Raw genomic sequence first — 57,671 nt, 5'->3', positions numbered from 1 at the left:
CATAGTGGTTGGTTCAACCCAACTATTAACCTTGAAAATGTCGATCCTGCTTGTGGTGACTTGGATTATATTGTTGGTTCAGGTCGAAATTTGGATATTGAATATATGCAAACCAATAATTTTGCTTTTGGCGGTATCAACACTTCAATTATTATTAAACGTATTTAGTTTTTTCTAAAAATAACAACTGTATAACTTAATTACAGTTGTTATTTTCTAGGGGAAGTAATTAATACTCCGTTTCAAGCGAATAAAAAGGGCATTACAGGCCATTTCCTTGCCTGAAAAACAATCTTTCAACGCTTTTTACCACATTTTTTGAGATTTTCTCAGAAAGTTTTTGTCTACGTTGATAACTGACAGAAATAATCTTATGCGAATCTAAATGAGATAAAATAAAATCATCACTGGTACTGATTTCATCCACCAAGCCTTTATCTTTCGCTTGTGTTGCAAACCAGTGTTCACCCGTTGCCACTTGATCGATATCGATATTGGGACGATACTCTTTAACAAAATCTTTAAATAACAGATGAGTTTCTTCAAGTTCTTGTTTGAATTTTTGGCGACCTTCATCAGTGTTTTCACCAAACATAGTTAACGTCCGTTTATACTCCCCTGCTGTTTGTAACTCAATATCCACATCATGCTTTTTAAGTAAGCGATTAAAGTTAGGAATCTGAGCAACCACGCCAATCGAACCAACGATAGCAAAAGGTGCTGCAACAATTTTATTAGCGGTACATGCCATCATATATCCACCACTCGCGGCCACTTTATCAACGACAGCAGTAAAAGGAATATTACGAGTTCTGAAACGTAATAACTGTGACGCAGCTAATCCATAACCATGTACAACACCACCAGGACTTTCAAGTTTAATCACAACTTCATCTTCAGGTTTAATAATCGCTAATACCGCCGTAATTTCTTGACGTAATTCTTCAACTTCGTGCGCATCCATACTACCATTAAAAGATAACACAAATAGTTTGGGTTTGGTCTTTTCGTCCGTTTGGTTAATGGTCTGTGAATCAGGCGAATCTTCGGAGATCCCTGCTTTAGGCTGTTCGCCCGCTTTTTCCTGTTTCTTTTTTTGCTTAGCGGCTAATTTTGCCTGTTTCTTCTCAAGCTTTTTCTGTTTTTTGAGATCTTTCATAAACTGCTTAGCTTCGAGCTCGTCCATGCTCGACATTAACATTTCATCTTTAACTTGTTCATACTCTTGACTGACATCTTTTACCGATAAGCGACCAGCAATCGTTGCCGATTTGCGACGCTGACTTAATATGAAGATCAGCACGGCTAAAATTGCAACAACAACAGTAGCTGTTTCAGCTAAGAAAAGAGAATATACTGAAAACCAATTCATTTAATAATTATCCTTTGATTGAATATTTTATTTATTATAACAATATAATTGAGGATTGTGCCGAAAATCAACAAAGATAAAAATTGTCGCTTTATTCGGCAATTCAAATTATTTATACTGTTAGCCCAATTTATTGTTATATGAGAACGAATATGTCTTTACGCCCAATTACCGAAATTGCCAATCACTGTAATATACCTGAAGAATTTATCCTTCCTTATGGTAAACATGTAGCCAAGATCGATTTATCCATTATCAAAGAAAATCAAAACAAAACAACAGGCAAATTGGTACTTGTTACTGCTATTACGCCAACTCCCCTTGGAGAAGGTAAAACGGTCAATACCATTGGGCTAAGTGAAGGATTGAATTACTTAGGCAAAAAAGCGATTGCTTGCATTCGTCAACCCAGTCTTGGACCGGTATTTGGCGTAAAAGGTGGCGCAGCCGGTGGTGGGCAAGCCGAAGTATTACCGATGGAGACATTAAATTTACATTTAACGGGTGATATCCATGCGATAACAGCAGCGCATGATTTAGCATCGGCAGCATTAGATTCACGACTTTATCACGAAGATCGTCTTGGTGATGAATTCACAAACGAAACGGGATTACCTCGTTTAAATATTGATATTCATCGCATTGTTTGGAAACGCGTCATTGATCATAACGATCGAGCATTACGTAAAATCACTGTTGGCGTCGGTGGTGGTGTAAATGGCGTTGAACGACAAGATGGATTCGAAATTACCGCTGCTTCGGAGCTTATGGCAATTTTAGCTTTAGCTTCGGATTTACAAGATATGCGTGAACGCATTGGACGTATTATTTTAGCTTATAATACTAATGGTGAACCAATAACGGCTGAACAACTTGAAGTTGCAGGTGCAATGACAGTCCTACTTAAAAATGCCATTAACCCAAATCTGATGCAAACTGTCGAAAATACACCGGTTTTAATTCATGCCGGCCCTTTTGCCAATATTGCGCATGGTAACTCTTCTGTTATTGCGGATCGCATTGCATTAAAACTTGCTGACTATGTGGTGACTGAAGCAGGATTTGGATCGGATATGGGGATGGAAAAATTCTTCAATATCAAATATCGCCAAGCAGGAATCAAAGCTGATTGTGTTGTATTGGTAGCAACTGTACGAAGTTTAAAATCTAACAGTGGTAAATATAACATTAAGCCGGGTCAACCCATTCCAAAAGAGATATCGGAATCTAATGTTGAATTACTTGAAATTGGCGCAGCTAACTTGGCATGGCATATTAATAATGCCAAAAATTATGGTTTACAAGTCATTGTAGCTATAAATCGCTTTCCACATGATAGCGAAGAAGAACTTGCTTTCTTACAAAAATACGCGGTTGAACATGGCGCATTGGCGTGTGAAATTAGTGAAGTCTTTACACAAGGTGGTAAAGGTGCTGAAAAACTGGCTGAGCATGTTATCAAAGCTTGCGCTATGCCGAGTAAAATTCAATTGCCCTACCCAGATAACATGCCATTGATTGATAAGATTCAAACTATGGTAAAAAAATATGGTGCTAACAAAGCAAATTTATCAGCTAAAGCATTGGAAAACATTAAAGAGATCGAAGCATTGAAACTGGATCATCTGCCACTTTGTATTGCTAAAACACCTATGTCAATTAGTGCTGATGCCAACTTAAAAAATGTCCCGACTAACTTTGATGTCGATATCAGTCATTTAGCCATATCCGCTGGTGCTGGTTTTATTCGAGTTTATGCAGGAAACGTCATGACCATGCCAGGACTTGGTACCAATCCAGCATATAGGCAAATTGATATTGACAAAGATGGTAATATTATAGGTTTAAGCTAATGCAAGAAGTGATTATGCAAACCAAACAACAATATAAAGCATTTATAGATGAACAAAACTGTATTGGCTGTGGCAAATGTATTCGCGTTTGTCCAACCGATGCAATTGTTGGCAGTAAACAAGTTTTACATACCATTTTGCCACAATTATGTACCGCATGTAGTAATTGTATTAATACCTGCCCAACGGACTGTATTACTTTAAGCACATTAGGCGTGAGACTAAGTGACGCAGAAGAGTTACAGTTAACGCAGAAAAAGCAGCAACGGCTCAATCACAATCAGTTAGTTCCACCGACAATATTATTTCCTCGCACTGTGCCAGCAAGTAATACTCAAAATGTAGTAAACCAAACCGATCGAAAACAGTCGATTGCTGACGCGATTGCCAGAGTAAAAGCCAAAAAAAACCTCGCTAAGTAGCGAGGTTTTTATTTAAGACTCAATGCCAACCAATTATTCATTCGGTTAACATCAAACATGTATTAGTCTTTATTGCCACTTCTGAATGCTCGTTTACGATCATTTTCAGTTAAATGACGTTTACGAATACGAATCGATAATGGTGTAACTTCGACTAATTCATCATCATCAATAAACTCTAATGCTTGTTCTAATGACATCTTAACAGGTGGTGAAAGCGTTGTCGCTTCATCAGTACCTGACGCACGCATATTGGTTAATTTTTTACCTGTTAAACAGTTAACCGTTAAATCATTTGATCGAGTATGAATACCAATAATTTGACCTTCATAAACTTCAGCACCATGACCTAAGAATAATTTACCACGATCTTGCAAACTATAAAGCGCATACGCTAATGCTTTACCCGTACCGTTCGAAATCATTACCCCGTTATTACGTTGTCCAATTTCACCCGGACGCACATCATCATAATGACTGAATGTAGAATAAAGTAAACCAGTACCCGAGGTCATTGTCATAAATTCAGTTCTAAAACCGATAAGACCACGGCTTGGAATCACATAATCTAAACGTACACGTCCTTTGCCATCAGGTAACATATTAGTTAAATCACCTTTACGTAAACCAAGTGCTTCCATCACTGAACCTTGATGCTGCTCTTCAATATCAAGCGTCACTTGTTCAAATGGTTCTTGTTTTTTACCGTCAATGTCACGATAAATAACTTTCGGGCGTGATACCCCTAATTCATAACCTTCACGACGCATATTTTCGATTAATACTGATAAATGCAATTCACCTCGACCAGATACTCTAAATGCATCCGGATCTGGCGTTTCTTCTACACGAAGCGCAACATTATGCACGAGTTCTTTTCTTAAACGTTCCAAAATTTGACGTGAAGTGACATATTTACCTTCTTTACCGGCAAAAGGTGAACTGTTGACATTAAAGAACATCGTTACAGTTGGTTCATCAACACTTAAAGCAGGTAAAGCTTCAACACAACTATTATCACAAATCGTATCAGAAATACCTAACTCACCTAATCCGGTTAAAGCAATAATATCACCAGCTTCAGCAACTTCTGCTTCATAACGTTGCAAGCCTAAATGACCTAAAACTTGCCCTACTTTACCCGTTCGTTTATTCCCTTCACTATCAATAATAGTGACTTGTTGATTTGGTTTTACACGACCTCGTTTAATGCGACCAATGCCTATAACGCCAACATAATTATTATAATCAAGTTGTGAAATTTGCATTTGGAATGGGCCGTCTAAATCAACTTTCGGTGGCTCAACATATTTTACAATCGCTTCGAATAATGGCGTCATATCTTCAGCCATATTTTCATGGTCAAGCCCTGCGATTCCCATTAAAGCTGAAGCATAAACAATCGGAAAATCTAATTGTTCATCAGTCGCACCTAAATTGACAAACAAGTCAAACACTTGATCGACAACCCAATCAGGACGCGCACCCGGACGGTCAACTTTATTAATAACAACGATTGGTTTTAAACCATGAGCAAACGCTTTTTGTGTCACAAAACGTGTTTGTGGCATTGGGCCGTCCATTGCATCAACCAGCAATAGCACAGAATCCACCATAGACATAACACGTTCAACTTCACCACCAAAATCAGCATGTCCTGGGGTGTCAACAATATTTATACGGTAACCATTCCAGTCAATCGCTGTGTTTTTAGCTAAAATGGTAATACCACGCTCTTTTTCAAGCGCATTTGAATCCATTATTCGCTCGTTATCGTCACCACGCAAATTATCAAGCGTACCTGACTGTTTCAACAATTTATCAACCAAAGTTGTTTTACCATGGTCAACGTGAGCAATAATGGCTATGTTTCTTAAATTTTCAATCACAATTAAAATCCCAATTAGGAGACAGATTCTTTAGGCGCAATATTGTACACCTTTTTGATCCAAATGTTGATCTATATCATAAAGTTTCTTTAAAAGAGTGCAATAAATTGATAACCATTTAGAATTTTTAAATTATATTACAAAAAATTAGATTATTAACACACTTCGGCATAAAACTGATCAGCAAACTCTTCTACTTTTGACCAATCTGTATATTCAATCATGGGTTTACTTACATCGGTATCACCTTTTCCAAGCCACATAATAAAACGGATCATATTACGGTCAAACCAATTATATTGTGGATAATAAAGTGCCCCAGCAAAGACAGCTTTGATGGTCGGTTTCCATAATATTTTAGCTAAAAACTTTCTGGTATATAAATTGGTTTCAGGGGTATTTTTATTAGGCTTTCTTGCCACCATATTCACCCCAAAAAATCCAGACTTTATTTGATTTAATTGCTGATAATGAGCATCAATAAATTTTTTCATTATTTTACTGTAAAAACCATAACGAATTGAACTTCCAAGTAGCACAGCTTGATAGGGTGTTAAATCGATTTTGGTATCCGGTAATAACTCAATCACGTCACAATCACACTTGTGACCCAAACGATTTTTTATTCGCTCCATGATTTTGAGTGTTTGTTTTTCGTGCGTAGTATAAAGTAACAAGACTTTAATAGCAGTGGTCATAACATTGCCTCTTTATTTTAAATATCGACTAATTATCAATATTACTTTTTTTATGATAAAAATTAACAAATTCGGGATGATTTCATGCAAAACTTTGATTATAGTATTAAGCTAATTTAACCAGACCGGAACTGAATATGACGATTTCACCTCCAAAACTGAGTGCAATTATTTTGGCGGCAGGAAAAGGCACACGGATGTATTCCAACCTTCCTAAAGTTTTACACAAAATCGGCGATAAACCGATGTTACAACATGTTATTGATACTGTTCAACAACTTAATCCCCATCATATCAATATTATCTACGGACATGGCAAAGATCAGCTTGAAAAGGCACTGGAAAATCAATCTGTAAATCTTGTTTTTCAAGCTGAGCAACTTGGAACAGGACACGCAGTCCAGCAAGCCATACCTTATATTCAAGATGAAGAAGATATTTTGATTTTATATGGTGATACGCCACTTATATCGGTTCAAACATTGCAAACTTTAATTAACAATAAACCCAAACAAGGTATTGCACTGTTAACCGTTAAACTGGATGATCCAACTGGTTATGGACGTATTGAGCGTAGAAATGGCAAAGTGACCGCCATTGTTGAACAAAAAGATGCCACGCCAGAACAGCAAAAAATTAATGAAATTAATACGGGCATTATGATCGTAACAGGAAAACTATTGAAAAACTGGTTATCTCGTTTAACCAATCATAATGCACAAAAAGAGTACTATCTCACAGATATTATCAATTTTGCTTATCAAGATGGATATGACATTATTACTGCTCACCCTATTGAACAATTTGAAGTTGAGGGAGTTAATAATCGTCTACAATTGGCCACGCTAGAGCGCCACTATCAACAGCAACAAGCAAAATGCTTACTTAACGCAGGCGTGACTCTACTTGATCCCGAGCGATTTGACTTACGAGGCACTCTTTCACATGGTATGGATGTCACCATTGATTGTAACGTCATTATCAAGGGTAATGTCAAATTAGGGAATAACGTCTTTATCGGTGCTGGATGTATCTTAAAAGACTGCATCATTGGCGATAATAGTGAAATTAGTCCTTATAGCATAATTGAAGATTCAATCATTGCTGAACAATGTACGATAGGGCCTTTTGCTCGATTACGTCCAGGCTCAAAACTCGATGAAAAGGCACATGTCGGCAACTTTGTTGAACTTAAAAAAGCCCATTTAGGCAAAGCCAGTAAAGCGGGTCATTTAAGTTACCTTGGAGATAGTGAAATAGGGAGTAACGTTAATATCGGTGCAGGCACTATCACTTGTAATTATGATGGTGCAAACAAATTTGAAACCATTATTGAAGACGATGTCTTTGTTGGCTCTGATACACAGTTAATTGCCCCTGTGAAAATTGGGAAAGGCGCAACCATTGCAGCAGGAACAACGGTTACTAGCAACGTGGGGGACAATGAACTTGTGGTAAGTCGTGTTAAACAAAGGCAAATTAGTGGCTGGAAGCGACCTACAAAATCAAAATAGCGAGGAGTAAACTGTGTGTGGAATTGTCGGTGCCATTGCTAACCGTGATGTAGCAGAAATTCTGTTAGAAGGCTTAAAACGATTAGAGTATCGGGGTTATGATTCGGCTGGTCTTGCCATTATATCGCCTCAAGGTGAATTACAAAGAGTAAGGCGAGTTGGAAAAGTCAATAAACTGAAAGAAGCACTTGATAGCAAACCATTAAAAGGCTCGATAGGCATTGCGCATACACGTTGGGCTACACATGGTGAACCGACAGAACTCAATGCGCATCCCCATATTTCCGATTATATTGCCGTTGTTCATAATGGTATTATTGAAAACTATGAACCACTCCGTGAAAAGTTGATTGCTAAAGGCTATCAATTTCGCTCAGAAACAGATACGGAAGTTATTTCCCACTTAGTTCACGATATTATTTCAACTGATAATTGTTCATTAATTAATGCGGTAAAAAAAGCCATACCTTTACTACGAGGAGCTTATGGTACCGTAATTATGGACATACGAAATCCTGACCAACTTGTGGCGGCTCGTTCCGGTAGCCCGTTAGTAATTGGTTGTGGTATCGCCGAGCATTTTATTGCCTCAGATCAACTTGCTTTATTACCCGTGACCAATCAGTTTATCTATTTAGAAGAAGGTGATATTGCACTGATTACACACAAAACCGTTTCTATATTTGATAAAAATAACAATCAAGTTAAGCGCCCATTTGTCACATCTGATGTTAAATATGATGCAGGAAGTAAAACAGGCTATAACCATTACATGCAAAAAGAGATATACGAACAACCTAATGCAATTAAAAATACATTGGAAGGTCGTATACAGCATGGCAAAGTCAATTTATCCGAATTAGGCGAACAATCTAACACGATACTTAAGCAAGTTGAGCATATCCAAATTGTTGCTTGCGGTACCGCGTATAATGCTGGTATGGTTGCTCGCTATTGGTTTGAAGCATTAGCAGGGATTCCTTGTGATGTTGAAATAGCCTCAGAATTTCGCTATCGTAAACCTGCTAAGCGTAAAAATAGTTTATTTATTTCACTATCTCAATCGGGTGAAACCGCTGATACACTTGCCGCATTAAGGTTAGCAAAAGAAAATCACTATTTAAGCACCTTAGCCATATGTAATGTCGCTGCTTCAACGTTAGTACGTGAAGCCGAACTGGTATTATTAACCAAAGCAGGGGTTGAAATTGGTGTAGCTTCAACGAAAGCATTTACCACTCAATTGACTGTATTACTACTACTTGTTGCAAAATTAGGTCGATTAAATCAGATGGCTCAAAGTACGGAACAAGCAATTGTCCATGCTCTTCAAACCTTGCCCAATCGTATTGAACAAGTACTCATTGCGGAACCGAAAATCAAAAAACTGGCCGAACAATTTGTTAATAAACATCATGCGCTCTTTTTAGGGCGTGGCGAGCAATACCCGATTGCCATGGAAGCATCATTAAAATTAAAAGAGATCTCTTATATCCATGCAGAAGCTTATGCAGCAGGTGAATTAAAACATGGGCCTTTAGCCCTTATTGATGCCGATATGCCCGTCATTGTGATGGCTCCCACAAACGACATGCTAGAAAAGTTAAAATCAAATATTGAAGAAGTTCGGGCTCGGGGCGGTCAACTTTATGTTTTTGCCGAACAAGATGCAGGATTTATAAGCGATGATACAATGCATATCCTTAACCTGCCTTATATTGAAGAGTTAACGGCACCTATCTACTACACGGTACCAACCCAATTGCTTGCTTACCATGTAGCTTTAATCAAAGGCACAGACGTTGATCAACCTCGTAATTTGGCAAAATCGGTGACTGTTGAATAGCTTTTTAAATATATTATCTAACAGTCTTAAATTCCAAATTGACCTATCAGACAAGCCTCTTTTTTTAACGAGTTTAAATAACCCAATATTATCCTTAGACTGATTGGATTAAGTAAAAATTGATTAATTCAAATAATTATTCCCACGATTGAAAATTAAATTTTTACCTATAATTAACGAATAATTTAAATTTTCGTTGACTTTAAAAATTTAATAACTTAGCATTTATTTTACTTTGTTAACATTTTATTTACGCATTAATTATAAGAAGCTGTTATTCATATAAAAAAAATGCTATACACCCCTAAACTCAATGGGTCTCAAATAAATGACCTTACCGAAAAATGAGATAAATTTAGTTAACGGTAGTCGTCGAGGAGTCATTAAAGATGGTTATCAAATTTCAAGGGGAAAAAGGTATAGATAAGTGGCATTATGATATTAGTATCTGCACGTCATGGTAAATTCTAACTGAGTTTCACTAATATTTATGCAGTAATATAAACTTTTACTGCATAATTTTTTGTCATACAAATTATAGAACAGTTAAAATGAAAAAAATATTATTAAGTGTAGTTTTTTTTGCAATAATTCCATTTTTATCACAATCCCAAGAATTAGAATGGTTCTTAGATGAAGATGAGCAAGGTCTACTATTTATAGCATTAAAAATTAATGATCTTGATGAAGAACTTGTATGTATACTAGATACAGGAACTACAGAGGTCTTAAATTTACCAATAGATACTATTAATAAAATAGAAGATAAAGTTGAAAAAGATGATAAACGAAAGCGTACTGATATACTAGGCAACTTCCAATATTCTCGTCAATTTATGTTACGAAACGTTAAAATTAATAATTTATTTTATGAAAAATTAGAAATTGAAGAGTATAAACCTTGGGGAGCTATTTTAGATATAAATACTGGAGAGAAAAAAGCAAAAAAAGAGCAAAATTTTGATTATCAACATGTTGCAGTAGCTGGTTTAGGCTTTTTTGTAAATAAAGTCGTTACTTTTGATATCATAAGTAACAAACTCATTTTATCTGATAATTTTACAAAACAAATTGAAAACGATTGGTTAGAAATACCTTTCACTAAAGGTTCAAAAGGACATTTAATATTAAATGCTAATGATGATGTCAAAAGTTATGCATTAATATTCGATACTGGTGCAGGAAAAAATATAATTAGTTCTAAAAAACTTTCTAATAACAAAGAATTAATAAAATTAAAGGAGTTTCCTTTTTATATTACGGAACTATCTTTTGTCGATATTCCTAATTTCAAAGATGATTTTATAGTACTTGATGGGTTAACTGATGATTTGCCTGCTGATGGCATACTTGGCAATGATTTTTTATATAGTTATATCGTTAAGATTGATTTTAAAAATCAGAAAATGTGGATAAAACCTCAACCGGAAGAATAATATATCGCAAATTTACGGTATTTAAACTTACTACTCTATCAACATATGCAATATATGAAACAAGAACCAATTTAAAACAATAAAATTGGCATTAAATAAAAAAACTCCATCATAACTAAATTTATAGTAAAAACGGAAAAATTGAATAAGTTAAAAATTAAATTAGAAAGCATGACAAGCAAAAAATACAAAGATTTATTTCCATTTTTTCTTTTTGTTAAATTCTTTAGGGTATTCAACCCACCAAATCGCAAAAAAATCAATAAAAAACAATACAAATGTTGACCATATTAAAAAATTATAATCTGAATTATACTTGGAAATATCTCCCCCTTTAGATAATAAAACACCATGAGAAATAGTGACAATATAGCTATAATTTAGACTGATATGCCTCTTCCATATTAACTTAGTATTATTATGATTTTTTATTAATGGTTATATTTTAAATCAATTACATATAACCATGATCAACTATAATCAGTCTTTTTGATAATCATTTTTGTTATCGTTTTATATTATCAATTAAAAATATTACATACTGTTTTTTCGAAATTTTTCAGATTTTTTTCCTGCTGCTTTTGAATATTTTTAATTTACCCTCTTAAAATGTGATTTATATCACAAATTTTAAAAATACCCCTCCTTTTGCAACGTGATCTTGATCACGTTTACTGACATTTTCTAATGAATCCACGCCATGAACGTATCTAAAATAATGTTAATTCAATGACATCAATCAATAAGGAAGGTAACGAAAATGAGTCGTTCAAACATAAAAGTAAAAGTCCAAAATTTTGGGCGTTTTTTAAGCAACATGGTTATGCCAAATATTGGCGCATTTATCGCATGGGGGTTGATCACCGCTATTTTTTTATACAATGCAAGGGATCCCAGTGCTGGGGGCTGGTTTCCAAATGAACGTGTATCAACATCGTTTATTGGGCCGATGATCACTTATTTACTGCCACTATTAATTGGTTATACCGGCGGTAAACTCATGTATAACGACCGTGGTGCCGTTATTGGTGCGATTACGACTATTGGCGTAATTGTCGGGTCATCTATACCAATGTTTTTAGGCGCAATGATAGCTGGTCCTTTAGGCGGCTTTATGATCAAGCAATTTGATCGCTTAATAGATGGTAAAGTTAAAAGTGGTTTTGAGATGTTAGTCAATAACTTTTCAGCTGGCATTCTTGGTATGATGCTTGCACTAATTGCTTATTTTGCTATTGGTCCAGCTGTGGCTTGGTTAACCAATATATTGATTATCGCCGTCCAATTTATGGTTGATCATGGATTATTGCCACTCACCTCTATTTTGGTCGAACCGGCTAAAGTTTTGTTCCTCAACAATGCCATTAATCATGGTGTCTTTACTTCATTGGGTGTGACACAAGTAGCAGAAACCGGTAAATCGATTTTCTTTTTAATTGAAGCCAATCCGGGTCCCGGTTTAGGGCTTTTACTGGCCTATATGTTTTTTGGTAAGGGTGCCGCAAAAGGATCGGCTAGTGGTGCTGCGATCATTCATTTTTTTGGCGGAATTCATGAGATTTACTTTCCCTATGTGTTAATGAATCCCCGCTTGATTATTGCCGTTATTATGGGCGGAATGACCGGAATATTCACGTTAACAGTTTTTCATGCAGGTTTAACAGCTCCAGCTTCGCCCGGTTCGATTTTTGCTGTAATGAGTATGGCAAAAGGTTCCTATCTTGGCGTAACGCTTTCGGTCATGGCGGCGACGGCTGTCTCTTTTGTTATGTCAGTGATTTTATTAAAAACAACCAAAACATCGTCTAAAAGTCTTGATGATGCCAAATTAAGTCTCTCAAGCATGAAAGATGAGGCTAAAGGAAGAAAAAATGAAACGTTTGATCTAACTAAAGTCAAAAAAATAATCGTGGCTTGCGATGCAGGCATGGGCTCAAGTGCAATGGGTGCCGGTGTTTTACGCAAGAAGATTGAAAATGCCAACTTGGCAATCAATGTTAGCAATCTAGCCATTAATGATCTGCCCGATGATGTAGATATCGTCATTACGCATCAAGATTTAACGCACCGAGCCAGACAGTATGCCCCCAATGCTTGGCATATATCGTTAACTAACTTTTTAGATAGTGAGTTATACAGTCAATTAGTCGACCAACTTAACCACGCACTAGGAATTGAACAAAAGATAACGACAAAAAATGCCCCCCAAACTTCCGATAATTCCCCTCTCTTCCAATTAACCGACAAAAATATTTTTTTAAATTTAACCACCAAAACAAAAGAAGAAGCAATCCGTTTTGCCGGTCAAAAATTAGTAGAAAATGGCTATGTTGACCCTGCCTACATTGAATCGATGCTAGAACGTGAAAAATTGACTTCAACCTATTTAGGTGAATTTATCGCTGTCCCTCATGGCACCATTGAATCTAAAAACAGTGTAATTAATACAGGTATCGTATTTTGCCAATACCCCTCAGGTGTTCAGTTCGGTGATAACAAAGAGGATTACGCCAAAATTGTTATTGGGATAGCTGCACGTAACAACGAACATTTGGACGTGATTGCAAAGCTGACCAACGCTCTCGATAACCCCAATACCATTACAAAACTCACAACAACTCACAGCGTGAAAGAGGTTTTAGCCTTATTAGGCTAATGCTGTTTTTGTACGCCTTACGTTTAGGTAAGAAAACTCGAACATTATTGAAACTCACAAGATATAAGGTATAAATTATGAAAGCATTACACTTTGGCGCGGGTAATATTGGACGCGGTTTTATTGGTAAATTATTATCTGATGCAGGATTTCACGTCACTTTTGCTGATGTCAATCAGCAAATTATTGATGAATTGGCACATCGTCATCAATATTCGGTCAATGTAGTTGGAGAAGAAGCAAGTACTGAGATAGTCTATCACGTCGATGCCATTAACAGTACATCACCTAACATTTGCCACCACATTGCAACGGTTGATTTAATTACAACCGCTGTTGGTCCACAAGTATTGAATAAGATTGCCCCAATTGTTGCTCAAGGTATTTTGAAAAGATATCAACACGATAATCAAGCGCCGCTAAATATTATTGCCTGTGAAAATATGGTTCGTGGTACTACTCAATTTAAGCAAACAATCTTTGCACAATTACCTGAAACCTTACATCAATGGGTAGAAACACATATTGGTTTTGTTGATTCTGCAGTCGATCGCATTGTGCCGCCGACCCTATCATCATCAGGTGATATATTAGCCGTAACGGTTGAAACCTTTTCAGAATGGATAGTTGATAAAAAACAATTTATTGGTACTATTCCGAATATAGCCGGTATGGAGCCTGTCGATAATCTTATGGCTTTTGTTGAACGTAAATTATTTACGCTCAATACCGGGCATGCCATTACGGCCTATTTAGGCTTTTACTACAATTTCGCAACTATTCGTGATGCAATATTGAATGAGCAAATTCGTTTCATTGTTCGTGGAGCAATGGAAGAAAGTGGGCAAGTATTGATTCATCGCTATAATTTTGATGATCAAAAACACATGGCATATATCGAAAAGATTTTATCCCGTTTTGAAAATCCCTATTTACACGATGATACCGCCAGAGTTGGACGTCAACCCATACGAAAATTAGGAGCAAGTGATCGTCTCATAAAACCACTACTTGGCACATTTGAATATCAGATTAACAATTGTAATTTATTGATTGGTATTGCTGCTGCCCTTAACTATCGGAATAATGATGATGAACAAGCAGTGCAATTAGCAAAACAGATTGTTAATCATGGAGTGATACCCACTTTTTGTCAAATTTCGGGCATTGATAGTCATAATCCAGTTGTTCAACCAATCGAAGAACTTTATACTGCAATGCAAAATCATCAATTTTTATTAAAAGATGTCGGATAAAAGGCTACAAGAAGATAGAATCCTAGAAAAACTCAATCAGCAAACTGATATTCACAGTTTGCTGACTGTCGCCATTAAACTGATCAACAAAAGTGTGAATCGGTTGATTCTCAACATTTTTTGTAAGGAACCCCATGCCATTAAATTTGTAATTCCTTCACTTATTGGTAAAAATGGGCCTTTAAATGATACATCTGTTTGTTTAAAATTGCTTTTTGCTTTGGGCATTTTAAGCCGTGCAGATTATGAAGATATCGAATTACTTATTGCCATTTTAGATGAGCTGGATCTTAGTGATAAACACTATCACTATAGTGATGACGAGATTCTTGGACCGATAAGCTTATTACATGATATGGTGTTACCGCAAAATTGGGTGTTACAACAAGATCAAGTTGCCGAACTCGGGATTGTCGATAATTTTAAATCATCCATTTTACAAAATCGTTATCAGCAAATGATCCGTTCAGCGCTGATTATTGCGATCACCGATCTTATTCTTCGAATTAGTAATAAACCCAAACATAAAGATCATGATTAACTGTCTATTACCGACTTTTTAACGTAAAAATTATTTTAAGTGGGTAAAGTTAGCGGTAATGATCGGCTTTATTTCCCACTCTTTCATTTAGTCGGTATAATGCCACCATTTTATTGTAAATTGGGTTATTCATGAAAACGTTATTTGCCAGCACCTCGCGCGGACTTGAGGAGTTACTTAAGAAAGAGTTAGAAGAGTTAGGCTCGATCAATTGTAAAGTTACTCAAGGTGGTGTCTATTATGATGCCGATGAAACAACGTTATATCAGTCTTTATTATGGTCTCGTTTAGCATCACGCATTCTATTACCGCTTGCTGAATTTGATATATATAGTGATTTGGATCTCTATTCTTGCGTTTTTAATCTAAAATGGACTGATATTTTTGCCGTCGATAATTCATTTGTCATCAATTTTGTCGGGGTAAATGATTTTATCCGTAATAGTCAATATGGTGCATTGAAAATCAAGGATGCAATTGTCGATCATTTTGTCCGACAAACAAATACACGTCCTAATGTTGCAAAACACGATCCCGATATTCGAATTCATGCTTATCTTCATAAAAATCGTGTTACGCTATCCCTCGATTTAAGTGGAGAGAGCCTGCATCAACGTGGTTATCGTCAACAAACAGGTCAAGCACCACTAAAAGAGAGTTTAGCGACAGCAATCATTTTACGATCAGGCTGGCAAATTGGTGAACCGCTACTTGATCCTATGTGCGGTTCGGGTACATTGTTAATAGAAGCAGCCATGATTGCAGCTAAAATCCCACCAGGATTTCATCGAAAACAATGGGGCTTTTTAGCATGGAAAGGGTTTAATCCTACACTTTGGAATGATCTGCTATTGAGAGCAAAACAGAACATTTGCCAACCCAAAGGCGTTTTTATTGGTTATGATAATAATGCAACAGTGTTGGAACGTGCACAACAAAATGCACGTTATGCAGGCGTGAGCGATTATATTAGTTTTGCCAAACAAGATGTAACTCAATTAATCAATCCACTTTCATCCGAATCATCAGGCATGATTATCAGCAATCCGCCTTACGGTGAGCGTTTAGAAAGTGAACCTGCACTCATTGCCCTACATACTGCGTTAGGTCAACTTATTAAACAACATTTTGGTGGTTGGCGCCTTTCACTGTTTAGTGGTGCCCCACAACTATTAGATTGTTTACAAATGCGTGCAGATAAGCAATTTAAGGCAAAAAATGGCCCACTGGATTGTGTGCAAAAAAATTATGTTATTGCCAAGCGTGATAACACGCTAGCGGTTTCTAATCCTAATTTACCGGCAGCGGATTTTGCGAATCGATTACGTAAAAATAAGCAGAAACTGGAAAAATGGGCTACTCAAGAGCAATTGGAATGTTATCGTCTTTATGATGCTGACCTGCCCGAATATAATGTTGCCATTGATCGTTACAAAGACAAAGTTATCGTGCAAGAATACGCAGCGCCCAAAAATATTGATCCTCAAAAAACACGGCAACGGCTATTTGATATCATTAATGCGACTATGTCTGTATTAGAATTAACAGCCGATCAACTGATCTTAAAAACACGGGAAAAGCAAAAAGGTAAACAACAATATCAAAAACTTGCTCAAAAGCAGGATTATTTTTTAGTGCATGAATACCCCATCAATCACCGAAAAACCCAATTTTGGGTAAATGTGACTGATTATTTAGATACAGGCCTGTTTTTAGATCATCGCTTGGCACGTAAAATGATAGGTGAAATGAGTGATAATAAAGATTTTCTTAATCTGTTTGCTTACACAGGAACTGCCACCGTTTACGCAGGGTTGGGCAATGCAAAATCAACCACCACCGTGGATATGTCACGTACCTATCTGGAATGGGCAGATCGCAATTTAAAACAAAATGGTTTAACGGGTAAAAAACATCGCTTAATTCAAGCTGATTGTTTGCTCTATCTTGCACAATGCAATGAACAGTTTGATCTCATTTTTATCGATCCCCCGACATTTTCAAATTCTAAACGCATGAATGAGACATTTGATGTTCAACGTGATCATCTTAAGTTAATGAGCGATCTAAAACGATTACTAAGACCAAATGGCGTTATTGTCTTTTCGAATAATAAACGAGGTTTTAAAATGGATGCGCACGGTATGCAAAAATTGGGCTTAACCTTTCAAGAAATCACTAATAAAACACTCTCATTAGACTTTAAACGCAATAAACAGATTCATTGTTGTTTTATTGTCAAACATCTATAGTTACAAACCCTCTTACGAGGGTTTGCTTAATCCCTTAGTGTCTGTTTTGCTATTTGCTTAAATTAACTGTTTTTTGGATTTTTTAGCGCACCACTAAAACCGAGGTTTGTGCGCCACGAACAACACCTGACGCATTCGATCCAAGCAGGTGAGTCGTGATATTAGGACGTCTGGATCCTAAAATAATTAAGTCTGGCTTGATTTCGTTTGCTATTGATAAAATTTCGTCACGTGGATTACCAAATGCAATTGAAAAGGATAAATTTTCGCGCGGAAGATTGATGGTATCGAGTAACCGGTGAAATGCTTGTTCTGTTTGCACCGTTGCCTTATCTTTAAATTCATCAAAACCAAATGAATAAGCATTTACTATAGCGGATGCAATAGGTAAAACGTGGAAAAAAATAACGTCTGCATTCGATAATTTGGCTAAACATTCCAAATGTGGGATCACTTTTTTGGTTAGATTATCTTCAAGAATATCAATCGGAACTAGAATTTTTTTATACATAATAAGTACCTCGCAAATAACATCTGATAACATATCTTTTATGTTAAAAAATAGAGTTAGTGAAAATTATCATACTAGTTTTAAATTTATTCGCTAATGTTTTTTCGATAAATAAGCTTGTAGATACTTACTACTGTTTTAACTTGTTTTCGATAAAACTAAATGTTAGGTACTATGGTATCAATCTTGTTCCTAATCGTTAAAATGGTTTACCGTGGTGATCTAAATCAACTTATCGTAAGCAATAGAGTTATTTCAAAAATGTAATTTAGGTGAACGCTGAATCATTGATGATACTTTACACTTTCAATCAATGTTTGATAATGTTAATTTTATGATTACTTTATCGGGGAAAAGAGACTAATTGAGATCATCTATTGTCCAGACCAATTCAGCCGATGTTACAATTGATGAAAACAATCAAAAAAAAAGCGTAGAGGTAAACAATTAATAGAAGAAGTCCCCCAAAATGTCAATGAATATTAATTTATTACATTATTCGCAACCCCTAAGACTATTGATTATAAAAAGCATATCGGGTTTAATACTCTTCCTTCAGCTTGGATTTTAGAAGATAACTTAACATGAAAATCATATTAGCATCCACATCACTTTCACGAAAAAAAGTACTGGAAAAATTAGCCATTCCATTTGAGTGCGTGGCCCCTATTTGTGACGAAACTCCACTCCCAAGAGAATCTGCAAAACAATTAGTTGTGCGTTTAGCAAAGCTTAAAGCCCAATCATTAGTAGCTCAATACCCAAATAGCTTAATTATTGGTTCTGATCAAGTAGGCGTTTTAGATGATCACATTGTTTGTAAACCCCATACTGTCGAAAACGCCCGTATGCAATTAAGAAATAGCAGTGGTAAAGCGTTTTATTTCTATACTGGTATGACTGTTATCAATACCGTCAATGGACAATCCACCACAATTTGTGAACCTTTTAAAGTTACTTTTCGCCAGTTAACCGATGCTGAAATTGACGCATATATTTTAAAAGAGATGCCATTACAGTGTGCTGGTAGTTTCAAATGTGATGAGCTCGGCATTACTTTATTTGATAAATTAGAGGGTGAGGATATCAATTCGTTAGTGGGTTTACCCTTATTAAAATTGAATAAAATTATGATAACAATGGGATATAATCCGCTTTTGATCTCATAAGTCAGTGTTCACTAAGTAACACACTGACTTATCTTTATTCATCGGTCAATCGACCCGCTGACATTTTCATGATTTTTTGGCTATAACTTGCCACATCATTATCATGAGTGACAATTAATAACGCAGTACCTTGATGATGTATATCGGATAAAAGTTGCATAATATCGGCGGCGCTTTCGTCATCCAAATCACTTGTTGGTTCGTCTGCGATAATGATTTGAGGCTGGCAAATCAGTGAGCGTAAAATAGCAACACGTCGCATTTCACCGCCTGACATATTAGCAGGATAAGCATCTTGCAGATAACTGACCTTCGCCTTTTCAAGTAGGCTTTGTGCATAACTTAAACACTGTTGATTTTGGCGTTTGGTTAAATAAAAAGGTAAGCGAATATTTTCTAATACTGTTAAATTTGGCAATAAACTGCTACCTTGTGGAATGTAACCAATCTGTTGATTACGGAACGCAGACACTTGCTGATCATCCAGCTCAAATAAATTGGTCTTATTAAGTATGATTTTACCTTGAGTTGGCGTAAGTAAACCGGCAATCATGTTAAGTAAAGTTGTCTTACCACTGCCTGATTTCCCCATTATGCAAACAAACTCATCTTTATTCATTGTAAAACTTACGTTATTTACTGCTGAAAAAGTTTGCTTACCTCGTTGATAATCCTTGCGTAAATTTTTAATCTCCAACAACATTACTCACCCTCTCTTAATGTGCGATAAGTATCAAATTTAGTTATGGATAACGCAGAGTAGATACATGAAAATGGCCCTATAATTAAAGTAAGAATAAACACTATTGTGGCATAGATTAATGCATCTAACAGTGAAATGCTCATACATGGCAAACCAATAGACTGGCAAATCAATAAGCTAAACGCATATAACAACACCGCAGCAATGACAATTCCAGCGATAGCGCCTAATGCACTAATAATTAATGATTCACGTAGTAACATGCTGACAATATCACGACGTGAGGCGCCTAAAATACGCAGTAGTCCAATTTCTCGTTTACGCTCATTTAATGTCGAAGAAAAAATGATAAAGATCACCGCAATAGCCAGTATCCAGAAAGTAGCAGACAGACTATACGCAATGGTCGAAAAGCTGTTTAAATATTTAGCTATATTGCTTAACATACCTTTAGTCATAACAAAGTCAATATTATAATCTATAGCATATTTGGGCATGATTTGATTGACGACATCTTTAGGTTGAGAATCGGGATCAACCTTGATAAAAATCGACGAGGCATAATTGGCAAAATGATCGACATCACCTTCAATTAATTTTGCTTCTTTCATTAAAGACTGTGCCGCTGACATGGTCATAAATACCGAGGTGTCAAACCCCATACCTGTTGAATCCATTTTTGCTGCCACTTTATAGGGATGATTATAAAACATAATTTCATCCCCAATATTTGATGTGATTTTTGCGCCGACCACGACTTCATTATCGTTTAATGGTTTAGTTAGCTGGGTTTGCAACCAAGGTTTTATAACAAAATCGCTATGTTGATCAAAACCAATTAATTGCACTTTAGAACTGCAACATCCAGCGTTTAGCGAAGCAATAAAAAGTTGCGGTGAAATGGACTGTATTCCTTTAATATTTTTGATTTTTTCCATTAAATCAACTTTCAAATAAAAGCTACTCGGTTCTCCACGCAATAATGCAACTTCAAGATTTTTTTCATAGCCATAAGGGACAATCAGGATATCCGCACCTAGACGATCGGCCATACCCGAAATCCCTAAACTCAGGTTTTTCATTAAGACACTACCACCAAACAACGTCGCCGAAAATAGCATGATAATGATAATTAAACTACAACTACGAAAAGGTCTACGCTGTATATTTCGCCATGCTAAATTAGCAATAGTTATTGGGGTTTCTTGCATGTTTTAAATCCATCTATCTACTATTTTTTAATATTCTTATAATTCACACTCAAATTTTTTTAACGATTTTATTCAAATAGAATACATTAATTAAAGACACCAAAAATAAAACACCAGATAGTAAAACTAAAGCTGGTTTAGCGCCCATATTACAACGCATCATCTCGTTTGAGCATACCCCAATTAAAACAGTCGGAATGGCGATAGTCAAAAGTGAGATACAAGCTAACGCCATACTTAAACCAAGACGAACAAACATTGTCCGACTTAGTAACATTAATGTGCCAATGGCGATAATCAAAGCACCAATACCTAATTCGGCTCGGGCTGTCCAAAAGCACTTCATAATTTTACCAGCTCCTGTATGACTATGTCCGGTATTAGCAAACTGATTATGTATGTCGTTAGCCGTATTTATTAGGGTATCGGGATGTGGACAGACAGGTAAAATATACAACGGAAATAGGATAATCATCAATCCAAGAAACATAATAAATAGTGATAAAATTATTCGATTTTTCATATCATTGAAGCCTTATTAATTATTAATCACACGGGCAACTTTGCCATGCTCTAAAACAACCGTGGTTTGTGCATGTTTTGAAACTTCAACAGAATGTGTTACAACAATAATAGTGCTGCCCTCTTCATGTAGTTGATGAAGTAAGTTCATTACCATTGCTTCATTACTTTCATCTAAATTGCCAGTAGGTTCGTCAGCTAATATTAATTTTGGATAGTTAATTAAGGCTCGCGCGATACATACACGTTGTTGTTCACCACCAGACAACTGACGCGGTAAATGTTTAGCTCTTGCAGCCAACCCTACTCGTTCTAATGCCTGCAAAGCTTCGTTTTCGTCAACCATACTATGATAATATTGCGCTACCATCACGTTTTCGAGTGCCGTTAAATAAGAGACTAAATGAAACTGCTGAAATATTAATCCAATTTTATCTCGGCGAATTTCGGTTAATTGTGGTAATGAGAGTTGAGTAATATCCTGACCATCAAGAATTACTGACCCAAGTGAAGGTTTATCCATGCAACCAATAATATTCATCAACGTGGTTTTACCACTCCCCGACGGTCCCATTATAGACAACCATTTTCCTTCTTCCACGGTTAAATTCACTTCCGATAATGCATGCAGTGAACCATAAATTTTAGAGACATTATTAACTTCGAGTATATTCATACTTATTTCCTATTCGCCACGTAACACAAGCGCTGGCTCGACTTCAAGCGCACGTTTTACGGGAATTAAACACGCAATGACTGTCACAATAGCTGAAATAACAATTGTTATTGGGATAAGATAAAACTCAATTACAATAGATCGACCAAATACATTAGTACTTATCACCTGTGCAAAAATCAGTCCACACACCACGCCTATCACTCCACCGGTTATGCCTAAGATTAACCCTTCGGCCAAAAACTCTTTAGCGATACTTTTGTTATTTGCACCAATGGCTTTTTTCAGTCCAATTTCTTTTCGACGCTCCATGACAACCGTCATCATAGTCGTCGCAACACAGATCATGGTCAGTATTAGCACCACCAAAGTGACTAAATAAAGTAAGGAAGACAGTTTACCCAATACGGAGGATTCAGATTGAGTTACCCATTTAATTAAATGAGGATCGACCGTTAAAGAGTTTGCTTTTATTTTATCAATATAGTGTTTTAACTCATCTTGTGTGGCTGTAATACTCACTTCTACCACTTCGGCTTTATCGCTATCTTTCAAAAATTCATCTAAATCATGTAAACCAATAAAAATATAACCGTCTTCAGTGCGTCCTGTTTTAACAATACCCGTAATTGTTAACTCCTCGTTATAGCGAGAATTTTGTTTGGTTTTTCCTAAAACCGGCATTGTGCTACCAATGCTTAATTTGGCAAAGTTTGCAATATCGGTACCGATTAAAATTTCATGAGAATGTTTAGGTAGTTCGCCTTCAATTTTCCAGTAAGGACTTGTTTTAATCACTTGTTCAAAATCCGTACCGACCATAATATAAGGCTGTTGGTTACTGCGAATAGATTCATAACGAAACGGGGTTACGCCAAGTAGTTTTTCTTTGGGTAATAAACTTACCGCTTGTGAGACATCTGCTATTGTCATCATTGATTGATTATCAGCAGGCAAGAACAACATATTGGCGCCATAGGAGCGAAACTCTTTTCCCATTTGGCGAGGAATATCATAACAAAGTGTTATCATACCAAGTAAAACTGTTGCCCCTATTGCCACACCAAGTAAAGCAATAAGAATACGTGAACGGCGACGGATAAGAGAGCTAAATATTGTTTTAATGATAAAGCGCTGATTTTTATTAATCATGATTTTGACCTTTCAATTACCGTCCATGTAAAACATCAGTTGGGCGTAAAAACATCATAAAACGCAATGCTGGTAAACTTCCCATAAACGTAATAAAACTCACCATAATCAATACCAATGGGATGATGAGCATTTTAGGCTCAATAAAAGAACCAAATACCGTGTGACCAATAATCTGTGCAAAGCCAAGACCGATAAAATAGCCGAAAATTCCGCCTAATAATGCAATAATAAAAATCTCGGTTAATACTAGCATTGCAACAGCTTTATTGGTTGCGCCAAGTGCCTTTAAAAGTCCGATTTCAGTACTCCGCTCAATGACATTAGCAGTCACTAAATTAGAAATAGCAAGTGCTGAACAAATTAACGATAGAACCGTTAATAAAAGCATTAATAACTGCGTTTTTTGTAAAATAGATCCCTCTGATTCGGCGACTTGCATAATGGCTTTTACTCGCACATCTGGCATCAACTCTTCTATTTGATAGGCGATCGAACTGATATATGCTGTACAATACCAAGTATCCCATTCTGTTCTTGATAAGCTATTAGGATCTTGCGCTGCTTTACGAGCCAATTCATTCTCTGGCGTTGTTAATGCACTCACTTCGACCCGTTCAACAAGCCCTTCTTTATTGGCTAAGTGTTGCGCAACAGGGAGAGAAACATACAGTTGAGAATCCTCAATTCCGCCACTATGAAAAATATTATTGATGGTCAATGTAATCGTATTTTTAGTGTGTGGCGAAATCAGTTCAATAGTATCGCCGATTTTTAAATTCCACTGTTTAGCGACTGTCTCGCCAACCATCACTCCTTGCAAGTTATCATCTTGCATGGCGCTTCCTTCAATCGTCCACCATGACTTCATCGCTAACATCCCCGTATCCACTTCATCGCCCGTTGGAATATTAAGATGCTTATTAAACCATGTTCCAACCAGAGTAATTGGTTTATCATTAAAGGTTGCTTGTGTGGTGAAATATGGGGCAAAATCAACAATATTATATGCCCAGAAAATCATTTTAATTTTGACTAAATCATCTTGCTTGATATATTGAATAGTGGCTTGATTTTCATCATTATCAATTTGATACAGTTCACTAACCAAAGCCGTTCCACGTGGCACAATGTTTAAATTAGCGCCATAGGCTTTAAGTTCTTGATTCACTTTATCACCTACATCAAACATGACATTCAACATGGCGGTTGCTAACGATACTCCTAAAGCAACGGTTAATGCTATCAAAAACAGCTTCTTTTTTTGACGAACTAATACGCTTAGTAACATTGTGCGAAACATATCTTCTTCCTTTGGGAAACCATTTACTTAAAGCGGCTTTTTTCTGCTTCAAGGTGAGCTGTACGAATTACCATGTTTCCGTCAATAATTTCATATTTAAGTGGAACCGGATTACAACCACCTGAAAATCCGATAGTGGCAATATTCATAACGACATCACATAAAATACAAACGACTTGATTGCCACGCTGATAATAACCACTTGCACCACAAATATCACAAGCATCAAAGCCTACTCCATAAGCATTTTCACTCTTCTTGATAACGATAAAACGTACTAGCGTTCCATCGCTTGCTTGAAAACCATACCGATGCAAATTGCCGTCATTGACTTGAGTAAGTGGGATAACAACTAAACCCTCTTTATTTGCTGAAACCGGTTCAGCTGGCGTTAACTCTACCCCTTTTTCAAATATATAACGCGCACGTGTAACGGTATAAGCGGTCATTGCCATGCCAGCCATGAGTAATAACGAGGTTCTTCTATCTGTGCGTAGCTGTGCTTTAAGTTTACGAATCTGAGCCGGATTACTTCCTACTAACGAAGCCGTTTTAGATTTTATATATAAAATAACCGTGAATAACAGCACAATTGCCATAAAAATAAATGTAAATAAATTGACATGTGCCAGAATAAAAATAACTAAATCCATCATCCATTTTTGTGTGGAGATAAGACGTCGGACAATTAAAATTTGAAGTAAATTAATGCTGTTTGCAATCGTGTATATCAGCAAGGATAAAACAGAAATGGTAATAACCCATTTAGTTGATAACCGTTCACATATTTGACAAGTCAATTGACCAATTAATACCGCTAATAGCAACGCAAAACCATAACCAATCCATTTAAACAAATAATCATTATTAAAAATCGACTCCATTCCTACATCAAATTGGAAAGGATAAAGCATTAGATTAGGTAAGCACTGTGCCATTATTAAACCAATTGCCAATATGAATAAACCATTAAATATGCGGTTAAAAAATAACGCCGACGAGCGGACTTGAATAAGTATAATAATTAACAACGGAATAGTAATAACTAACCAACAAATAATGACACCAAGATCATAATATTCACGCACTGCAAATGCTGTGTTACGTTTTAAAATGGTATAAGTTAATGCAACAATAGAGCCTAAAATAAAACCGACAACGATAAATGTTTTGATAGGACGAGGATTGAATTTAGTCAGTAGCGCACAAAGCAACGCTATCATAATTGCGGGAACAAAAGTATTATCAGTGACGTTGATAAGGTATTGAAGCATAATAATTGCCTAGCCATTACAATTTATTATTGACGAGTTTAAATCTCGTCAATAATGGAGTACTTTTTTAAAATTTTCTTATTGTTACAAAACAAAAGTTACCAAGCTCGTGGGATATAATCAAAGTCCCAAGATACTTCAATAGGTTTGCTCCAGAAACGACCTTCTACGCCAGTTTCTTGATCTACATGTAATAAGTAACCTTGTTTTTCTGGATTTTCAATAGTGAAGGTAACTTTATATTTTCCAGCTCCATCAAGTTTAACGTTATTACCATAGTGAGGACCGTCAGAAGCATTCATCGGCATGAAATTACCTTCGATTGTTTTATCACTACCTTGTTTTTGAATTTTATATTTTACGGTTAAGTAAGGAACAAAATCACCGACACCATATCCTAAATTATTATCAGCTGTAGCTGAAATGTCAGCTTCAAGGTGCATATCCGATTTTGATGCAGGTAGTCCTCCCATTCCAGCGGGTTCCATATCCACTGGTTGGAAATATACGGCACCGATATGCAAAGGCCCTACCGTCACTTCATCACCAATAGGAAACTCTTCAAACCCTTTTTCTTCACCAGGTGCTGGCGCTGATGCAGCATACGCAAACGAAGATATTGCAAGTATTGACGAAATTCCTGCGGTTAATAATATTTTTTTCATTTCAAACTCCTCTAATTTTAACTACTCTTTATTACGAAATAACTAAATTGCTATCGCTACCAATACTTGCTTTTTTTCTATTTTTTCCGTCTTTTGAGATACTTTGTTTTATAGTACGAAATGGAAAATGCAACGACTATCACCATGAATATTTGTGGGAGTAATGTTTCAACAGTTGGATATATTCCAAGCACTTCAATTGAGCGTACAAAATCAACGGGGGTTACATGGATAATATCAGCTTCTTGTAACTCTTTGACACCACCACCGGCAAAAGCAATAGCCATGATATACATTAATATACTCGTGCCAATAAAAAATGGTTTAAGAGGCAGTCTCATTGTTCCAAAACGAATGATAATAAAGATTATGGCTAATACTAGCGTTCCGATTGCTAGCCCATACCAAACCATGTCCATGTGTTCTCTACTTTCACTCAACATAGCTTGATAGAATAAGATTGTTTCTGCACCTTCGCGGAAAACCGCTAAAAAGGCAGCAAATCCTAATGCAATACTACTGCCTGAAGATATAGCACTTTTAACCTTACCTTCTACATAATTTTTCCAAGCTTCTGCTTCAGCTTTTGAAAACATCCAATTACTTATGAAAAATAAGACCACTGTCGCTAATAACATTGCGACACCTTCAATAATCTCTTGATTTGCCCCGCTAAGATTGACAATGGAATTAAGTGCAATTGCAGCAAGGACACTAGCAAAAACGGCGAAAAGTGAACTCATATAGACAACTTTCACCATTTGAATATTTCCTGAACGCACTAAGTAGGCCGAGATAGCAGCTATCACTAATATTGCTTCTAAACCTTCCCGGAAGATAATGATAAATGAAGCTAACAACACACTCCAACCGCTCTCTTTTTTGCCGTCTAATTCGTTAGCATCTTCATGAAGCATTTTCAAAATGACATCGATCTCGGCACGAACAGTTTTATTTGAAGCACCATCTGACATTAAACGCTTAATTTTTGCGAATTGATATTCAGTATCGGTTCCACGCTTACCCGAAATATAAGACATAACTGCGCGTTCAACACCGTGTTTTTCATAAAAACCAAAATAAGCATTATTAACACGTACTTTAGCCTTTTCAGGATCTTTCATAAAATAGAGATCATAGGCATCATTAAGAATGACATCCATTTCGTCAATAATCGCATTCCATGTTTCATATTTTTTTTCAGCTGCATAAGATGAAGAAACAAAAGCAACTACGCTAACAAAAAATAGCAATGTTAGCGTTAAATATTTTTTCACAGCCATAATCTCTTATTTTCCTAATAACATTAAACCTATTGGTTTATTGTCTGAAGGTAACTGCAATTCTTGACTAATAACGTCTGGTTTGATGGCATGAATATAACGTGCACTTAAATCCAAAGCCGCTGAAGCCAAGTAGACGTTTTGACTCATCGCACCTACAGCAATATTGCCAAAATTATTAGCTTTTTCTTCTTTGATATTATTAAATGCGGCTGAATCAGTAACGAAAATCAGCACATAATTAGCTCGTTTTACAAAATTTTGTAAACCAACATCGGCACGAATATCTTTATTGTTTATTTCTTTTAGATAGTGCCCTTCCCACTCATACAAAAAGGTTCCCTTTTCACTTGCAACATAGATTCTTACATAAGGTTGTTTACCCGTACCCATTGGAACAGTCCATCCTGTTGTTCCTCGATTCAAACCACTTGCAGCCCAAAGCACAGTAGAAAGTTCTTCATCCGAAATTTGTCCATTAGGAAAACCAGGACCAGGTGTTGATGACCGTTTTGTTAAACTTTCAAATAAACTCATGCCATCTTTTGTTTGAGGAGCAGGTAAAGTAATATCGGCATAACATAGAGAGATAGAAAATAATGATGAGAATAAAATGACAACTATTTTTCGCACAATATACTGCATAATTACCTCTGACATTTTTGTAATCTAATGGAGGTGCTATCTTATTGCTAATAATTCCAATTATCAATACAAACTATCATTTTTATCATTAAAGTAATAAGAAAATTAGTGATAATTTTTTAACGTATTGATTTGTAATCACCTATTTTTTAAAAAACGTTAATACCTTTAATCCGATTAAATTACCTTTACTTAAATTTTTTTATAACTAACTTTTATCTTATTTATTACTGAAATGTTATAGACACTTTGTTATCATTTACACAATTTTTAATTCAAAATTAAATGCTTCTTCTCGAAATCTTTGTTTGCAGGCTAGGGACATTGATAAAAGTCCTTTTGAAAGGTAGATTTTTATTAGCAAATGCGTACAAGAATAGAAAAAATTTGCCACAAGTTGAATTTAATTCATTTGCTTCGTAAAATAGCAAAAATTTTATTTTTGGCTGATTATGCAACTTCATTTAGTCGTTAATACATTTGGTTCTGACCTGCAACGCCGTTACGGCGAAAAAATTTATAAACTGACTTTACATGGTGGTTTTAGTTGTCCTAATCGTGACGGAACTATCGGTGTTGGTGGTTGTACCTTTTGTAATGTCGCCTCGATCATTGATGAGTCCATTCAAGTAAAAACGATTTCACAGCAGCTTGCCCAACAAGCGCATCAGATGAAAAAATCCAAGCGCTATCTTGCCTATTTTCAAGCCTATACCAGCACTTATGCCGAAGTTGAAATACTCAAAAATATGTATGAAGAAGCACTCAATAGTGCGGATATTGTCGGTCTTTGTGTCGGTACTCGCCCAGATTGTGTGCCAGATGAAGCGCTGAATTTACTTGCCAGTTATCAAGCAAAAGGCTTCGAAGTTTGGCTTGAGCTTGGCTTACAAACGGCTCACGATAAAACGTTACACAATATTAATCGTGGACATACATTTGATGTCTATCATCAAACGGTGCAAAAGGCTCGTCGTCTTGGTATAAAAGTTTGTACTCACTTAATCATTGGTCTGCCTAAAGAAACCAAGCAGGATAATTTAATGACGCTTGATAAAGTGTTAAATAGTGGTGTAGATGGTTTAAAACTGCATCCGTTACATATCGTAGAAGGCAGTATTATGGCTAAAGTGTGGCGTGCAGGTCGGCTCGACATACTCTCTTTAGAGCAGTATGTCGATATTGCTGGCGATATTATTAGGCAAACACCAGCCCATATTTTGTATCACCGCATCTCTGCCAATGCTCGTAAACCTACCTTACTTGCCCCTGATTGGTGCGAAAATCACTGGCAATCAATGAATGCTGTAGACCAAAATTTAAGGAAATTTGGTGCTCAAGGTAGCGCGATTAACGACACATATCATTGTAAACAATCTAAAGATTCAATTGACAATTTAGGCAGTTAGCGGTTTAATTCCTAACAAAGATTTTAAAAAAACAACATAATTTAAGGATTCTATTTTTTAAGGATGAAAACATCAAGAGTTAACATTGCATCTAAAAGATTTGCAAGCGTTGTTAAAGTTAATATTCTTCCATTTATATACTGTATTTTTTTATTTTTTTTAATAAAGATTTTTTCAGCAGATAAATATGAATGGTTGGTCGATTCAGGCGTGTTCAATAATCTATGTCAATTACCAGTAGGTGGACGATTAACAACTGAACCCATCATTGTTTTAATTCCCTGCTTTCTTATTTTATTTTTACTCAAAAATAAAATGATCCGATACACATATATGTTAATTGTGCTTATCTATCTTTTGTGGTCTTTTTATTTGCGTTTCAATTGGTGCTAAAGGTAAAATTAAAAAGTCTGTTTAGATAATTTGTTTTTAACAGCCCCATTAAGGTTTAATTTTGCTAATAAAGCTTTGGAGTACAATTTTGTGAAAATTAGATCCTTTATGCTATTAAAAAGGATCTAAAACGGCATTAAGAATCAATATCAACGTTGATAGAATTGCCCACAACAATGCATGTTAACGTATTAGTATGAATTAAAATAAAAGTGTAAAGATCGTTAGATTGTGGAACCGAAATAAAGAATAACCAAAGCGAAATTACCGATTTAAAATCATTTAACATCGCTTTGGTTCATTAAGATTTAGGGGGATTTTCAATAAAAATGATTCAAATCTAAACTTTTGAATGATTGTCTAAACGTTCATTTATATCGCTGACAATTTTAGATAATGTTTCACGCTCTAAAAGAGAAATATCAATTTCACACTCTTTGTTATCATACTTAATGCATAATGTTTCATTAACACTACAAAATAATACTAATAATCCTAATGGCAGTAGTAAAATAGATAGAATGATTTGCCCAATATCCCCAAAATGTGAAAACAAATCGATAATTTCTTTTATTCCTAAACAGACTATTATTGCGCCGATCAATCCGCCTTTAAGATTATATGTACGAGTAATGGAAAGAGAATGAATACTTTTTATTGGAATTTCTCTTTTTTTACCGGCAAGATTGGATAAAGGATTCTTGCTAAAAGAATTAGTTAATTCATCAATGTTGACAACATCATCATTAATTTCAATTTTAGTTTTCTGCCAAGGCGTTAGCAGTGATTGTTTGAATTGATGTACGACCATTTTTTTCCTTGTTATAATTTTTAGATAAAAATAAAGAGTTAACTTTATGGGCGCAGAATATTATCATTTAAAAATCATTCAAACAATAAAATTCATCATATTTTTAAATTAAAAGCGCAAGCAAAAAACGACCTATTTTTTCGCTAAAAACTAACGATAAAATCTATTTTTTGTACCTTGTCTAGCAACAAGTATATAATATGCCTTTCACACTTGAGGCAATGTGCATGCAACTCGCTTTTTGTATCTATAAATATTTTCCTTTTGGTGGTCTGCAACGTGATTTTTTGCAGATTGCTAATGCTTGCTTAGCTCGTGGACATAAAGTTCGTGTCTATGTGATGGACTGGCAAGGCGATAAGCCTGTCAATTTTGATATCATCTTAGTACCCAAAAAAGGGCTTTCAAACCATCATCGAAACCAAAATTATTATTATTGGGTAAAAACACATTTACAAACGCATCCTGCTGATTGTGTTGTTGGTTTTAATAAAATGCCTAATTTGGATGTCTATTTTGCAGGCGATACTTGTTTTGCAGAAAAAGTGTCACATAAGGGCTTTTTTTATCAATTATTACCACGCTGTAAGCATTACTTGGCATTTGAAGATGCGGTATTTAATCCACATCACCACACACAAATAATGGCTCTTACTAAACAGCAAATACATGACTTTGAAAAGTATTATTACACCCAACCTTCACGTTTTTCATTACTACCACCTGGTATTGCACAAAATCGTCAATATAATTCTGATTCACCAATAAAACGACAACTATTTAGACAAACCAATCAGATAAATCAGGATGATTTTGTCATAGTACAAATTGGTTCAGACTTTAAACGTAAAGGGGTTGACCGTACATTATATGCGATTGCTGCATTGCCTGAAGACTTAAAACAAAAATTGGTTTACTTAGTTGTAGGACAAGACAAAGCTGATGATTATCAAAAATTAGCTAAACAGCTTGGTATTTTACCGCGAGTTCGCTTTTTTTCGGGTCGTGATGATATTCCTGATTTTCTATTTTCAGCCGATTTACTGCTGCATCCGGCAAGACAAGAAGCCGCAGGTATGGTATTAGTTGAAGCATTAGCAGCAGGTGTACCGGTCATTGTATCTGGCATTTCAGGTTATGCCTATCATATCCACGATGCTAATGCTGGCGTTGTACTTAACGAACCGTTTGTTCAATCTGAACTCAATCAAGCCGTCTATCATGCCATCACGGATAAACAACAATTGTTAACTTGGCATAATAATGCCATCCACTATGGCGAAACAGCGGATTTATATCATTTGGCTGAACGTGCCACAGACATTATTTTAGGTTGTAGACATTATGAATGAAATCAAACTTAAATCACCGTTCGATCAGATATGGAAAAATAAAGATCCGTTTACTGAAGTTGAATTGATTTCGGGCACTATCTATCGAGCAGTTAATCAACGAAAAACATTAAATTTTGAACAAGATGGACAATCATATTTTATTAAAATTCATCGTGGTACAACAATAAAAGAGATCTTAAAAAATCTGTTATCATTCAGATTGCCCGTTTTAGATGCCAAACAAGAATGGGATGCAATACATCGTTTAGAGCAAGTGGGTGTCAATACGATGGATGGACGCGCTTTTGGGCGTAAAGGTTTCAATCCTCTTACCCGTCACTCCTTTATTATTACCCATGATCTTAATCCTGCTATTAGTTTAGAAGATTTCACACAATCATGGGCGACAACACCGCCTAGTTATCACTTAAAGCGTTTATTAATTATTTATCTGGCAAAAATGATCTCCAATATGCATGCAGCAGGTGTTAATCATCGTGATTGTTATCTGTGCCATTTTTTACTTGATTTACCACTGTTTGAAAATCATCAACAAATAAAATTGTCGGTTATTGACTTACATCGAGCACAAATTCGTCAGCAAGTACCCACCCGCTGGCGTGATAAAGATCTGATTGGACTCTATTTTTCATCCCGCAATATTGGCTTAACAACGCGAGATATTTGGCTATTTTTAAAAGTTTATTTTAATAAGCCGTTAAAAACAATTTTACGAGATGAACACAAGTTGATTAGTCACACTCAACAAAAAGCAGAAAGAATTCGTAAACGTACGGAAAAATATCATCTTTAGCAATAAGGAGATACTATGTTTATTGAACAAATCGATATTGAAGGATTTCAAGGAATAAGCCGATTATCATTAAAATTAAATTCACAAGCCAGTGTTCTGATTGGTGAAAACCGTTGGGGACGTTCAAGCTTAATCCGTGCACTAACCCTTTTATCACTGGATAAAAAATTTTATCAATTTGTTGATTCCGATTTTTATCACGATAAACATGAAAATTATGGCAATAAAATTAGTATTACTGCAACTTATTGCGAATCTTATGAAAATGAGCTGAATAACCAAAGTCATCAAACTTTACAAGCTGTTGCTTATCAAATAGAACAAGATAATTTTAGACGAATTACTTATCAACTCACGGCTAATAAACACAATACAAATATTATTAGCCAACATAATTTAGTTGATTATCACAACAAGCGCTATACGCTTTCCGATCCAGATTCATTCATTGCAACCCTTATTGAACTTAATCCAGTAGTCGCCCTTAAAAATGCAACGAATACGCCTAACCTACCTGTCACCAATCAACCTTTATCAGAATATTTTATAGATCAACTTTCTAAACAGTTACACGAAAACTCAGCACAGTTAAGTCAAAATGAATTGCAACAAGGCTTAAAAGCTGGACGTGCTTTATTAGAATACTATTTTGGCAATCCTGAACAACGTTATCAAAATGTCGCAAAGAAAAATAGCCCTCGTAGTGAAGATTGGAATTCACTTGAACGCATTAATAATATTTTAGATGAGCTTGATAATCGCTATTTACGGACAGCTTTGTTAGATATTTTCGGCTCTATTATGATTGCCAAAAGTGATAATCCTTTAACGCAAAACGCAGTACCAATTTTAATTTTAGAAGAGCCAGAAAGCCAACTTCATCCAATTATTCTATCAATTGGTTTCCGATTACTTAAAAATCTACCTACACAAAAAATCATCACCTCCAATTCAAGTGATCTCGTTTCTCTCTTTCCATTAGAAAATATTTATCGGTTGATTCGTCTACCTGATCAGATAGTGACAAAATATATTGCACCGAATTCATTGAGTGTTGATGATAACCGTCGAATCTTATTTCACGTTCTCTATCGACGGGCAAGTGCTATCTTTGCACGTTGCTGGCTATTAGTGGAGGGTGAAACGGAAGTCTGGTTACTACGAGAACTCGCAGAACAAAGCGGATATCATCTTAGTTCTGAAGGCGTGCAGTTACTGGAATTTGCTCAATGTGGTTTAAAACCATTAATTAAGTATGCCAATAAAATGGGGATTCACTGGTATGTCATTACCGACGGCGATATGGCAGGTAAAAAATATGCTGAAACGTTAAAATCTTTGTGTCCTTCGGATAAAGACCCGAATGAGTATTTAACTATTTTGCCCGCTCGAGACATCGAGAATTTTCTTTTTAAAAATGGTTTTAGCCATGTGTATAAATTAGCGGCCTATCATACTGTTGAATATATTGATTTGCCCGTCCATAAAATTATTCAAAAAGCGATCCATAATAGCTCAAAACCTGATTTAGCGATTGCAGTTTGTGATGATGCAAAATCAAGAGGAGTAAAATCGATTCCTCCTCTTTTAATTGACGCTTTTTCGAAAATAATTAAAGCCTCAAATAAGCTCGATCCAACATTATAGCCAGTTAAGTCCCTGTCATATTCCGCCGTAGTTATCGGCGGAAGTCGATACAACCTATTTTGCTATACGTTTGTATTTGGCACGTTTCGGCTCTAAGGCTTCTGCCCCTAAAGTCCGTTTTTTCCACTCTTCATATTCGGTAAAGTTACCTTCAAAGAACTCCACATGCCCTTCATCTTGGTAGTCTAAAATATGGGTTGCAATACGATCTAAGAACCAACGGTCATGCGAAATAACTAATGCACAGCCCGGAAACTCTAATAACGCATTTTCCAGTGCTCGCAGTGTTTCGACATCTAAGTCATTGGTTGGTTCATCCAGTAATAGTACATTACCACCAACTTGTAATAACTTAGCTAAATGCACCCGACCACGTTCACCACCAGACAACTCACCAACTCTTTTTTGCTGATCAACGCCTTTAAAATTAAAGCGACCAACATAGGCACGGCTTGAAATTTCGAAGTTACCAATACGCATAATATCTTGCCCATTTGAAATTTCATCCCAAACAGTCTTATTATCATCCATACTGTCACGGAATTGATCGACAGAGGCAAGTTGTACGGTATCACCTAATGTGATAGTTCCTGAATCTGGTTGTTCTTTACCCGATAGCATTCTAAATAGCGTCGATTTACCCGCACCATTTGGACCAATGATCCCAACAATCGCCCCTTTAGGAATACTAAATGACAGATTATCGATTAATACTCGATCACCATAGGATTTAGTTAAGTTTTGCACTTCGATAACTTTATCACCTAAACGTTGCCCAGGCGGAATAAAGAGTTCATTAGTTTCATTACGTTTTTGGTAATCGTTGCTATTAAGCTCTTCAAAACGGGCTAGACGGGCTTTGCTTTTTGCTTGGCGACCTTTTGGATTTTGGCGTACCCATTCAAGCTCTTTTTCAATCGATTTACGGCGAGCAGATTCGGTTGCCGCTTCTTGCGCTAATCGCTGATCTTTCTGTTCAAGCCAAGATGAGTAATTACCTTCCCATGGAATACCTTCGCCTCGGTCTAGCTCTAAAATCCAACCAGCAACATTGTCTAAGAAGTAACGGTCATGGGTTACAGCGACCACAGTGCCTTCATAGTCATGTAAAAAGCGTTCTAACCATGCCACAGATTCAGCATCTAAATGGTTAGTCGGTTCGTCAATTAATAACATGTCCGGTTTTTCCAGCAATAACTGGCAAATAGCAACACGGCGACGCTCACCACCCGATAAATTTTCGATTTTTGCATCCCAATCAGGCAGGCGTAGCGCATCGGCAGCTCGTTCTAATTGATTATCCAGATTATGCGCATCTTTCGATTGAATAATTGCTTCAAGTTCAGCTTGTTCTTTGGCTAATTTGTCAAAATCAGCATCTGGATCAGCATAAGCCGCATAAACTTCATCTAAACGAGCCAATGCTTTTTTGGCATCACCAACAGCTTGTTCAATTGCTTCACGTACAGTTTGCTTAGGATCAAGTTTAGGTTCTTGCGGTAAATAACCTATTTTTATGTCCGGCTGTGGACGAGCTTCACCTTCAATTTCGGTATCCACTCCTGCCATAATTCGTAGTAATGTCGATTTACCTGCCCCATTTAAGCCAAGAACACCAATTTTAGCACCAGGGAAAAAACTTAAAGAGATATCTTTTAAAATATAACGTTTAGGAGGAACAATCTTCCCAACACGATTCATGGTATAAACATATTGCGCCATAAAACATCATCCGTTTGTTAAATTAATCATAGCCAAGTTAATTTTACTTGCTATAAAAGTCATGCCGTATATTGTAACGATTCTGTCAATGGGGTCTAGGGTTATTTGTCGAATTGATTAGATTTATTCACTCTCTTTTATGTTTAACATGCAATATAATTGGTTTTATATATAATTAATAACCTATTAAATTGACAGTATGAGTGATAAAGACCATTTTATGAGCAAGAATGAGTAACATCACAGTTAATTGCCATATTGATCGACAATATATTGTCGATACTTATTACGCGCTGCAAGATTGTTTGGATGATGAGTTTACACAAAAAATAGATGATTCAATTGCTGATAATATGCGTAATTTTACCTTCACCTTCGATAATGAAAAAATAGGGAGGCTAAATAACGATAAAAACGAAGTCAGTACTTTCTATTACTCTGATCTATATCAAATAAAAGAAACCACAACTGGGTTATTTTTTTTTAGTAATAAGATAATTTTTGAATTTGTTCGTTATGATCTGTTTCAACAGGATGAGTTACTGCTGCTAAAAGATTATTTGGCTCCTTATTTAAGCAAAAATCAACAACCCGAAATAGCAACGATAAATTATCAATTTGACTATCAACGATTATATGTTTTATTTCGTCATATATCTCGCAATCATTACAAAACTACGTTGACTTTATCTATTTTCTTTTCCGTTTTAGGTTTGTTGGCGGCAATTATAAAAAATTTGCCACTGTCTGTATTAGCTTTCATATTAGCTATTATTTTATTACCTACGATACTTAATTTTAGTCTTAAACAGCAAGCAAGAAAACAGGTTTTAACATTAAATGAACGCTTTCGCAGTATGACCTGTATTTTTTATAATGATCATATAGCATTCAATTACCAAAAAAGAGTAGAAAATTATTTTAATATTAACTATGCTGAATTTTTCAAAATCGAGAAAACACCAAAAGGTTATGCGTTTTTTATACAGCAAGATATGGGTTATTTCTTTTTTTATGAAAAGTTTTCTTTTAAACAACAACAAGTGCTGGAAGAGAAACTGAAACACTATAGCAATTATTCAGAGAAGTAATACCATACCCTTTTTACCCATCCCACCTAATACGAGGTGGGATGTTAATCAGATTATAAGAAGGTGAAGATTTGATCTTTCGGCAGACGTGATTTAGGACGATGCGCATTACCATCATCTTGAGCACGATAACCTAATGTTGCAACCACAATGCTTTTCAATCCTTTGTTTTTAAGATCTAAAATTTCATCCATTTTTGCAGAATCGTAACCCTCTATTGCAGTAGAATCCACACCAATTGCCGCAGCGGCAAAAAGCAATTGCCCTAACGCAATATAGGCTTGTTTACCTTCCCAACACTGTTGCGATTCAGGTGTTTTGCTATTTAAATTTACAAAATAACGTCGGCCCTGATCTTGAGACGCCTTTAATTCCGCCGAAGGCAAACGTCCGTCTTTCTCTTCTTGATTAAGGAGATTGACTAAATGGGCTTCATCCAACGGGGTTTTAATGCAAAAAACAATAGTATGTGATGAGCCGGTGACACGTGGTTGATTAAAATCAGCTATTGCTGGCAAAATTTTATTTTTAGTGGCTTCGTTATCAATAACATAAAAATGCCACGGTTGAGAGTTAACCGAAGATGGACTGTTTCTTAATACTGTTAAAAGTTGTTCAATCACCTTAGCCGGAATTTTTTTAGTTGGATCATAATGTTTTGTGGTATAACGTTTTTCTGAAATTTCAACTATGTTCATTTTAATGTCCTTAATTAATGATTTAAATAATTAATACCATAAGAAATAGTATAACCAGAATGATAAGACGCTCAATATATTATTTTGATAGGACGAACTTTGAAAATTAGTCGAGAATAATAGTTAGAATAAGGCATAGACAATTTTAGTTTAGAATATTTTTTATTCATTGACAAATAATCGTTGACACATTCATCAGCATTTGATAAAAATAACACCAATTTATTTTGTATAACTGTTGAATTTAGAGATTTTTATGTTTATTAACTTTTTAACTCACAACCTCAGCCTCCTCCTCGCATTGTCTTGCGCGGATAGCTTGTGTTTGGAGTAAAAGTTTTAAATATAAAATACTCGACAAATTAACAAGAACCCGCGCTAAAGTGCGGGTTTTTTGTTTTATAACGCTAAACACCGAGATAGCGCTAAATAAGAAAAGGAAAAAACAATGAGCAACCAAGTCATTATTTTTGATACAACATTACGTGATGGCGAACAGGCATTACAAGCAAGTCTAAGTGTAAAAGAAAAATTGCAAATTGCATTAGCTTTAGAACGAATGCGAGTTGATGTTATGGAGGTTGGTTTTCCTGTTTCATCTCCCGGTGATTTTGAATCGGTACAAACCATTGCAAAAACCATTAAAGATAGCCGGGTTTGTGCGCTATCACGCTGTATTGATAAGGATATTGATGTTGCAGCTGAAGCATTGAAAGTTGCGGATCAGTTTCGCATTCATACGTTTATGGCAACATCGACGTTACATGTACAAGATAAATTAAAAATGACATTTGATGATGTCGTTGACAGGGCTGTGCACTGCATTAAGCGTGCACGTAATTATACTAATGATGTGGAGTTTTCTTGTGAAGATGCAGGTCGTACCCCAATTGATAACTTATGTCGGATCGTTGAAGCGGCAATTAAAGCCGGGGCAACGACGATCAATATCCCAGATACTGTCGGTTATACTGTTCCTTATCAATTTGGTGGCATTATTCGTACCTTATTTGAACGTGTCCCGAACATTGATAAAGCGATTATCTCTGTTCATTGTCATGATGACTTGGGTATGTCGGTGGCTAACTCGATTAGCGCAATTCAAGAAGGTGCTCGGCAAATTGAAGGGGCGATGAATGGTTTAGGCGAACGAGCAGGAAACACCGCTTTGGAAGAAGTGATTATGGCGATCAAAGTTCGTCAAAATATCCTAAATGTTCATACTAATATCAAACATCAAGAAATTTATCGTACCAGTCAAATTGTCAGTCAAATTACCAATATGCCAATACCGGCGAATAAAGCCGTTATTGGCAGTAATGCTTTTGCGCACTCATCCGGTATTCATCAAGATGGTATTCTAAAAAACCGAGAAACCTACGAAATCATGACCCCCGAATCAATTGGGTTAAATCAAGTTCAATTAAATCTTACCTCACGATCAGGGCGTGCAGCGGTTAAGCATCGCTTAGAAGAATTAGGCTACCATGATACAGACTATAATTTAGATCAAGTTTATGAAGCTTTTCTTGAATTGGCAGACAAAAAAGGACAAGTTTTTGATTATGATCTTGAAGCATTAATATTCATTAATCAATTGAAAGATGAACAAGATCATTACAAATTAGATTACTTTAATGTTCAATCAGGTTCCACGGTCGTATCGACTGCATCAGTAAGCTTAATTATTGGTGATCAAAAATTCTCTGATGCAGCAACTGGTAATGGCCCCGTCGATGCCGTTTATCAAGCAATAAATCGTATTACTGGCGAACCTATTTCAATTGTTAAATATCAATTGGCATCAAAAGGTCAAGGCGAAAATGCGCTAGGTCAGGTTGATATTGTTGCTGAATATAAAGGTCGAAAATTTCACGGCGTTGGGCTAGCTACCGATATTGTGCATTCGTCAGCTTTAGCATTGATAAATGTCTTGAATAATGTTTATCAAGCAAACCAAGTTGCCGAGGAAAAACAAAAATTACATCATGATTGAGAACGCATCTTGTTTTGTTCATCAGGAACAAAATAACCAATTTTAATGAGATTGTTAAGGAATAAAAACATGTCACAAAATTACCATATTGCAGTATTACCAGGGGATGGAATTGGGCCAGAAGTCATGAAACAAGCCTATAAAGTGCTTGATATTATCCGTCAAAAATATCAACTTTCTATTACCACAAGTGAATATGATGTAGGTGGCGCAGCGATTGATATTCATGGCTGTCCACTACCTAATGACACACTGGAAGGTTGTGAAAAAGCTGATGCCATATTGTTTGGATCTGTTGGCGGGCCTAAATGGACACATTTACCCCCTGATCAACAGCCAGAACGTGGTGCATTATTACCACTACGTAAACATTTCAAATTATTTGCTAATATGCGACCAGCAAGTCTTTATCAAGGTTTAGAAGAACTTTGTCCTTTACGTGAAGACATTGCTAAACGTGGCTTTGATATTTTATGTATGCGGGAATTAACTGGCGGAATCTATTTTGGTTTACCCAAAGGACGTGAAGGCACAGGTGCCCAAGAAAGAGCTTATGATACCGAAGTCTATCATCGATTTGAAATTGAACGTATCGCAAAAATGGCTTTTGAAGCAGCCAAAATTAGACGTAAAAAAGTCACCTCGGTAGATAAAGCCAACGTTTTACAAACATCAATATTATGGCGAGAAGTTGTCACTGAAATTGCTAAAGATTATCCCGATGTCACGCTTGAACATATGTATATTGATAATGCCACTATGCAACTGGTGAAAGACCCTTCACAATTTGACGTGATTTTATGTTCAAACCTATTTGGCGACATTTTATCGGATGAATGTGCCATGATAACCGGTTCAATGGGAATGCTACCTTCTGCGAGTCTAAATGAGCAAGGTTTTGGGTTATATGAACCCGCTGGTGGTAGTGCGCCCGATATAGCAGGAAAAAATATTGCCAATCCAGCCGCCCAAATACTCTCTTTAGCATTATTAGTCCGTTATAGCTTAAAACGTGATGATATTGCTAAAGCAATTGAAAATGCAGTTAATCAAGCGCTGGAACAAGGCATCAGAACAATTGATTTAGCTCGAGGCGGTCAGTATGTTTCAACCGATGAAATGGGCGATGCTATCTGCCGTTTTATCTAACAAAATTTAATATGCTTAAGTTGAAAAAATTCGGTTAATCTTCAGGATAACAATAAAGGAATAAAGCAATGTCAACAAACCCAAAAACATTGTATCAAAAATTATATGATGCGCATGTTGTGTATGAAGCGCCAAATGAAACACCTATTTTATATATCGACCGTCACTTAGTTCATGAAGTGACCTCACCTCAAGCTTTTGATGGTTTACGGGCGATGAATCGAAAAGTGAGACAACCCCATAAAACCTTTGCAACCATGGATCATAATACCTCAACCAAAAGTAATGATTTAAATGCATGTAGCGAAATGGCTCAAATTCAATTAACTGAACTTGCCAAAAATGCTGAAGAATTTGGTGTTTCACTTTATGGGCTACACAGTCCATTGCGAGGTATCGTCCATGTTGTCGGCCCAGAACAAGGGATGACATTACCCGGTATGACAATAGTTTGTGGGGATTCACATACCGCAACACATGGCGCATTTGGCGCACTCGCTTTTGGTATTGGCACATCAGAAGTTGAACATGTATTAGCAACGCAAACCTTAAAACAAGGTCGTGCTAAAACCATGAGAATCGAAGTGAAAGGTCAAGTGGCCGACGGCATTACCGCTAAAGATATTATTTTAGCCATTATCGGTAAGACAACCAGTGCTGGTGGCACAGGGCATGTCGTTGAGTTTTGTGGTGAGGCCATTAAAGCCTTATCAATGGAAGGCCGTATGACACTATGTAATATGGCAATTGAAATGGGAGCTAAGGCTGGTCTGGTAGCACCCGATGAAGTCACCTTTGCATACTTAAAAGGTCGCCAATTTTCACCAAAAGGGGACGATTTTGACAAAGCGGTAGATTATTGGAAAACCTTAAAAACCGATGACGGTGCACATTTTGATCGTGTTGTTACTCTTGAAGCCAAAGATATTGCCCCACAAGTCACTTGGGGAACCAATCCCGGACAGGTCACATCCATTGATGCCGCCGTGCCAAATCCAAATGATTTTGCCGATCCCATTGAAAAACAGTCTGCTCAGCGTGCATTAACCTATATGGGATTAACCGCAGGGACAAAAATAAGTGATATCAAGATTAATAAAGTCTTTATTGGATCCTGTACTAATTCTCGAATTGAAGATCTCCGTGCCGCGGCAAAAATTGCTCAAGGACGTAAAGTCGCTAACGGCGTGCAAGCTTTGGTGGTGCCTGGTTCGGGGCCTGTGAAGCAACAAGCTGAAGCCGAAGGTTTAGATAAGATTTTTATCGATGCGGGTTTTGAGTGGCGTCTACCTGGGTGTTCAATGTGTTTAGCCATGAATGATGATAAATTAGCGCCGGGGGATCGCTGTGCATCGACCAGTAATCGTAATTTTGAAGGCCGACAAGGTCGAGACGCCAGAACGCATTTAGTCAGTCCTGCTATGGCTGCCGCAGCAGCAATCACTGGCTATTTTACAGATATTCGCAAACCATTTTAAGGAGACGGTCATGGCAAAATTTACAACACACACAGGACTAGTCGTTCCTTTAGATGCGGCTAATGTTGATACCGATGCGATTATTCCAAAACAATTTTTACAAAAAGTAACTCGTACTGGATTTGGTAAACATGCTTTTCATGAATGGCGTTTTTTAGATGATATTGGCGAACAACCAAATCCAGAATTTGTGTTAAATAAACCTCGTTATAAGGGGGCGAGTATTTTATTAGCTCGTGAAAACTTTGGTTGTGGATCTTCTCGTGAACACGCTCCATGGGCATTAACTGATTATGGTTTTAAAACGATTATCGGATCGAGTTTTGCCGATATTTTTTATAACAACTCGTTTAACAATCAACTATTGTTAGTGAATCTGCCAGAAGAAGATATTGATGAACTTTTCAAAATTGTTGAAGCCAATGAAGGAATCGAATTTACTATCGATCTGGTTAACGAAGTCGTGATTGCAGGCGATAAGCAATATCCTTTTAAAATTGATGCTTTTAAACGCCATTGTTTATTAAATGGATTAGATAATATTGGTTTAACGCTACAACATGAAGATGCAATCAGTGCATTTGAACATAAAATCCCTTCTTTTTTAGCATAAACTCTTAATGAAGATATCATCGCTTATTACTATTTAAGCGATGATATATCACCTTTTTTTAAAATAAGTTACCCAAGAACATTTCACTTAGATGACCAATATAATATATATTTCCGCAACTTATTTTTACATCAGAAAATTATGACTATAAATTGTTCATAAGGAATAAAAAGTAACAAAGAATACGACAATAAATCATCAAGATGAGTGAATTCAATTAAACAATCTAGCGATCATTTTCAATGGTTGATAGATTGTGCTTCATCACCAGTCAGTAAAGTTATCACTCCCTAAATGATGATTGAATAAAATTAACGGTATAACTAAAGTTGTTTGCGTTGATTTGACGGTGGAATAGATAACGCTTCTCGATATTTGGCGACGGTACGGCGTGCAATAATAATACCCTGATCTTCAAATATTGAGACTAACTTACTATCACTTAACGGTTTTTTTCGGTCTTCTGCTGAAATATATTTTTTGATTAAAGCTCGAATTGCAGTAGATGAGGCTTCACCACCTGATTCCGTATTAACATGGCTGGAGAAAAAGAACTTGAGTTCAAATATTCCCCTCGGACATTGCAAATATTTTTGCGATGTTACTCTCGAAACAGTGGATTCATGCATATCAATTGCCGTGGCAACATCAGATAAAATCAACGGTTTCATCTGCTCTGTTCCATGCTCAAAAAAAGCTTGTTGATGTTCAACAATAAATTGACTCACTTTGAATAAAGTTTCATTGCGACTTTCAATACTTTTTATAAACCAATTCGCTTCTTGCAAATTTGCACGAATATATTGACTATCGCTATCATTAGCCGATTTTGCCATTTTCGCATAGTGTTGATTAATGCGTAGGTTGGGTATGGTATCAGTATTCAACTCAACCTGCCATTTACCCGCCACTTTTTTAACTAGTACATCGGGAACAACATAATCAGGTTGCGTCGTATTTAGCAGGTCACCAGGATAAGGATGTAAATGCTTGATAAATTCAATCGATGCTTTAAGTTGTTCCTCACTCACATTGAGTAATTTTTTCAATGTTCGATAATCACGGCTTGCCAATAATTCCAAATGATTATCAATTATCTGTTTAACTAATTTTGGGGCATCTAAATATTGAATTTGAATTGACAGACACTCTTGTAGCGTTCTGGCTCCCACGCCAATTGGGTCAAAATGCCAAATCCGCTTTAAAACAGCCTCAATTTCATCAAGCTCTATTTCAGCATTACCTTGCGCTTCAAGCAGTTCTTGAGTTGTCGCCGTTAAATAACCGCGATCATCAATGGCTTGAATGATTGAAATTGCAATGGCGCGATCAGTCTCGCTAAAAGGGGTAAGATCAAGTTGCCATTTCAAATAATCGTATAGCGTTTCATGAGTTTCACCCTGATAGATAGGTAATTCATCGTTACAATAATCCGAATAAGTACCAGACGGCGTCCCAGCTGAATAAATATCATCTAAGGATGCATCTAATGGTATATCCTCAGGTATTTCTGGGCTATCTAATGCGTCACGGGTATCTAAATTTTCAGTCACCGCACTTTCGTCAACGTTAATTTCGTCATAGTGTTCAGCAATTTCTAATAAAGGATTATTTTCCAGTGCGGTTTGAATTTCTTGTTGTAATTCCAACGTTGACAACTGAAGTAATCGAATAGCAAGTTGTAATTGTGGCGTCATCGATAATTGTTGGGATACTTTCAGCTGAAAACTAGGTTTTATCATAGTCTAAATTCATTTCCTAAGTAAACGCGTTTGACATATTCGTTACTTAAGATACTACTTGGTGTTCCATCGGCAATCAAATGACCTTTATTGACGATATAAGCTCTTTCGCAGACATCTAAAGTTTCACGTACATTGTGATCAGTGATTAAAACACCAAGTCCACGATCACGTAGATGTTTTATTATATTTTTAATATCAATTACTGAAATCGGGTCAACGCCAGCAAAAGGTTCATCCAACAAAATAAATTTTGGATTAGCCGCTAAAGCTCTGGCAATTTCAACTCGTCGCCGTTCACCACCCGATAAAGATTGACCAATACTATCCCGAATATGCGTAATATGAAATTCTTCAAGCAGTTCTTCTGCTCTTTCTAATTTTTCATTTTTATCTATGTCTCGGCGAGTTTCTAAAATCGACATGATATTATCAATAACAGATAGTTTTCTAAAAATTGAGGCTTCTTGAGGTAAGTAACCTATTCCTTTTTGAGCACGTTCATGTAATGGTAAAATACTAATATCATCGTCATCCAGATAGATTTTACCCGCATCTAACGCCACTATACCAACGACCATATAAAATGTGGTTGTTTTACCTGCGCCATTAGGCCCTAGCAATCCGACTATTTCGCCCGAATTGACTGTTAAGCTCACATCTTCCACAACGCGCCGTTTTTTATAAACTTTGGCTAAATTTTCTGCCTTTAATATTGACATTTTATTTATTCATCTCTTTTACTTGATTAGGTAAGATAGTGCTCTTAACTCGTGCGTTATTATTTGAATGTGCAGTAATGTATTGTTTTTTGACATCATAAGTAATGAGTTCACTGCTAACATGATTATCTTGTTGATACATGTGGGCATTACCTTGCAATGTTACCTTATTGTCTTTAACGCTGTAGATTACTTGTGAAGCGTGACCTGTTACAATTTTATTTTTTTCAGGTAAGATTTGCTTAAACTTTACTGGTTTGCCATAAGCAGTGATTTTTTGTTTTGATGAATCTTGCATATCTGTAATAACAACTTTATCTGCAATAATAGTTAATTCATCTTGAACAATATTCACATTACCACTAAAAGTAATGGTATTTTTTTCAATATCAATTTGTTGATTATCGGCATCAATAGCAATCGGTTTATTGTTAATTGTTGTTTTTGGCGTTTGTTCTTGATTTTCATTTGAAATTTGAATATTGGATTGATCCGCAAAACAACAAAATGACACAGATAATAGTAAAAATAATGGAAGAATAACTTTTTTTTGCGAACTCATTTTTTATTTTGCCTCAGTATTATAATACGTTTTTATATTTTCAAGGATATTAGCCGTTTTGGCTTGTAAATCACCATCTAACCCAATGCCTGTTGAGTAAAATCCAATGCCTTTGAGTATTACGGGGTCTTTAGATGTGACATGTTGTGTATTTAAATCAACCACCGCTTTATCCGTTTTTACTTGTTGCAATTGAGCATCTGGCACAAGATTATCTAACTGAACATCCTGATAAAGATAAATCAATTTATCATCAGTCAAGGTTGCTTTTTTTGCTTTAATATGCCAAGTGGCAACATGATCGGCATCATAAAGGGTAAAATTAGGTAAATCAAATTCGGTATTATCCGTATCATCAAAATAACGGACATGTGCTGATTCAATTTTATAAATAATTTCTCCTGACAAATCATAAATTTTAGTTATCATTTCATCACTTTGATAAATAGGCGTATTAGATAAATCTGTAACAGGTTGAGTGACAACATCATTATCTTTCTGATAATTATAGTAAACGCCAATCACAATAATGAGAAGTAAAATACAGATTAAGTTTTTTTTATTCATAACAGAAGTCAATTACGCTCATAAAGTTATTCACAAGTTAGGAAAAAATATTATTTAATTAAGCCAAAAATTTAAGATATTTTACTGCATTTTTCATTAAATTAATATCTGACATTAAAAGAAGTTAAATTTTCTTGGAGTGGTAATTCACTCATATTAATTTGGGTAATGCGAGCAGATCGCGGTCCACCATGCTCAAACCACAGTATTAGCTGTGAAATCTGTTGATTATTACCTTGTGCAATTATTTCAACGGCACCATTTTCTAAATTCTTAACATAACCCACTAAGCCTATTTTTACTGCTTGTTGATAAGTAAAAAAACGAAAACCGACACCTTGCACCGAACCACTTACTATAATTTTAATTAGTCTTATCATGTCACAACCTTATACGACTATTTTCTTAGTCCATAATAATGAAGTTATATTGATATTTGAATCAATATATTCATATTTTATATATTTTACTTTTATTGATAAAAAGCTATGATGAATAAAAAAACAAAACCTAAATACTCAAATGATTAAATAAGGAATAACAATGAAACGACTCTTCAAATATAAAAAAAGTTTGTTTTTAATTATGTTGATTTTGTCATTAAGTAGCTACCTTTTTTGTCAACAAATTTATGCGTATTTTCTGGTTGATACAGATAAAGTAGGCGTTGTTGTCGATGAATTTAATGGTGTCAAAGTTTACTATAATGGTCATGTAGGTAATGTGAGTGGACGCAATACGTCTAAAGATGGATATAATCTCGGTTTGAAATACCAATGCGTCGAATTTATTAAGCGTTATTACTATGAGCGCTTTGATCATAAGATGCCAGATAGTTATGGTCATGCGAAAGATTTTTTTGATGATTCTATCGCCGACGGAAAAATCAATCCCAAACGTAATCTACTGCAATATCACAATGGTTCAGGGTCAAAACCTCAAGTTGAGGATATCATTGTCATGGGATGGAGCAGATATGGTCATGTCGCTATTATCAGTAAAGTCAGCGATAATGAGATAGAAATTGTCCAGCAAAACCCTGGTCCTAATGCTAGCTCTCGTGAAACGATTCCTTTAATTTATAAAGACGGTCTATGGAAGATTGATTCATTTCGGGTTTTAGGCTATCTGCGTAAAAATTAATGTTAAATTAATCATTATTAAGAGAATATAAATTTAAAAACTATTTATAATTTATATAAATAGTTAATTACGATCCCAGTTTTTTCCATCAATAAACTAGGATCGTTATTGTTTCTTGTAAAAAAGCAGTTCAATAATTTACTTATAACTCTTTACTTTTGATATCTCCAATAATCAATCCATTATTGATTAGTTCAGGAACATCAACATAAATATTAATACCATAAATTTTACCGTGCCAATCATTATTAACTTTTTTTGCTTTTATATAAAGCTCTTTATCCCCAATTAGTTGACCTTGATTATAAACTTTATCAACATCAATTTTCTGTACAGTGTTAGATCTAACTAGATTGTGATTTTCAAATTCGTTACCTGATATTGATAATCCTAATCCAGCAATAATTACACCGTTCCAATCATTGAACAGTTTAGTTGGTGTTAAATCTATCGTATGTTCAGAAATAAGTTTTCCTTGATTATAAACATCCTTAGATTTTATAGACATTGTTTTGTATACATCAACAATATTATTATTTTCAAACTTTTCTCCTGAAATATTGATATCATATCCTTGCATTTGACCTTTCCAATCATTTATTAAATAATCTGAATTGGTATTTAAGGTTTGTTCAGAAGCTAATGTTCCTTGATTATAAACTTTTGTTGAATCTATACTTAATAACTTTTCTGCAGTAACTTGGTTATGGTTTTCAAAATTTTTTCCAGTAATCGTGATATTGCTACCTTTAACGAATCCATTCCAATCATTTTTGAAATAGCCTTGACTTATCAACGCTGATTTAAAAGATGATAATTCGCCTTGGTTATATAAATCAGTAGCGTTAATTGTTAAGTTATTATACCCTTCAATTAAATTATGATTTTCAAGTTTTTCACTTGATAGTGATATATTGTAAGAAGTAATCCTACCATTCCAGTCATTTTTGAAAATTTTGCCGTAAATGGACAGATCCCCTTTTGAATTCAGTTCTCCTTGATTGTAAAGATATTCTTTTTCAGAAATAGATAAATTTTCACCTCCATATATTACATTGTAGTTTTCTAAATTTGAACCAGTTAAAGATATTGAATTAGCTGTTAACTCACCTTTCCCTGCATTTATAAAGTAAAAAGCGTTTATATTAATGCGATCGGATAAAAGTTTTCCATAGTTATTCAAATGAATTACCGAACTATCTAAATCAACTGAAGACTTAACTAAACCATAATTTTTAAATGACGACCCCTTTATATTAATATATTTACCAATTTCAATATTTCCAGTGCTGTTATTTATAAAGTCATCACTATTTACATAAAGATGATATGATTTTATCGTGCCTTGATTTTCAAAAATACTAGAATTTAGTTGGATGTTTTGGTTCTGTGATTGTATCAAACTTTGTTTGTCGTTAAAAATAGTGTAACCAGATAGGGCAATATTATTTTCCGCCAATATTTTGTTTGCATTATACGTGTTGTTAGCTTTCATAGTTATATCATTACTTGCTTCAATAACACCATAATTTTTAACATATTGAGCTTTAAGTTGAACATTTTTTGATTTGATATCATTTGTATTTAATATATAAACGCTATCAGCAGTAAATTGTTCTCCAGCGGAAAGCTTACCGAAATTTTCTACATATTGACTTTGTATATTAAGATTTTTTCCACTTTCTATAGTCGTATTGTTTCTTATTTCAGAACTATTAAAATTGATTGAGTCCTTTGCCGTCATATAATTGTTATTAATAATGATACCATTGGCATTGATGTTAAGGTCTCCAGCACTTACGCCCAACGTTCCTGAATTACGCACACCGACACCTTGTTCATTTGCACTCAATGTAATTTTACCTGCGTACATGCCACCTAAAGCAGATACATCAATACCATAATTAAATCTATCTTGATAGATTTCATCTTTTTTATTCTCAGTAAAGCTTAAATCTGTACCGACATTATTTTGACCTGCTATCACATTAATTTCTTTATTAGCCCATAATTCAGCATTAATTTTCACACTTCGAGCAATGATATCCGTATAATCTTGCCCGGTATTTTTTAAGCCTTGACCCGTAACATAAATATGTCCACGTTCAACTTGATACCCAGTCAATTTTCCGTTTTCTACTAGCGGTTTACCGGTTGTTAAAGTTGCTCGGTCAGCATTGATAAAACCACATCCATTACAGGTTATACCCGCTGGGTTGGCAATGATCACTTGTGCTTTTGGACCGGCCACTTCAATGTATCCATTCAACTGACTAATATTAGGTGAATTGACTTCATTCAAAATGACTTTAGCGCTTTGTGTGAGTGATATATTACCGTTAACAAACTCCACTAATTGCGTTGCATATCGATCTGTTCCATTGTTTAATATCACTCCTTTTTTGGATACATCAAATTGAGTATATTTATTATGTGAAACCCCACTACTCGATGGATTAGTAATATTAATTATTTTGATGCCGTCAGAATGTTGATAAATATCGGGGCGTTGACTACGATCGGCTGTTTTGTCTGCGACAATATTGGTAGCATAACAGCTATCAATCAGACTAACCATTCCCAATGCGATATACGATATAAATATTAAAGGTTTTATTTTGAAGGGTTTTGCTGGGTAAATTGAGCCGTGTTTTTGATGAATTATTCCAACTTTATTTTTATTACTTGCCACCATTTGATGCAATTTAACCAGTTCGGATACAACAATAAATACATTTCGAGCTTTATTAAAAATAATTCGATATAAATTTCTATTCATATTATTTCCACCTTTCATCAATTGTTAATGCATTAAGTTATATACAGCTAATTTTTAGATAAATAAAAGTTCAGTGAACATTGAAAAAATTTGACACAGTAATTAAAACTTAAGAAGTTTTATCGTTTATTAATATCATCAATAAGATCTATTAATTTTTTTAGTCTAATGTTACATCAAGAACATTTAAATTAGATAAGGAGGATCAGCGAAACAATTTAAGTTAATTACAACTCACTGAGGGAATTATGATAAATTCCCTGTGATATCGATTTTTTTATTGAATAATAACAATAGGATATCTCATCAAACCTTAGTGTAACGATAAGATTTTATTGATTTTTCTGATTGTTATAATCGCGATGCATTATATGGAAAATAATCATATCCGTAATATTAGATATGATAGTTTCCGTTTTTATTGTATTTTGTTTGTCATTGGAAAAAGTATTATTATCTAAAGTGAAAAATATCTCTGAAGCCGAATTTTCGATTTTATATCGCTGATTATGTTGAGTGTTATCTAATTTATCAACATTAATTGTACCTAAATTGTTGATATTATTTCCACCTGCTACATTGATATTATTAGTTTTGATAATTCCTAACCAATCATTCTTAAATTGCTTAGTTTCTGTATATATCTCATTTTTGGCAAATATCTCGCCATTATTATAAATTTGTCCAGCTTTAATAACGAGTTTATCCTTTGCGTTTACGATTTTTCGATTGTCAAAATTTTCACTGTTTATTTCAATTTTATTAGCGCTGATTTCCGCTTGCCAATCGTTTTTAAAATTAGTGCTTTTAGTCGTTAATCGCTCAACAGCTATTAATTTCGCTTGATTATAAATATCAGCTGTATCAAGTTTTAAATTTTTATTGGCAGTAACTTTATTGTAGTTATCAAACCTACTATCTTCAAATGAAACCAAATCATTAACAGTAATACCATTTAGACTTATTTCATCGGCATTCACCTCTCCTAACCAATCATTTTTAAAATAATTACTGGATATTGCTATTTTATCCTGAGCCAATAATTTTCCTTGATTATATAATATTTCAGTAGAATTGATTTCAAGTTGTTCTTTAGCAATAATTTGATTGTAATTATAGATTTTTGATGAAGATAATTTAACTTTATTCGATTTTATGATGCCTTCCCTACCATTTTCCAATTTGCTGGCGTTTAAAGATAGCGACTCCTTTGCTAACAATTGACCAAAGTTGGATACTTCTTCAAGTTGTAAATTCATGTTATCTGCATCAATAACACCAAAGTTAGTTAAATCTGTCCCTAAGTCATCATTTTTGATACGTATTTTTGAACTTTTTAAAATACCTTGCCAATCATTTTTTAAGTTTTTGATATTTAATTCCATCTTATCTTTAAATGCGATATTACCATTATTGTACATTCCGTTAGTTAATCTTATATTAGCCCAATTACCGGTAATCCAACCATGGTTATCAAATTGCATACCGTTTACATTGATTCGATCCTCTGCAATGATTTTACCTTGCGATGTATTGGTTATTTTCGATTCAGATGTGTTTCCTAAGTTTACCGTTGGTGATTTTACTTCACCTTCATTAACGATATTATTTCCTTCTAATGAAACATTTTCTCCAGCTTGAATTGAGCCTTTATCCTTATTGGTGATATTATCACTATGTACGATTAAATCTTTTTCTGAGGTTAATTTGTTCTCATTTGTCACGTCATCTGCAACTATGTTTAATTTATCCTTAGCTTCAACTTCACCGTAATTTTCAACGTTTTTACCCTCTAAATCTACATCTGCTGATTCAATTTTCCCTTCCCAATCATTTTTTATATTATCACCCGATACACTAATTTTATCGGTGGTTGATACATTTCCCGCATTTTCAGTATAATTAGCAGAAATTTTTATCATTTGTGCTCTTAATCTTCCAACATTTTTGGTACGTTTGGCTGTTATTGTAATAGCTACAGCATTTATATTACCTGTCCATGTACTAATAAATTCTTGACTAAATGAAGTAATATTTTTTCCTGCTGACAATTTACCCTCATTCGCAACCAATTTAGATGCTTTTAGATTGATATCTTCTTTCGCTTCAACGGTTCCATAATTTTTTACTTCTGTTTTTGCCATTAAACTGACATTTTTTTGAGCAGCAATTGTGCCATGATTTTCTATTTGTTGACTGTTTAATAAGATGTCTTTTGTTGCTTTAAGATTACCACCGACATTATTTAAAATTTTACCATCCACCGATAAATTTAACGTCCCCGCATTAGCCATAAGTATTCCATTATTACGTACACCTACCCCTGTTTCGGTACCTATCATCTTAATTTTTCCAGCATACATTCCACCTAACGCTGAAACATCCAGTGCAAACTCAGGTTGCGCAGTATTGGTGTCTGATACAATTTTTTCAATCTTAGTCAGATCTGCTTTCACTTTGCCTTGACCGGTCACAATAGTGATTTCTTTATTTGCCCATAACTTGGCATTGACATTCACACTACGTGCGATTAAATCGGTGTAATCTTGCCCTGAATTTTTTAATCCATCCCCTGTAATGGCTATTTGCCCTTTTTCAACATGATAACCAATCAATTGTCCATCTTTCATTAATGGTTTACCGGTCGTCAAGGTTGCCCTATCTGCATTAATAAAACCACAACCATTACAGGTTATACCGGCCGGATTGGCGATGATCACTTGGGCTTTTTGACCGGCCACCTCGATATAACCATTTAATTGGCTGATATTTTGCGAATTCACTTCGTTTAGTATGACTTTGGCGCTATTTTGCAGTGATGCATTACCATTAATATCACCGGCTAATTGTGTTTTACTACCGTCACGAGAGTTATTTAAAATGACGCCATTTTTTGAAACATCAAATTGCGTATATTTATTATGTGAAACGCCCCCTTTTGTTGGCGTTGCGATATCAATTTGTGTTACGCCGTTTGGTAAGCCTTGAATGGCTGGACGTTGCGCTTGATTGGCATTTTGATCGACAACGATATTATTTGCGTAACTAGATTCAACAATGCCAACCATACCTAAAGCGATATAGGATAAAAATACTAAGGGTTTTAACATAAAGGATTGATTTTTATGTTTAGAAATCACTTCAATTTTTTTTGTAGTCTGATTATGACTTGTCATGACTTGATGGGAACTAACCATTTCGGATACCACAACATACAATCCACGAGTCTTATTAAAAACAATACGAAAAAAATTCTTGTTCATAGTATTTCTCACCTTTCATCTATTTTCTAACATGCTAAGACAAATCATATTTATCTATTAAACAATGGGTCATGCTCAATAAATCCATATTTTTTTATAATTAACCAAACAAATAATTATTGAAATTGATACAACTAAAAATGACAACGATAAGATTTATATATTTGGAACCATTACCACAATTTGATTGCCCCTAAAATAAACAGGCAAATAGCAACGGAAAATTTTATATGATTTAGATAACTTAATTTTTTTATAATAAACTTTAACTTCATATTTAGTCAAAGATTTTATTTATTTTTTTGTCAATTTTCGAGTTTAACTAAGTTAGACTTTAATTCTTTTGAAGTTTATGCCACACAATAAAATCTTAATATTTGGTTTGATAGTCCACGTATTAAGGAGTTCATGTCAAATCAGATGCATTATTAATCCGATTAACAAATCATTGATGTTTTTTGAACAGTTAAATGATCAATGTTGTTAACAAACCTTCATCACAAAATTATCGATGAAAAACAAAATGTTATTGCAAAATAATCTGTCAACAAAGGGAAGGAAATTGAAAGAAAGGATTATCAAAGGAACGAAATGTGGCATTATTGGCTTATCAGTCATTTAAACACAACTGATAAACCAATATGATATTTTACCGAGATAAAATTTTATTTATCATGATTAAAACTTTTAAATGTTGGATAAATACTAATCACTGATTTCTTGTAATTCTTTTGCATTTATCTGTCCAAAATTTTCTATCCCATTTTCAACTTTTAATACAAGAAGATTAGTATCGATAACGCCAAACCAATCATTTTTGAAATGTTTACTGACACCGTCTATTTTATTTTGGGCAAATAACTCTCCATTATTGTAAAACTCTGTTACGTTAATCTTCAATGTATCATTAGCACGGATTGATTTTCGATTATCAAATCGTCCTTCAATTATTCCTTCTTCATTTATTTGTCCTTCTATTTTAATCGTGTTGGCACTGATTTCACCTTGCCAATCATTTTTAAAGTTGTTACTGACTATATCTAATTCTTTTGATGAATGAATTTTTCCTTGGTTATAGCCATCTGTAACTTTAATCGTTAACTTTTTAGCAGCAGTGATTTCATTGTAATTTCTAAAATTTTCAAACTGAGTAAATATTTCATTAGCCTTTATTAGGCTTTGCCAATTATTTACAAAATTACTGCCTGATAAATAAAAATAAGTCGCTAAAATTTTCCCATAATTATATAAATTATTAGTAATCACATTCATCGAACCAACCTCTATTAGACCATAGTTGGTAATATCATTATCAAAATTAACAGAACTAGGCTCAATCATAGCGTAATTGGAAGATAGTTTACCGTTCCAATCATTTTTAAATTCATGATAGTTAAAATGTAAATTTGATTTTATCGCAATTTGACCTTGATTATACACTTTTCCCATCGATTCAATATCTCCAGCATCACCACTTACCAATCCCCAATTATCAAAATGTTTCATCGTTATGGAAACAGCTTTATCGGCTTCTATTTTTCCACGCCAAGTATTAACCACGGTTCCAACATGTCCGGCACTTAAAACTACAAATGAACTTTTAATATTACCTTCATTAACTATATTTGTTCCAGATAATGAAACAACTTCTCCAGCTTGAATTAAACCTGTATCTTTATTGATAATATTTTTTTCACTAACGACCGATATTTCCTTTCCAGATGTTAGTTTATTTACGTTCATAACATCAGCAACAATGCTTAATTTAGCCTTGGCATTTACTTCGCTATAATTCTCAAAATCTTTCCCTTCTAAGGTAATATTTTTCGACTGAATTACACCAAACCAATCATTTTTGATTTTATCACTCGATACAGTAACGCTTTCTCCTGCTGATAAATCACCCGCATTTTCGGCATATGATGCTTTAATTTCTATCTTTTCAACCGCATTCATTTTGCCCACATTTTTAGTGTGCCCAGATTTTAATACAATTGTGTTGGCACTCACATTCCCTGTCCATGTACTAAGAAAGCCCTCACTTTCTGCGCTAAGATTATTGCCTGCAGACAATCTATTTTCGTTGGCAATCAATGTATTAGTTTTGATTTTGATATCTTCTTTCGCTTCAATAATCCCATAATTTTTTATCTCTGTTCTACCCAACACGTCGACATTTTTTTGACTGGCAATTGTGCCATGATTTTCTAATTGTTGACTGTCTAGCAAGATATCTTGTGTTGCCTTAATATTACCCCCCACATTATTTAAAATTTTACCACTAACCAATAGATTCAACATTCCCGCACTTGCCATGAGTGTCCCATTATTACGAACACCTACCCCTGCGTCAGTACCCACCATCTGAATTTTTCCGGCATACATTCCGCCTAACGCTGATACATCTAGAGCAAACTCAGGTTTTACAGTATTCGTGTCTGATACCACATTTTTAATTGTTGCCAGATCTGCACTCACTTTGTTTTGACCTGTCAGAATAGTGATTTCTTTATTCGCCCACAATTCCGCATTAACCTTTACACTACGTGCAATTAAATCGGTATAATCTTGCCCTGAATTTTTTAATCCATCCCCTGTTATGGCTATTTGACCCTGTTCCACGTGATAACCCGCCAATTTTCCATTTTCCACTAGCGGTTTACCGGTGGTTAAAGTTGCCCTGTCTGCATTAATAAAACCACAACCGTTACAGGTTATGCCTGCCGGATTGGCGATAACTACTTGGGCTTTTTGACCGGCCACCTCGATATAACCATTTAATTGACTGATATTTTGCGAATTTACTTCGTTCAATATTACCTTGGCGCTATTTTGTAGTGATGCATTACCATTGATATTACCGGCTAATTGCGTTTTACTACCGTTTGA

At 35.2% G+C, this 57,671-nt stretch carries 47 protein-coding genes (2 of these 47 running past the window's edge); 22 read left to right on the top strand and 25 right to left on the bottom strand.

Annotated elements, in window-relative coordinates; translation table 11 throughout:
• Positions 1–168: the 3' end of a beta-ketoacyl-ACP synthase gene (locus J3U35_RS01625; RefSeq protein ID WP_065559102.1), read on the top strand. 1,059 nt of this gene lie to the left of the window's left edge; only the last 168 of its 1,227 coding nucleotides appear in the window; the start codon falls outside the window, past its left edge; its stop codon occupies positions 166–168.
• Positions 169–262: 94 nt separating this feature from the next.
• Here the strand turns inward: J3U35_RS01625 and sohB are convergent, their stop codons facing one another.
• Entirely contained in the window at positions 263–1,372 is a 1,110-nt protein-coding gene (gene sohB, locus J3U35_RS01620; RefSeq protein ID WP_267359114.1) for a protease SohB, read from the bottom strand.
• 152 nt (positions 1,373–1,524) lie between these two features.
• Here sohB and J3U35_RS01615 point away from each other — a divergent pair, with 152 nt between their 5' ends.
• The gene (locus tag J3U35_RS01615) at positions 1,525–3,225 is read left to right on the top strand and encodes a formate--tetrahydrofolate ligase (protein WP_267359112.1); all 1,701 of its coding nucleotides are present in this window, start codon (positions 1,525–1,527) and stop codon (positions 3,223–3,225) included.
• Positions 3,225–3,647, top strand: coding sequence for an RnfABCDGE type electron transport complex subunit B (locus J3U35_RS01610; RefSeq protein WP_220216642.1), 423 nt, complete (start codon positions 3,225–3,227; stop codon positions 3,645–3,647). The genes J3U35_RS01615 and J3U35_RS01610 overlap by 1 nt, the downstream gene beginning before the upstream one ends.
• A 62-nt stretch (positions 3,648–3,709) precedes the next feature.
• Here J3U35_RS01610 and typA read toward each other — a convergent pair whose 3' ends face one another.
• Together typA and hemG are read right to left on the bottom strand one after the other, a co-directional pair.
• Positions 3,710–5,536 (bottom strand): translational GTPase TypA, encoded by a 1,827-nt coding sequence (typA, locus tag J3U35_RS01605; protein WP_065559098.1) that lies wholly within the window; start codon positions 5,534–5,536, stop codon positions 3,710–3,712.
• Between the two features lie 155 nt (positions 5,537–5,691).
• On the bottom strand, positions 5,692–6,234 hold the full coding sequence (hemG, locus tag J3U35_RS01600) for a menaquinone-dependent protoporphyrinogen IX dehydrogenase (RefSeq protein WP_220216641.1): 543 nt from the start codon (positions 6,232–6,234) through the stop codon (positions 5,692–5,694).
• Between the two features lie 137 nt (positions 6,235–6,371).
• On the opposite strand from hemG, the gene glmU reads away from it, so the two are divergent.
• The 7 genes from glmU to rlmKL all read left to right on the top strand — a co-directional run bounded on the left by glmU (position 6,372) and on the right by rlmKL (position 17,735).
• Positions 6,372–7,748, top strand: a complete 1,377-nt coding sequence (gene glmU, locus J3U35_RS01595; protein ID WP_267359108.1) for a bifunctional UDP-N-acetylglucosamine diphosphorylase/glucosamine-1-phosphate N-acetyltransferase GlmU — start codon at positions 6,372–6,374, stop codon at positions 7,746–7,748.
• Positions 7,749–7,761: 13 nt separating this feature from the next.
• The gene (glmS, locus tag J3U35_RS01590; RefSeq protein WP_267359106.1) at positions 7,762–9,594 is read left to right on the top strand and encodes a glutamine--fructose-6-phosphate transaminase (isomerizing); all 1,833 of its coding nucleotides are present in this window, start codon (positions 7,762–7,764) and stop codon (positions 9,592–9,594) included.
• Positions 9,595–10,145: 551 nt separating this feature from the next.
• Positions 10,146–11,030, top strand: a complete 885-nt coding sequence (locus J3U35_RS01585; protein ID WP_267359104.1) for a hypothetical protein — start codon at positions 10,146–10,148, stop codon at positions 11,028–11,030.
• Between the two features lie 760 nt (positions 11,031–11,790).
• A complete protein-coding gene (locus J3U35_RS01580) occupies positions 11,791–13,686 on the top strand; it encodes a PTS mannitol transporter subunit IICBA (RefSeq protein ID WP_267359102.1) in 1,896 nt (631 codons plus the stop codon).
• Positions 13,687–13,763: 77 nt separating this feature from the next.
• Positions 13,764–14,942: a mannitol-1-phosphate 5-dehydrogenase gene (locus J3U35_RS01575; protein ID WP_267359100.1), complete on the top strand. Its 1,179-nt coding sequence runs from the start codon at positions 13,764–13,766 to the stop codon at positions 14,940–14,942.
• Positions 14,932–15,483 (top strand): MltR family transcriptional regulator, encoded by a 552-nt coding sequence (locus tag J3U35_RS01570; RefSeq protein ID WP_267351673.1) that lies wholly within the window; start codon positions 14,932–14,934, stop codon positions 15,481–15,483. Before J3U35_RS01575 ends, J3U35_RS01570 begins: the two co-directional genes overlap by 11 nt.
• 131 nt (positions 15,484–15,614) lie before the next feature.
• Positions 15,615–17,735 carry a bifunctional 23S rRNA (guanine(2069)-N(7))-methyltransferase RlmK/23S rRNA (guanine(2445)-N(2))-methyltransferase RlmL gene (gene rlmKL, locus J3U35_RS01565; RefSeq protein ID WP_267359098.1) on the top strand — a complete coding sequence of 707 codons (2,121 nt, stop codon included), beginning with the start codon at positions 15,615–15,617 and terminating at the stop codon, positions 17,733–17,735.
• A gap of 82 nt (positions 17,736–17,817) precedes the next feature.
• Here rlmKL and J3U35_RS01560 read toward each other — a convergent pair whose 3' ends face one another.
• Complete coding sequence (locus J3U35_RS01560) at positions 17,818–18,246, bottom strand: universal stress protein (protein ID WP_065559088.1); 429 nt, start codon at positions 18,244–18,246, stop codon at positions 17,818–17,820.
• A 584-nt stretch (positions 18,247–18,830) separates the two neighbouring features.
• Between J3U35_RS01560 and J3U35_RS01555 the strand changes: the two genes are divergently transcribed.
• Entirely contained in the window at positions 18,831–19,415 is a 585-nt protein-coding gene (locus tag J3U35_RS01555; RefSeq protein WP_267351677.1) for a Maf family protein, read from the top strand.
• Positions 19,416–19,449: 34 nt separating this feature from the next.
• Here J3U35_RS01555 and J3U35_RS01550 read toward each other — a convergent pair whose 3' ends face one another.
• The 10 genes from J3U35_RS01550 to J3U35_RS01505 all read right to left on the bottom strand — a co-directional run bounded on the left by J3U35_RS01550 (position 19,450) and on the right by J3U35_RS01505 (position 28,837).
• Positions 19,450–20,118: an ABC transporter ATP-binding protein gene (locus J3U35_RS01550; protein WP_267351679.1), complete on the bottom strand. Its 669-nt coding sequence runs from the start codon at positions 20,116–20,118 to the stop codon at positions 19,450–19,452.
• Positions 20,118–21,329 (bottom strand): ABC transporter permease, encoded by a 1,212-nt coding sequence (locus J3U35_RS01545; RefSeq protein ID WP_267359096.1) that lies wholly within the window; start codon positions 21,327–21,329, stop codon positions 20,118–20,120. The genes J3U35_RS01550 and J3U35_RS01545 overlap by 1 nt, the downstream gene beginning before the upstream one ends.
• 49 nt (positions 21,330–21,378) lie before the next feature.
• On the bottom strand, positions 21,379–21,852 hold the full coding sequence (locus tag J3U35_RS01540) for a DUF4418 family protein (RefSeq protein WP_267359094.1): 474 nt from the start codon (positions 21,850–21,852) through the stop codon (positions 21,379–21,381).
• Positions 21,853–21,867: 15 nt separating this feature from the next.
• Positions 21,868–22,527, bottom strand: coding sequence for an ABC transporter ATP-binding protein (locus tag J3U35_RS01535; protein WP_267351683.1), 660 nt, complete (start codon positions 22,525–22,527; stop codon positions 21,868–21,870).
• A 9-nt stretch (positions 22,528–22,536) separates the two neighbouring features.
• Positions 22,537–23,679: an ABC transporter permease gene (locus J3U35_RS01530; protein WP_267359092.1), complete on the bottom strand. Its 1,143-nt coding sequence runs from the start codon at positions 23,677–23,679 to the stop codon at positions 22,537–22,539.
• A 16-nt stretch (positions 23,680–23,695) separates the two neighbouring features.
• Positions 23,696–24,982, bottom strand: coding sequence for an ABC transporter permease (locus J3U35_RS01525; RefSeq protein ID WP_267359090.1), 1,287 nt, complete (start codon positions 24,980–24,982; stop codon positions 23,696–23,698).
• A gap of 23 nt (positions 24,983–25,005) precedes the next feature.
• Positions 25,006–26,256 (bottom strand): Fe-S-containing protein, encoded by a 1,251-nt coding sequence (locus tag J3U35_RS01520; RefSeq protein ID WP_267359088.1) that lies wholly within the window; start codon positions 26,254–26,256, stop codon positions 25,006–25,008.
• Positions 26,257–26,354: 98 nt separating this feature from the next.
• Entirely contained in the window at positions 26,355–26,921 is a 567-nt protein-coding gene (locus tag J3U35_RS01515) for an iron transporter (RefSeq protein WP_267351689.1), read from the bottom strand.
• Positions 26,922–26,998: 77 nt separating this feature from the next.
• Complete coding sequence (locus tag J3U35_RS01510; RefSeq protein ID WP_267359086.1) at positions 26,999–28,204, bottom strand: FTR1 family iron permease; 1,206 nt, start codon at positions 28,202–28,204, stop codon at positions 26,999–27,001.
• Between the two features lie 6 nt (positions 28,205–28,210).
• Entirely contained in the window at positions 28,211–28,837 is a 627-nt protein-coding gene (locus J3U35_RS01505) for a nitroreductase family protein (RefSeq protein WP_267351693.1), read from the bottom strand.
• A gap of 464 nt (positions 28,838–29,301) precedes the next feature.
• On the opposite strand from J3U35_RS01505, the gene J3U35_RS01500 reads away from it, so the two are divergent.
• Complete coding sequence (locus J3U35_RS01500; RefSeq protein WP_267351695.1) at positions 29,302–30,258, top strand: TIGR01212 family radical SAM protein; 957 nt, start codon at positions 29,302–29,304, stop codon at positions 30,256–30,258.
• 63 nt (positions 30,259–30,321) lie between these two features.
• Positions 30,322–30,651, top strand: coding sequence for a DUF2645 family protein (locus tag J3U35_RS11520; protein WP_411596944.1), 330 nt, complete (start codon positions 30,322–30,324; stop codon positions 30,649–30,651).
• Positions 30,652–30,991: 340 nt separating this feature from the next.
• Here J3U35_RS11520 and J3U35_RS01495 read toward each other — a convergent pair whose 3' ends face one another.
• Positions 30,992–31,462 carry a hypothetical protein gene (locus tag J3U35_RS01495; RefSeq protein ID WP_267351697.1) on the bottom strand — a complete coding sequence of 157 codons (471 nt, stop codon included), beginning with the start codon at positions 31,460–31,462 and terminating at the stop codon, positions 30,992–30,994.
• Positions 31,463–31,689: 227 nt separating this feature from the next.
• On the opposite strand from J3U35_RS01495, the gene J3U35_RS01490 reads away from it, so the two are divergent.
• The 3 genes from J3U35_RS01490 to J3U35_RS01480 are packed head-to-tail and all read left to right on the top strand — an operon-like array spanning position 31,690 to position 35,257.
• Positions 31,690–32,814 (top strand): glycosyltransferase family 4 protein, encoded by a 1,125-nt coding sequence (locus J3U35_RS01490; RefSeq protein ID WP_267359084.1) that lies wholly within the window; start codon positions 31,690–31,692, stop codon positions 32,812–32,814.
• Positions 32,807–33,610 (top strand): lipopolysaccharide core heptose(I) kinase RfaP, encoded by an 804-nt coding sequence (gene rfaP, locus J3U35_RS01485; protein WP_267359082.1) that lies wholly within the window; start codon positions 32,807–32,809, stop codon positions 33,608–33,610. The genes J3U35_RS01490 and rfaP overlap by 8 nt, the downstream gene beginning before the upstream one ends.
• Before the next feature lie 15 nt (positions 33,611–33,625).
• Positions 33,626–35,257, top strand: coding sequence for a DUF2813 domain-containing protein (locus J3U35_RS01480; RefSeq protein ID WP_267359080.1), 1,632 nt, complete (start codon positions 33,626–33,628; stop codon positions 35,255–35,257).
• A 54-nt stretch (positions 35,258–35,311) separates the two neighbouring features.
• Here J3U35_RS01480 and ettA read toward each other — a convergent pair whose 3' ends face one another.
• Positions 35,312–36,979, bottom strand: a complete 1,668-nt coding sequence (ettA, locus tag J3U35_RS01475; RefSeq protein WP_267359078.1) for an energy-dependent translational throttle protein EttA — start codon at positions 36,977–36,979, stop codon at positions 35,312–35,314.
• A gap of 230 nt (positions 36,980–37,209) precedes the next feature.
• Between ettA and J3U35_RS01470 the strand changes: the two genes are divergently transcribed.
• On the top strand, positions 37,210–38,070 hold the full coding sequence (locus J3U35_RS01470; RefSeq protein ID WP_267359076.1) for a hypothetical protein: 861 nt from the start codon (positions 37,210–37,212) through the stop codon (positions 38,068–38,070).
• Between the two features lie 53 nt (positions 38,071–38,123).
• On the opposite strand, the gene nfsB is transcribed toward J3U35_RS01470, so the two are convergent.
• The gene (nfsB, locus tag J3U35_RS01465; protein ID WP_267359074.1) at positions 38,124–38,768 is read right to left on the bottom strand and encodes an oxygen-insensitive NAD(P)H nitroreductase; all 645 of its coding nucleotides are present in this window, start codon (positions 38,766–38,768) and stop codon (positions 38,124–38,126) included.
• A gap of 448 nt (positions 38,769–39,216) precedes the next feature.
• Between nfsB and leuA the strand changes: the two genes are divergently transcribed.
• From leuA to leuD, 4 genes are all read left to right on the top strand, one after another.
• Positions 39,217–40,764 carry a 2-isopropylmalate synthase gene (gene leuA, locus J3U35_RS01460; RefSeq protein WP_267359072.1) on the top strand — a complete coding sequence of 516 codons (1,548 nt, stop codon included), beginning with the start codon at positions 39,217–39,219 and terminating at the stop codon, positions 40,762–40,764.
• Between the two features lie 69 nt (positions 40,765–40,833).
• Positions 40,834–41,913, top strand: coding sequence for a 3-isopropylmalate dehydrogenase (leuB, locus tag J3U35_RS01455; protein WP_267351712.1), 1,080 nt, complete (start codon positions 40,834–40,836; stop codon positions 41,911–41,913).
• Positions 41,914–41,981: 68 nt separating this feature from the next.
• Positions 41,982–43,391 carry a 3-isopropylmalate dehydratase large subunit gene (leuC, locus tag J3U35_RS01450; protein ID WP_267359070.1) on the top strand — a complete coding sequence of 470 codons (1,410 nt, stop codon included), beginning with the start codon at positions 41,982–41,984 and terminating at the stop codon, positions 43,389–43,391.
• 10 nt (positions 43,392–43,401) lie between these two features.
• Positions 43,402–44,004: a 3-isopropylmalate dehydratase small subunit gene (gene leuD / locus J3U35_RS01445; RefSeq protein ID WP_267359068.1), complete on the top strand. Its 603-nt coding sequence runs from the start codon at positions 43,402–43,404 to the stop codon at positions 44,002–44,004.
• A gap of 323 nt (positions 44,005–44,327) precedes the next feature.
• On the opposite strand, the gene J3U35_RS01440 is transcribed toward leuD, so the two are convergent.
• The 5 genes from J3U35_RS01440 to yccX all read right to left on the bottom strand — a co-directional run bounded on the left by J3U35_RS01440 (position 44,328) and on the right by yccX (position 47,977).
• Positions 44,328–45,743 carry an RNA polymerase factor sigma-54 gene (locus J3U35_RS01440; RefSeq protein ID WP_411596973.1) on the bottom strand — a complete coding sequence of 472 codons (1,416 nt, stop codon included), beginning with the start codon at positions 45,741–45,743 and terminating at the stop codon, positions 44,328–44,330.
• Entirely contained in the window at positions 45,743–46,468 is a 726-nt protein-coding gene (gene lptB / locus J3U35_RS01435; RefSeq protein ID WP_065559064.1) for an LPS export ABC transporter ATP-binding protein, read from the bottom strand. The genes J3U35_RS01440 and lptB overlap by 1 nt, the downstream gene beginning before the upstream one ends.
• A gap of 1 nt (position 46,469) precedes the next feature.
• Entirely contained in the window at positions 46,470–47,030 is a 561-nt protein-coding gene (lptA, locus tag J3U35_RS01430) for a lipopolysaccharide transport periplasmic protein LptA (protein ID WP_065559063.1), read from the bottom strand.
• Positions 47,031–47,033: 3 nt separating this feature from the next.
• A complete protein-coding gene (gene lptC, locus J3U35_RS01425) occupies positions 47,034–47,597 on the bottom strand; it encodes an LPS export ABC transporter periplasmic protein LptC (protein WP_267359066.1) in 564 nt (187 codons plus the stop codon).
• A 101-nt stretch (positions 47,598–47,698) separates the two neighbouring features.
• Positions 47,699–47,977 carry an acylphosphatase gene (gene yccX, locus J3U35_RS01420; RefSeq protein WP_267359064.1) on the bottom strand — a complete coding sequence of 93 codons (279 nt, stop codon included), beginning with the start codon at positions 47,975–47,977 and terminating at the stop codon, positions 47,699–47,701.
• Between the two features lie 163 nt (positions 47,978–48,140).
• Here yccX and J3U35_RS01415 point away from each other — a divergent pair, with 163 nt between their 5' ends.
• A complete protein-coding gene (locus J3U35_RS01415; protein ID WP_267351721.1) occupies positions 48,141–48,740 on the top strand; it encodes a CHAP domain-containing protein in 600 nt (199 codons plus the stop codon).
• A gap of 142 nt (positions 48,741–48,882) precedes the next feature.
• Here the strand turns inward: J3U35_RS01415 and J3U35_RS01410 are convergent, their stop codons facing one another.
• The 3 genes from J3U35_RS01410 to J3U35_RS01400 form a co-directional block, all read right to left on the bottom strand.
• Positions 48,883–51,519 (bottom strand): filamentous hemagglutinin N-terminal domain-containing protein, encoded by a 2,637-nt coding sequence (locus tag J3U35_RS01410; RefSeq protein ID WP_267359061.1) that lies wholly within the window; start codon positions 51,517–51,519, stop codon positions 48,883–48,885.
• 332 nt (positions 51,520–51,851) lie between these two features.
• The gene (locus J3U35_RS01405) at positions 51,852–54,782 is read right to left on the bottom strand and encodes a filamentous hemagglutinin N-terminal domain-containing protein (RefSeq protein WP_267359060.1); all 2,931 of its coding nucleotides are present in this window, start codon (positions 54,780–54,782) and stop codon (positions 51,852–51,854) included.
• Between the two features lie 705 nt (positions 54,783–55,487).
• On the bottom strand, positions 55,488–57,671 hold the 3' portion of the coding sequence (locus J3U35_RS01400; protein WP_267359058.1) for a filamentous hemagglutinin N-terminal domain-containing protein. Its footprint extends 402 nt past the window's final position; only the last 2,184 of its 2,586 coding nucleotides appear in the window; its start codon lies beyond the right edge, outside the window; it ends in the stop codon at positions 55,488–55,490.

This window comes from Gilliamella sp. B2717 (assembly GCF_026536675.1).
Lineage (GTDB): Bacteria > Pseudomonadota > Gammaproteobacteria > Enterobacterales > Orbaceae > Gilliamella > Gilliamella apicola_I.
This window is presented reverse-complemented; position numbering and strand designations above follow the sequence as displayed.

Bases quoted from the DNA above. Each gene is read 5' to 3' on its own strand.
- sohB (WP_267359114.1), bottom strand. From the start codon at position 1,372: ATGAATTGGTTTTCAGTATATTCTCTTTTCTTAGCTGAAACAGCTACT.
- J3U35_RS01615 (WP_267359112.1), top strand. From the start codon at position 1,525: ATGTCTTTACGCCCAATTACCGAAATTGCCAATCACTGTAATATACCT.
- J3U35_RS01610 (WP_220216642.1), top strand. From the start codon at position 3,225: ATGCAAGAAGTGATTATGCAAACCAAACAACAATATAAAGCATTTATA.
- hemG (WP_220216641.1), bottom strand. From the start codon at position 6,234: ATGACCACTGCTATTAAAGTCTTGTTACTTTATACTACGCACGAAAAA.
- glmU (WP_267359108.1), top strand. From the start codon at position 6,372: ATGACGATTTCACCTCCAAAACTGAGTGCAATTATTTTGGCGGCAGGA.
- J3U35_RS01585 (WP_267359104.1), top strand. From the start codon at position 10,146: ATGAAAAAAATATTATTAAGTGTAGTTTTTTTTGCAATAATTCCATTT.
- J3U35_RS01580 (WP_267359102.1), top strand. From the start codon at position 11,791: ATGAGTCGTTCAAACATAAAAGTAAAAGTCCAAAATTTTGGGCGTTTT.
- J3U35_RS01575 (WP_267359100.1), top strand. From the start codon at position 13,764: ATGAAAGCATTACACTTTGGCGCGGGTAATATTGGACGCGGTTTTATT.
- J3U35_RS01570 (WP_267351673.1), top strand. From the start codon at position 14,932: ATGTCGGATAAAAGGCTACAAGAAGATAGAATCCTAGAAAAACTCAAT.
- rlmKL (WP_267359098.1), top strand. From the start codon at position 15,615: ATGAAAACGTTATTTGCCAGCACCTCGCGCGGACTTGAGGAGTTACTT.
- J3U35_RS01560 (WP_065559088.1), bottom strand. From the start codon at position 18,246: ATGTATAAAAAAATTCTAGTTCCGATTGATATTCTTGAAGATAATCTA.
- J3U35_RS01555 (WP_267351677.1), top strand. From the start codon at position 18,831: ATGAAAATCATATTAGCATCCACATCACTTTCACGAAAAAAAGTACTG.
- J3U35_RS01550 (WP_267351679.1), bottom strand. From the start codon at position 20,118: ATGTTGTTGGAGATTAAAAATTTACGCAAGGATTATCAACGAGGTAAG.
- J3U35_RS01545 (WP_267359096.1), bottom strand. From the start codon at position 21,329: ATGCAAGAAACCCCAATAACTATTGCTAATTTAGCATGGCGAAATATA.
- J3U35_RS01540 (WP_267359094.1), bottom strand. From the start codon at position 21,852: ATGAAAAATCGAATAATTTTATCACTATTTATTATGTTTCTTGGATTG.
- J3U35_RS01535 (WP_267351683.1), bottom strand. From the start codon at position 22,527: ATGAATATACTCGAAGTTAATAATGTCTCTAAAATTTATGGTTCACTG.
- J3U35_RS01530 (WP_267359092.1), bottom strand. From the start codon at position 23,679: ATGATTAATAAAAATCAGCGCTTTATCATTAAAACAATATTTAGCTCT.
- J3U35_RS01525 (WP_267359090.1), bottom strand. From the start codon at position 24,982: ATGTTTCGCACAATGTTACTAAGCGTATTAGTTCGTCAAAAAAAGAAG.
- J3U35_RS01520 (WP_267359088.1), bottom strand. From the start codon at position 26,256: ATGCTTCAATACCTTATCAACGTCACTGATAATACTTTTGTTCCCGCA.
- J3U35_RS01515 (WP_267351689.1), bottom strand. From the start codon at position 26,921: ATGAAAAAAATATTATTAACCGCAGGAATTTCGTCAATACTTGCAATA.
- J3U35_RS01510 (WP_267359086.1), bottom strand. From the start codon at position 28,204: ATGGCTGTGAAAAAATATTTAACGCTAACATTGCTATTTTTTGTTAGC.
- J3U35_RS01500 (WP_267351695.1), top strand. From the start codon at position 29,302: ATGCAACTTCATTTAGTCGTTAATACATTTGGTTCTGACCTGCAACGC.
- J3U35_RS11520 (WP_411596944.1), top strand. From the start codon at position 30,322: ATGAAAACATCAAGAGTTAACATTGCATCTAAAAGATTTGCAAGCGTT.
- J3U35_RS01495 (WP_267351697.1), bottom strand. From the start codon at position 31,462: ATGGTCGTACATCAATTCAAACAATCACTGCTAACGCCTTGGCAGAAA.
- J3U35_RS01490 (WP_267359084.1), top strand. From the start codon at position 31,690: ATGCAACTCGCTTTTTGTATCTATAAATATTTTCCTTTTGGTGGTCTG.
- rfaP (WP_267359082.1), top strand. From the start codon at position 32,807: ATGAATGAAATCAAACTTAAATCACCGTTCGATCAGATATGGAAAAAT.
- J3U35_RS01480 (WP_267359080.1), top strand. From the start codon at position 33,626: ATGTTTATTGAACAAATCGATATTGAAGGATTTCAAGGAATAAGCCGA.
- ettA (WP_267359078.1), bottom strand. From the start codon at position 36,979: ATGGCGCAATATGTTTATACCATGAATCGTGTTGGGAAGATTGTTCCT.
- J3U35_RS01470 (WP_267359076.1), top strand. From the start codon at position 37,210: ATGAGTAACATCACAGTTAATTGCCATATTGATCGACAATATATTGTC.
- nfsB (WP_267359074.1), bottom strand. From the start codon at position 38,768: ATGAACATAGTTGAAATTTCAGAAAAACGTTATACCACAAAACATTAT.
- leuA (WP_267359072.1), top strand. From the start codon at position 39,217: ATGAGCAACCAAGTCATTATTTTTGATACAACATTACGTGATGGCGAA.
- leuB (WP_267351712.1), top strand. From the start codon at position 40,834: ATGTCACAAAATTACCATATTGCAGTATTACCAGGGGATGGAATTGGG.
- leuC (WP_267359070.1), top strand. From the start codon at position 41,982: ATGTCAACAAACCCAAAAACATTGTATCAAAAATTATATGATGCGCAT.
- leuD (WP_267359068.1), top strand. From the start codon at position 43,402: ATGGCAAAATTTACAACACACACAGGACTAGTCGTTCCTTTAGATGCG.
- lptB (WP_065559064.1), bottom strand. From the start codon at position 46,468: ATGTCAATATTAAAGGCAGAAAATTTAGCCAAAGTTTATAAAAAACGG.
- lptA (WP_065559063.1), bottom strand. From the start codon at position 47,030: ATGAGTTCGCAAAAAAAAGTTATTCTTCCATTATTTTTACTATTATCT.
- lptC (WP_267359066.1), bottom strand. From the start codon at position 47,597: ATGAATAAAAAAAACTTAATCTGTATTTTACTTCTCATTATTGTGATT.
- yccX (WP_267359064.1), bottom strand. From the start codon at position 47,977: ATGATAAGACTAATTAAAATTATAGTAAGTGGTTCGGTGCAAGGTGTC.
- J3U35_RS01415 (WP_267351721.1), top strand. From the start codon at position 48,141: ATGAAACGACTCTTCAAATATAAAAAAAGTTTGTTTTTAATTATGTTG.
- J3U35_RS01410 (WP_267359061.1), bottom strand. From the start codon at position 51,519: ATGAATAGAAATTTATATCGAATTATTTTTAATAAAGCTCGAAATGTA.
- J3U35_RS01405 (WP_267359060.1), bottom strand. From the start codon at position 54,782: ATGAACAAGAATTTTTTTCGTATTGTTTTTAATAAGACTCGTGGATTG.